The following is a 42229-nucleotide window of genomic DNA, read 5'->3' on the forward strand; positions in this document are numbered from 1 at the left end:
CAAGTATTTTCCGTAATCTGCAACTTCGGTCATCGGAATAAGTTGATAGTTCATTTGTTCGCATTGAAAGGGCTGGGTTAAGGGGGGAACGCAGCTCATGGGAGAGAATTGCCAAGAACTCATCCTTAATGCGGTTAGCTCTTTCAGCTTCATTGCGGGCTACTTGTTCTAATTCCAAAATGCGATCGCGTTCGATTTCTAATTGTTTTTGATCGTGAATGTCTGTACAACTGCCAAACCACTTCACTATTCGCCCTTGTTCATCTTTGAGTGGAAAACCTAAAATTAAATGCCAGCGGTAACTACCATCTGAGTTTCGCCGGAAGCGGTATTCATGTTTATAAAATGTACTATTTGCGACAGCCGATAACCAGATAGCTTGAGTTGATTCTATATCTTCTGGATGTACTGCCGATAGCCAACCAAATCCCAAGGCTTCCTCAAATGTTAATCCAGTATATTCACATAATTGTTTGTTAACAAAGTTACAATTACCATTGGCATCGCAAGTCCAGATGAGGTGAGGAATGGTTTCTGCCAAGAAGCGGTAACGGGCTTCGCTTTGACGAAGTTCTTCTTCTGCGTGTTTGCGAGCAGTGATATCCATTGAGAATCCAATCATACCTACAGGATTCTGATTGCGATCGCGCAGTAAAGAAAGTGAGAGCAAAAGCTCTATGGGTTTACCAAGTTTGCTTTGTGCTGTAACTTCTATTTCATGGGTACCTTGAGCTTTTAGCGGCTCGATCACTTGATTTTGTAAAAATTCATGCATTTGGGGTGCATAAAGCATCTTAACGTGTTGACCGATTGTCTCTTGGGCAGAGTAACCAAAGACTCTTTCCCCACCTTGATTCCAACTGGTAATGTAACCATTCAGATCAGTGGATACAACACAGTCATGTGTTTGAGCGAGGATTTGTGCTTTTAGTTGCACTTCTGCTTCGGCAAGTTTGCGATCGCTAATATCTTGATGAATACCTGCCATCCGCAAAGGCTGACCATTCTCATCTCGTACTACCACTTTACCGTAGTTGCCAATCCATTTTGGCTCCCCAGATTTTGCGATTACTCGATAATCAAATTTGTAAGGCACAGAGCTATCCAGCAAATGGGCGTTTAAACGCTCTATGACAAAAGGTTTATCTTCTTGATAAATGAGTTTTTTCCAAGTATCAACGTGACTTGGCAGTTCCCCAACTTGATAACCGAGCATTTCCAACCACCGGGGGCTGAGGTAAAGCTCATCAGTGACTATGTTCCAGTCCCATAAACCATTGCCCGATCCTTCTAGTGAAAGTTGCAGGCGTTCCTGGCTAGATTTGAGTAACTCTTCGGCAAGTTTGCGTTCGCTAATGTCCTGCACATTGCCTATTTTGCGTATGGGGTGGCCTGCCGCATCATAGAAAATCTGCGCTCTCGCCGCCAACCAGCGTTCGCCCTCAGGATGCAGGATGCGAAACTCTGTCTCATAATTTTGCCGTTGCTCGCTCATCATCTGAGTGAGATACTCACTAATGGGGATGCGATCATCAGGATGTAGCAAACTCAACCAATGTTCATAAGTAATTTCTTTAGTACTAGTGTCAAGACCAAACAGCGTACAGTATTCTTCTGATATTTTGGTTTTTCCCGTAGTGATATCCAAATCCCACAATCCTGATTTTGTGGCTTTTTGTGCTAACTTCAACCAAGCGGTAGTTTCTCGGATTTCTGTTTCTGAGCGTTTGCGCTCGGTAATATCTAAATCGACACCCGCCATACGTACAGCTTGCCCTGCCTGGTTGTAGAAAACTTGACCTTGACTAAGTGCCCAACGAATATTGTTATTGGGATAAACTACCCGAAATTCGATGTTATAGTCTGCGCCTGCGGTGATGGCAGCATTAATTGCTTGCTGTAGGCGATCGCGATCGTCTGGGTGTACCCTAGAGAAAAACATTGCCAAGGAGCCATCAAACTCTCCTACTTGCAACCCAAACAAAGCTTCTAAGTTATCAGACCATTTAATTTCACCTGTGAGTATATTCCAGTCCCAAGTCCCCATACGGGCAGCTTTCAGCGCTAACTGGAGTCTATGTTCACTCTCTTGTAGAATAGACTTAGTTAGTTTGTGTTGGGCCAGTTCATTTTCTGCCTGCTGTAAAGCTTCAGACTGGCGGATGGCAATACTTATATGGGTAGCTAATTCCTGAAGCAAATCAATATCTGACTGTTGCCAATTTCGCGGTGCTGCACAATGATGAGCAATTAAAATTCCCCAAAAGTAGTTGTCGTGCAGAATTGGCACTACCAAATTTGCCCGGACTTGAAACTGAGCCAGCAGTTCTACATGGCATTGGTCAATGCTACCATCAAAGATATCTCTTTTGACGGTAACTAATCCCTGACGATAACGTTCGATATAAGAATTTACAGCAGTGGTATCAAGGTTGAGTAATCCTTGACGATAGCGTTCAATATAATCCTCTGCCAAACAGGGATCTGTCATGGAATAATTGAGAATAGGTTGCCACTGTGCTCCTACAGATTCTGCAATTACCTGGCCGTTAGCATCTGCATATAATCGAAAAATGATTACCCGATCCGTCTGTAGGAATTGTCGCACTTCGTTGACAGTGGTTTGGAGAATTTCCTGGAAGCTGGAAGATTTATAAATTTGTTGGATAATTTGGTTTAAAAATCGCTCTTTTTCTACGCTCTTTTGTAGTTGATTACGTAACTCCAGCTTTTCAATTGCCCCATTCACCGTTTGCCGGAGTTCCTCAGGAGTAATTTTGCCTTTCACTAAATAATTTTGTGCACCCGCTTGCATCGCTTGTACGGCGCTCTCCTCATTTCCTAGCCCTGTTACTACAATTACAGGTAAGAATGATTGGCTCATCATCGTTTGCAATTGTGAGAGAAATTCTACGCCATCTAAGTCTGGTAGTCGGTAATCTAGCAACACAATATCAGGTTGGTAAGCCCGCCATAGTTCTAACCCTACTCGCCCCAATTCTGCTACCAAAATATTGTATTGGTATTGTCTATCTTGTAATAAATACTGCCGATACAGATCACAGTCTTCTGGGCTATCATTAACAATCAAAACGGTGCGCTGTTGCTGGCTCATAAATATTTTATTAATTAGCAGATAGATCAAAACTATATAAAAATCCAGACTAATTATCCTAATTAGTAACCGTTCACACTCCCCCCTACCTCTTAACGAGAAATCAAGGGTTTCGTCGATTTTGCCGGGGGGGGGGAGTGAATAATTACCCTAATTACTAATTAGCTAATTATACCAATAATTAAATATTTTGAGAATAATTATAAGTGGCAATTTCAGCAAATTCTAGCTGTGTTTGATATCATGTTCTGTGAAATACTTATCATAAATCTGACCAAAACAGTGCTGAGTGTCCAGTTAGAGTGCTGATTCAGAAGGCAGCTATGAGTCACGGGCAGAGGGCAGCTATGATACCCACGCTTAAAAGCGTGGGATTAGATAAGGACGCCGTTTTTCTTCTTGTGGCGCGTCTTGAAAAACATCTTTTTTTTTACTGGGCTTTAAACCCAGAACTAAAGTTTTTTTTTAGAGAGCAGGAGGCAGAAAGCCTTCAGCATAGCTGCCTCCTGCCCTCTGCCTTTCTTTGTAAAAAGTAAAATTATCAGAATGATTGGCGATCCATACTTAAATTCAGCAAGCCTAAATGTGCTAAATTGAGCCTAGTCAACATTTCCTTTTTAGAAAGTCCTTGATCAGCTACTGCAAAACCACCTTGATGATTATTGATGTCATGTCTAATCCGCACCAGTGCCTTGACATAACTGCTTTGCACCATCAGATTCAAAAAGGGATTATTGCTCATCAACCTTTGAAGGAGTTGAATACCCGTATCAATTTGGGCTGTCATCCCAGCCTTTTCTGGAATAGAAAGGTCTATTACAGCGAGTGAAGGTAAAGATATTTGTACTTGTGCAAAAGCATCTTCTGCAGTTTGAACAGTAATAATTCCAGTTTCAGGATACTGCTTGCTAAGCACATCAAGTGTTCCATACAACATTAATTCGTGATCATCAACAACTAAAATTTTCGGTGGATTTAAAAAATCTTGATTCATCGTTAATATCTCAAATGTCGCTTCCATTTTATTTTTCTAGATTGTTTATATTTTATTCATAGGTAGAGCTACTCACCTTTTATCGTCTCTGTCTTGTAATTGTATTTAACGAATAGATACTAGTCTAGGCAGGAAACTGCAAATCATGCCAAATTACTCATATTTGGGGGAGATTTTGGTGAGTGGGAGTTTGGATAAGACGATTAAGATTTGGCAGAAGAGTTAATGAACCGCAGATAAACGCAGATGCACGCTGATGTAATAAATTATCTGCGTACATCCGCGTACATCTGCGGTTAAAATTTCTATACCACCATAGATGGGATTAAGGGCAGATCTTCAGAGATTTTGCCTGTTTGTAACCATTTTTCCAGTTCAACTGGTGGTTTTACTTTGGAAAGGCGATCGCGCAGTTGCACACCTTCAAGAATTTCTTGTTGCAATAGTTCTTGTGCGGTTTCTTCCAACAAGTCGCGGTTTTGTTGCAGAATTTTTAAGGCAATGCTGTGGGCATTATCTATGATCTGCTTGACTTCACGATCAATTTCTTCGGCTACTTTGGGACTAACTTGACGACGTGGGTTACCGTAACCTTCGATGAATTGCTGTTGGACTTTCTCAAATGCTACTGGACCTAGTTCATCGCTCATACCGTAAATGGTAACAGATCGTTCTGCTAAGTCTGTGGCTTTTTGGATGTCGTCACTGGCTCCTGTGGATACTTTACCAAAGATGATTTCTTCTGCGGAACGTCCACCTAAGAGAATGGCGATCCTACCGCGAAGTTCATCTTCGATCATTAAGAAGCGGTCTTCTTCTGGCATCTGAATTGTGTATCCTAAGGCTCCTACTCCACGAGGAACAACGGAGATTTTCTCTACTCTACCAGCTCCTGGCATCAAAGCACCGATGATGGCGTGACCAACTTCGTGGTAAGCAACAGTCTTTTTCTCGGTTTCGTTGAGGACGCGAGAGCGTTTTTCTAAGCCTGCGACAACACGTTCAATGGCTTCGTTGAAGTCTGCCATCGTTACTGCTTGCCGATTTTGGCGGGCGGCGAGGAGTGCAGCTTCATTGACGAGGTTAGCTAAATCTGCCCCGGCAAATCCTGGTGTGCGGATACCAATGGTTCCTAAGTTCACATCATCAGCTAATTTAACGTTTCGCGCATGAACTTTGAGAATAGCTTCTCGTCCAATTTTATCAGGGCGATCTACTACTACTTGACGATCAAATCGACCGGGACGACGTAAGGCAGGATCGAGAACTTCTGGACGGTTGGTGGCGGCAATGATAATTACGCCTGTGTTCGCTTCAAAGCCGTCCATTTCGGTAAGTAATTGGTTGAGGGTTTGTTCGCGCTCATCGTTACCACCGAAGGGACTTGCACCACCGCGAGATTTACCGAGTGCGTCTAATTCATCGATAAATACTATACAGGGTGCTTGTTGTTTTGCTTGGTCGAACAAGTCGCGGACACGGGAAGCACCTACACCAACAAATAGTTCAATGAATTCTGAACCGGAGATGGTGAAGAAGGGTACCCCAGCTTCTCCGGCGATCGCTTTTGCTAATAGTGTTTTACCTGTTCCTGGCGGTCCTACCAGCAACACACCTTTAGGTATCTTTGCTCCTAAATTGGTATATTTTGTTGCACTTTTCAGAAAATCGACAATTTCTTCTAGTTCTGCCTTAGCTTCATCTACACCAGCAACATCAATAAATTTAACACCTGTACTGCCTTCTGAGTAGATGCGGGCTTTGCTTTTACCTACTGTAAGTGCAGCCGGTCCCCCTCCTTGACGATTGAGCAAGAATCCCCAAATGCCAAAGAAAATTAATGGTGGTGCAACCCAACTAAGTAGCGTACCAATCCAACCATTTTGATCTGGTGGTGGCGCGGCAAACTTAACGTTATGTTCGCGGAGAATTTTGGGTAAGTCTAGGTCAATTGCTATTGGTGTGGTAACAAGTACTTGTTGCGCCTCTTTGCCTTCTGGCGTTTGAGTTTTGACTACATACTCAATGCGATCGCCTCCCACAATTGCCCTGTCTACTTTACCTGTTTCTACAGCAGTGATAAAGTCACTATAGGGAACTTGTGGTTGTTTAGCACCAAAAAAACTAGGAACTATAAAGTTAAGAAGTAATAGAAGGGTCAACAAAATCAGTAGGCTACCACCAAACTGCCTAATTATCGGCTGTTTGTTTGGTCTTTTTTTATTATTTTCTACAGGCATTTTTTAATGTACCCTCCATATTTAAAAATGCTGGTAGAGACGTTCCGCCGGAACGTCTCTACGATTCCCTATAAATTTATTGTAAAAACCAGATGTAACAGATAATTATCGTAGCTACCCTACTAAAAAATGTGTATAGCCGTACTTCTATGATTAATTTTCTGCTCAAGGTATTTTTGCTCTCCGCTGCGATTTCAGTGTTAATTAAGTATTTTGGTCCAAATCTTTCCATTCCAGCTACAACTACAAACGCGATCGCCATTGTTCTATCGCCCACTATAATTATGGCAATTACATTACTTTGGAGATACCAAAAACTGCAAAAAATCAATAAAACTACATAGGCGATCGCCGCTAAAATCAGCTAATCTAGCTCCATTGAGAGGAATAGCAGCAAGCTTGGTTACGGGGGTTAGGGAGTGAAATTAGGTCAATGGATTGGTTTAATTGCCATAGTTCTGTCTTTTTATATCTTATGGCAGATTCGGGAAGCACTTTTATTGGTGTTTGCGGCTGTTGTCTTAGCTACTACCTTAAATCGTTTGGCAAGATGGTTCCAGCGTTCGGGTATGGGGCGAGGCTTAGCCGTAATTCTGTCAGTTGCAATCTTTTTTAGTTTGATTGTAGGTTTTTTCCTACTAATTGTACCACCTTTTGCCGACCAATTTCAAGAACTGACAAAAAAGGTTCCCGAAGGCTTGGAGCGGTTGAATAGTTGGTTTAAGGTACTGGAAACTCGCATTCCTAGCCAGTTGACTCCTTACATACCAAATATCAACAGCTTAATTAAGCAAGCAGAACCGATTATAAATCGAGCGTTGGGAAGCTCATTTGCTTTTGTCTCTGGTTCTTTAGAAGCTTTACTCAAGATTTTGTTGGTGCTAGTTTTGACAGGGATGTTCTTAGCTAACCCTCCAGCTTACCGCAAGTCATTTATTCGCTTGTTTCCCTCGTTTTACCGCCGACGAGCGGATGGTATTTTGGATGAATGTGAGGTTTCCTTAGGGGGATGGGTAACAGGAGCTTTAATTGCTATGGGTGTAGTGGGGCTGTTAAGCGTCATCGGCTTATATTTTTTACGTGTTCCCGCCGCACTGGCTTTGGCAGTTTTGGCAGGATTTTTGAATTTGATTCCTAATCTTGGTCCAACTTTAAGCGTAATTCCAGCCGCTGCGATCGCTCTTTTGGATGCGCCGTGGAAATCTCTTGCTGTCTTAATTCTCTACTTTTTCATTCAGCAAGCTGAAAGTAATTTTATCACACCTATAGTTATGGCACAGCAAGTTTCACTTCTACCTGCTGTGACATTAATCGCCCAGTTATTTTTCGTCACTTTCTTTGGCTTTCTCGGATTATTTTTGGCCTTACCTCTAACCGTTGTTGCCAAAATTTGGTTGCGAGAAGTTTTACTAGAGGATATTTTAGACCATTGGGGCGATCAACCCAATCAAGAAACTGAGTTTGTTGTCGTTTCTGAATCACCACAAGACGAAATAAGCGAACCTAAGAGCGATAACGCAACTTCTGTTAATGATACTAAAAATAGTGAGTAGTTACTATAGCAGTCCTAAATGATTTGTAAACACAAGTCTTTCTTTTCTTGGCGCTCTTGGCGTCTTGGCGGTTCAAAACTCAACTATAATTCTTATATAGTTAAATATTCATAAATAAATACATAGCCCTAATTGGGCTTCTTTTTTTGATAACTTTTTTTCAATCTAACCTATAGATAGATGACGATAAGTGCAAAATCTCAAAATATAAATCATCAGATCAATTAAGTAGTGTGTGGAAATAACAATATTTGCTCAGATTTACTCAAGGTTTATAAATTTTATCATCATTTTATGTTATGGCAACGAAAGTAACAGTGCCAAAGCCAACGCTTTCAACCCTAGATGCCTGCGCCCTGATTGTGGGTATGGTTATTGGCGCAGGCATCTTTCAAACACCAGCATTAGTAGCAACAAACACAGAAAGTGCTTCGGTTGCTCTTTTTGCATGGATACTGGGTGGAGTAATGTCTTTAATCGGCGCTATGAGTTATGCTGAATTGACCACAGCTTATCCAGATGCTGGTGGAACTTACTACTACCTAATACGCGCCTTTGGCAAAATTCCCGCCTTCTTATTTGCCTGGGCAAGACTGAGTGTAACTCAAACCGGTTCTATTGCTCTACTAGCATTTGTATTTGGGGACTATTTTACCCAACTGCTGCCATTAGGAGAATATTCATCAGCCATTTACGCAGGTTTGGCAGTAATATGCCTGACAAGTTTAAACATAATCGGTGTGCAGCAAGGCAAGTGGACGCAAAACGTACTTACAGCCGCAAAAGTCATCGGATTGTTGTTAGTAATTATTGTCGGTATTGTTTCTGCCACTACAGTGTCAACAAATAATCCTACTACATCTGCACCTGAGACACAATTAGGAAGAGCAATGATTTTTGTGTTGCTTACCTACGGGGGCTGGAATGAAGCTGCTTATATTTCAGCAGAAGTAAGAGATGGTAAACGTAACATGGTACGTGTATTATTAGGAAGTATTGCCATCATCACGGCAATTTATTTACTAATCAATTTCGCGTATCTTCGTGGCTTGGGGCTAGGGGGACTAGCAGCGTCAAAAGCACCAGCTGCTGATTTAATGCGCAGCAGTTTGGGAGAAAATGGGGCAAGATTCGTGAGCATTTTAGTAGGGGTTTCAGCTTTGGGTGCGGCTAACGCCACCATATTTACTGGTGCGCGTACTAACTACGCACTTGGACGAGACTTTCCGATATTTAGCTGGTTAGGACGTTGGCAAGAGCGGGGTAGCACGCCCATTAATGCTTTAGTAGTTCAAGGTGCGATCGCTTTAGCACTAGTATTCTATGGTGCATTCACCCGCAAAGGATTTGAAACTATGGTGGATTACACCGCCCCAGTATTCTGGTTCTTTTTCCTACTGTCTGGAGTAGCACTGTTTGTGCTGCGTCAACGAGAACCAGATGTACCGCGTCCCTTTCGCGTACCCCTTTACCCCCTGATTCCTTTACTATTTTGTGGAATTTGTGGCTATCTACTCTACTCCAGTCTGACTTATGCAGGCGCTGGAGCCAGACTAGGTGTAGTCGTTTTGTTAACAGGTATCCCCCTGTTACTGCTTAATCGTCAACGCTCTATTTAATGGAGAACTAACATGCAACTGCGATCATTGTTGAAGGTTTTAGTAGCAAGCGTAAGTATAGGTAGCCTGATACTAGCAGGTTGTACAGCACAGCAAGAGACTTCTGGGCAGACTGAGTCATCTCCAAACGTACAAGAAGTACAACAGACTACACCCACAACAAAACCCCAAGAAAGAGAACCTGATGTTGTCTATGTACCAACGCCACAAGAAGTAGTAGACAAAATGCTAGAGGTAGCCAAGGTAGGGAAAAACGACATTCTTTACGATTTAGGTAGTGGCGATGGACGGATTCCAATTACTGCCGCCAAGAAATTTGGTACTAGAGGTTACGGTATAGACATTAACCCAGAACGCATTAGAGAAGCTAATGAAAATGCCAAAAAAGCAGGAGTAACCGACAAAGTACAGTTTATGCAGCAAGACTTGTTTAAATCAGACTTTAGTAAGGCAACTGTTGTTACTCTCTACCTGCTACCTGAACTCAACGTGAAACTGCGCTCCCAGCTATTTAAGCAACTTAAACCAGGAACCCGAATCGTTTCCCACGCCTTTGACATGGGCGAGTGGAAGCCAGAAAAAACACTGCAAGTAGACGGCAGAACAGTTTACTACTGGACGATTCCCAAACAAATTCCCGCAAATCTGCGCTCAACATCAAGCAAGTAACCGTTTTCTAATTAAGGGTTGTAGGGGCGGGCTGTTCGCCCCCACTTTTGTTTATAATTAATTTATTGCGAATTTAGTAATACCCAATATCCTTGAGCATTTCTAGATGCTTTTTTAGCGGTGCAAGCTTATTCGCGGCAATCATACCACTTGCCGCAACAGCTGGTAAACCGATACCGGGAAATGTCGAGTCGCCACAACACATTAGCCCCGGTATTGGTGTGCCAGAACCGGGAAAAAAACCTTCTCCTGCACGAATAGCAGGACCATAAGAACCTCGGTGGCGTCTTAAATAGCGTTCGTGCGTTAGAGGTGTACCTACCAATGTTACTTCAAGGCGTTGACGCACATCTGGTATAATTCGCTCTAAGGCTTCCCACATGACTTCCGCACGTTCTTGTTTTTGTCTGGTATATTCTTCACTACGACGATCCATCCCTTGCCAAAGAGCATACGGTTCGTTACCTGGTGTGTAAGCGTGAATTACATGCTTTCCCGGTGGGGCAAGCGACGGATCTAAAACTGACGGAATCGACACCAGCACAACGTTTTGAGGTGCTGTAACTCCCTGACTCCAGTCCTTGACAAAAATGTAATGACATGCTAAGTCTGGACGTAACCCTTGCGCATCAATGCCCAGATGAAGATGCATAAAGCTATCACACTCTGGTGTTGCAAGTCGTGATTGAAGTCGTTTTGGTACTGCCTCTTGTGGAAGCAACTTCAAGGTATCCCACACTGATATATTAGATATAACTGCTTTACGCGCCCGTATCTCTTTACCACCACGCAAGCGCACACCAACAGCGCGTTCGTTTTCCACGAGAACTTGCTCGACATGAGTACTCAGCATCAGTTTACCACCTCTGCGTTCCAGTCCCCTAACTAACGCTTGAACCAGCGCACCACTACCACCAATCGGGTAATCAAGCACTACACCTGGGCGATACCAATCGGCAAACATAAATGCTGTCTCTGCTGCACTAGTTCCATTGGCAGGTAAACCAGACAAGAGAAAACAAAGTAAGTTCAGCCAGTTCGATATAAAAGGATCTTCAACCACCCCATCCATGATACGTGAGAAAGGTCCTGTCAGTTTGGGAATAGTAGAGATGTGTGGTAACATTGATGGGGCAAATCGACTCATTGTGATAGCCGCACCTAAATCAAAACGTAGAGCAGCAGGTGGGATAGCGATCGCTGCTTTTGCCAATGGTTCCATCACCCGTTGTAGCTTCCGCCATTGTGTAACAGCATCTTTACCACCGAACTTCATCAGCACTTCACAAAATTGCTCAGCCCCCACTGAAGTATCAAAATCGCCTTCTGGTAAACAACAACCCCAAGTATCGTAATTTACACAAGGTAAATCTTCACCAATGGCGTCCAACACTTGCCGTAAAGGATTGGGAGAAGGAGTATACGACAAACCAGAGTATAAAGAAGGACCAGAGTCAAACTTAAATCCGTTGCGCTCAAAAGCGTGTGCCGCACCGCCAGGAATCGAGTGACTTTCACAAACTATCACATCAAAGCCATACCGCGCCAGAAGGGCAGCACAACTTAATCCACCCACACCACTACCAATAACAACTACATCCGCCTGTTCAGAACTCATAGTTGATGCTGCCATTAACTACCTATAGCTGTAATGTTTCTTTTGAGGGATAACTCCCAAATTCAATCATGACTAGAATAATATTCGCATTTAAGACTTTAGTGTCCCTTGAAATAAGAAACATAGTTTAAATTGAAATAAGATATGGATACTCTATTAAGTATTGCGATTGGTATCAGTTTAAGTGTAGCTTGTGGCTTTCGCGTCTTTGTACCGCCCTTAGTTTTGAGCATTGCGGCAATTTATGGACATGTGCCACTTTCAGCAGATTTTCAATGGATTGGTACAAATCATGCGATGATTGCCTTTGCAGTGGCAACTTTAATTGAGATTGCTGCTTATTATATCCCGTGGGTCGATCATTTGCTCGATACCATCTCTATACCAGGCGCAGTTGCAGTAGGTACATATATCACTGCGGCATTATTACCAGAGGGCGATCCTTTGCTGAAATGGACAATAGCAGCGATCGCAGGTGGCGGTTCTGCGGGTATAATTCAAACATTAACAGGAATGGCACGCTTGTCTTCCACAGCACTAACAGGTGGAGTTGGTAATTTTATCGTTGCTACAATTGAGGTACTAGGTGCGATTATATTATCAGTAATGGCTATTTTTGTACCAATATTAGCCATAGCTTTAGTAATTACCGTAGTAACATTCTTAACTCAAAAGGTCATCCAAAAACGAGCAACCATACGCGAGTCTTCATCAGTTTAGTGTCAAGTATGAAAAACATGATCTCAAACATTTTTAAAATGCCACAAAAAAATCCACAAACAGTTTTGTTATTTGACTCAATTGCAGCGGCGCAAGAAGTTGCCTTTATGCTCCAGGGTGAATGGGATGGCTGCAATGGTGTGTTGATGACTAAATGTGATGGTGTAGCAGTTAACACTGCTGCTAGTTTAATGGAAGCTGAATGGTGTTATCAAGGTACTGCTCTTGCCGTTTTAAATAAATTAACAACTGATGCACTTTTAAGGCGTTATTCCAGAGGAGAAAGGAATTTTATTAATGCTAATTTACGATGTGCGCAACTATCTTCTCTTTGTTTAAATGAGATTAATTTAAGTTGGGCTAAATTAAATTTGACTAATTTGAGTGGAAGTAATTTAAGTAAATCCTTATTAATCGCAGCAGATATTCAGGAAGGTAATTTAAGCAATACTAACTTAAATGAATCACAGTTAGTAAGAGCTAATTTAACCAAAGCTAATTTGTCTGGTTCAAATTTAAGCGGAGCAGATTTAAGTCGTGCTTGCCTGGTTGATGCTAATTTACGAGAAGCAGATTTAAGAGGTGCAAATCTTTCTGGAGCAAATTTGAGAGGATCAGATTTATCTGGGACAATTCTTGATAATTTGTAGGGTGAGTTGGCAGGAAAGTATTTTATGGTACATCAGACAAGCAACATTATTGATGTTGAGTACAATCAGCCTCATGTTGTATATAGAGATTTTGAGCAAGTTGTGATTCCCGCCATTTCGTCCCAACTTCAACTTAGACAAAGTCTGGCTGATTAAAACACAAGTTCAATCTACTCCTAAATAAGTGAGTAGGGAAGTAGCTTTACCAAAAGCTGACTCTAGTCAAACTGGTAAACCAGAGCGGAAGTTAGTCTCTTGAAGCTTTTTCCCCATTACAAAATTTTTCTAACAGTTCAAAAAAGTTATTGAGAGCATCTTTTTCATCAGCCGAATAGAAAAGAATAATGCTATCCCATCCGTGAGATGATTTAATCTCAAATCTTTTCTCTATCCACTCTTGAAACTTCTCGAAATGTCGTTCTTGTTCTGTTAAGTGGAAACCTAAATCTTGTCTTGCTGCTATGTATCCATCTAAAAATGACTTTAAACGGGTAATTGAACATTTCCCTAAGTACATTCCGGGACGCTTTTTGATATTTTGCAGCATTTCATAGAAATATTCAGATTTTACCTCTAATTTATTCTGAGTAATTTCTCTCATAAAACCTGTCTCCATTCAAAAATATTCTTCGGTTATCTGAAATTCTCTACCATAATAGATTTTGCCATGAAATTGGAGATTTGCCATCCATTGAGTTTTAGGAATACCGTCGGGATGATGATTATCAAAAATGATTTCTACTTCATTATTGTATATGGAAATGGCTTGATGGCGACCATTTATAGAAATAGCATCGCTAGGGACGCTATCATCATAAATATAACTGTCTCTACCTATTCCAGAGCCAGTATAGAGCTTAATCTGCTTACCGTTAAGTTTTTGTGATATTAAGTAGTCCTTAATGGCGATTGTGCATTCAACACACTCAAAATTTTTATATTTACTGGCGATCGCTCGAACTTGCTGGATCTGCTCTAACCTAATTTCAATAATATTTGCTCCTCTGCTGATATAAAGCTATTTTGCTCAAGGTTAAAAAATATTTCCGCGTGTAACCTAGAGACTTTCACATCCCAAGGTAAGATAATATCGCATAGTTCGGGATCGCGAGCGAGTCGGACACTTCCTGGGTGAATGCTTGGTTGTTGATCTTTAATCGTTTGAGTTTTGATTTGACCTATTGGTTGTTCAAGCCATTCTAAAGTGAGTTCGCTCATTTTTAGACTATATAGCTACTGTCTACCTCACAATCCAAAATCTAAAATCTAAAATTTCATCACAACCATTGTCCGCCCCGGAAGCGCCAACGAAGAAATATAATCCGCATGAGGCTTTGGGAGATAATAAAAACTGCTAGCCACACGACGCTGTAATGTAAGAGAAACACAAAGGGTGAAAGTTCCTCCTTAGGTAAAGGTATTGGTAAGAAGCCAAGTATTTTTATTCCACAAAATATAAATATCATCTCCCAAATTCCTGCTAGGAGTTGATAGGCTGCAGGCCAATCTCTATCCCATCGGTATTTTTGCAGTTGGTCATATAGTATATCCCAGCCTATGCCAAAAATGGCGACATAGGCAAGTATCCAGAAATAAACTGTACTGGGGCTGGATGCAATCAAACCGATCGCAAACGGTATGGATACAATTACGCCCACAGTAGCTAGTAATAATAATCGAGTTTGCCAGCGACCAAATAAAGTAGGAGTCATAGTAATCGTAGAGACGCCCTGCCGGGGCGTCTGTACATTGGATTGCCCCGACGGCGTTTGTACTAAATTTAGGTAGTAGAAGATGTAATTATTTGAGCTAACGCCTCCCAATTTATTACATCTTCTAATATGGCTTGATACCCCAGTGTATTCGGGTGAAGACCATCGTGAGAAAAGCGTTTGAGCCGCCAAGTTTCACTATGATTCATCCATTTTTGGAAAATATCAAGATAGGGTATTCCCTTTTTTAGACAAGCAAGTCTAGTTGCTTCTTTGTAACGGTATTGGTCGGCATGGTTATAGTATAAACAATCCAGAAATGGCATTTTGGCTTCATTAACTGGCGTCATGCCCACAAATAGTACGGGACAAAGTTGCTTTGCCCCTTCAAGTAGAGAAGTAATTTGTGATTCAAATAGGTTGAAGTCTGTATAATTTTTCCCATTGGGACGACCTACCCGTGCTGAATCGTTCACTCCTACGGAAAGAATAATCAAATCAGGAACACGATTTCGTAGTTCGCCGCGATGGCGAAATTCTACTTCAAGTCTTTGCGCCACTTGTTGGACGCGATCGCCCCGCACCCCCAAATTATAAAGGACATGACCCCCTTGGTCTGGTAACATCCATTGTCTTCGGAGTCGTTCAACCCAACCGCCTGCTTCTGGATCGCCGAATCCATATACTAAGCTATCTCCCAGTACGACAATCTTTAAAGGCTGAGAATGGTTAGTTACAATAAATGGCTGCTTGGAGGAAGGTGCTAGGGTCTGCATCTTTAGAGACTAGAGACTATATTTATATCTTTAAAGAATTCTATACATTTGTACACCATTCAGTATTTTTATTTAAAAAATTTACTTTGGTCACTTTCGGCAAGAATTCTTCCTTAAGGTGCTTGATTTAACACCCATTTTAACCATTGTCCGAAGGAAGTCAAGAAATTGAGGTGATGAACCCCTGGTGCGCGGGTAGCAGCAAGACTATCCACAGCACATAAAGCTGCGTATTGCAACCCCAAAAAGCTATCAACCGCTGCGTGGGGACCACCCAAAGTAACTGCTCCAGCAGCATAAATTTGACCTTTGCCATTACGCATTTCTACTAACTCAAAATTGTTTGCCACCACTAATCGTCCCAAGTGATTCAACGGTAGGTTATAGTGCTTGACCAAATCATTGAGTAAAGGACTTGCTTCCACCTTGGCATCCAGTCCAGTAGCATCAACAATAAAGTCAGCATCTAAAGTCATTTGCCCAAAACCTTTTTCTTGGATGTGAGTAATCGGGCGATTTTGGGCATCACGTTCTACTTGCAGTACTTCACCGAATTCAATTTTATACCAGCCTTCTTTTAAACCTTGCTCCGTGATCCGCTGCCAGTCACGGCGATCGGCTGTAGTTGTACCACCCCAGTCTGACAGTAACCGCTTGCGTTCCTCAGGATTTGCTTTTTCTAAAATGGCTCGCAGTTCCCCACCCCAACAAGCTTTAGGCCAGTTGAAAGGTTGAAATTCATAATGATTCTTGACTAAACGTTGTGATTTACCAAATTTATTCCCGACGGGTTTGGGCGATCGCATTAAATGTAAAACAGTAATATTTTTATTCCGGTGTCTTGCTTCATAAATTCTTTGCAAAATACGAGAAGCAACAATCCCGCGTCCCCGAATCAAAACCGTACCACCTTGTTGCTCCAGCTGCTCATAAACATAATCATGAGCTTCATAAGCATTGACAACCGACTTAAAATCTTGATATCTTTCCCGATAAGCTTGCAAATCAGGAAGAAACTGAATTGCTGGGTAGCCAGTTGCCAAGTGCAAATAACGAGTAATCACAAAAGCATAATTACCCGGTCCGCGTGAATATGCTAGACAATACCTACCATCATCAGTTTTGCGAATACATCGTACTCGCCCATAACGATAAATTTGCTCCCAACCAATCCGTTTAGCCTCCCGATCTATAGATTTAAACACATTTCCCGAACGGGGAGTGTAAGTTTCTGCAAACGTAGGTTCAGCGAAAACTTGCCACAAATACCTCAACGCCGTATTCAACTTCCCGTGAGTAAAGTCATGCCAAGCCTCGCGCAAAGCATAACTAGGCCATCCCCAAATATTATCTGGACAAGAGTCAGAATTAGAGCGCAATCTCTCATGTAAGGGAATCTGTGAATTCATGCACAGGCGTTTGTACCGGGCATAAGGTTCCTTTTCCAACCCAAGTGCAATAATTTTGTCTTTATTTACACCACTTATTCTCAATAAATCTACCCATACAAAGCTACCCAATCCCGCCCCCACCGCAGCATAATCACATTCATCCACTGGCTCACGGGTAGCATGAATTGCTTGTACCGAAACTCTTTCCTCCTGAAAAACTGGCGGTGGGAAATTAGCTCCCAATGGTGTTACAGGAGGAGTTGGAGGTAAAGTGGGGTCTGGTAAATTAGTATTGGGGTTGAATGGGATAATCGTGATACTGGGGGTAGGAGCAGGTGTGTTAGCAGCAAAGGTCAGTATAATGATGTAAGGACCAATTTGCAAAGTATCACCGCTAGCTAGAACAAAACGGGTTTCTTTTTTCCCGTTCACAAGGATGCCATTAGCGCTATTTTGATCTACCACAACTAACTGGTTTTGCTCCCAGTACATTAAAGCATGGTAGCGAGAAACTTGGTCACTACTAAGTATCATCCTCGCAACACGCTGTCCCTCATGTTCGGGAGGCATTCGGGCAAATTCTCTCCCAAAGGCAATAGGCGGACTTAATCGTGGTTCTCGCCGTTCTCCTGTTGCTAAATCGTCCCAACTTAATTGAATTTGTATATTGTTTGTCATATGTGAATTGTTGGTTGTTAATTGTTAATTGTTAATTGTCAAAAAGTACCACTAACATTAACCACTAACTGCTAATTACTCCCCAAATTATTGGGTGCTACCAAAACACTTACTGCTGCAGCCAAAGAAGTACCGCACCAACGACAACCGATTTGCAAATACTCAACTGAGGAAATTCTGTGGCATTTGGGACACTCCAACCCATAATCTCCTTGGGGCTGTGCCACTGGTGTTTGTGGATTGTGGTAATGTCCTGCTTGGGGTTGTTGGTGTTGTGGCGGTGAGGCAGGGCTAAAAGGGGGTTGCCCAACAGGAACTGCTGGCGGTACTTGGGGCGTCACAATAATAGTAGGTGGAATATTACTAGTTAAAGTAACTTTGAGTTCTTGTTGTCCCAAAAAGATTTTCGTGCCATCGCTTAAAGGCATTTCACCATGAACCAGTTGTCTTCCATCGACGAGGGGGGGATTTTGCTCTCGTAAATTTCTAATGAAGAAGCTCTGTTGCTGGGGATAAAAGAAAATTTCTACATGCAGACCTGATACAGTAGGGTGACTGAGAACTATGTCGCACCGTAGTGGATCGCGACCAATGCGAACAGTGCCATGATTTTTACTATTAATTTGTTCATCAATTTGTTGAGTTTTGTCTTTGCCTGCGTCGTGCCAATGTAAAATAAGCGCGTTCATCTTTTCGACTCCGACTTTTATTAGCCTACTACAACTCCTACCTGTGCGATTCCTAACACGACTAGGTAGGAGCAGGCAAGTATTTGGAAGAATCTGAAAAAAAACTTATATTGTGCAGATGCGATTGTAGAGACGTCCCGGCGGGACGTCTCTACATTAACGGGATGATGCCAGTCTATCCGCTATGCGTGTAGTTTCTGGCAATCGATATTTGGGCGTGCAACGCATAACATAATCAATTGCCGTAGGTAGGCTAATTCGATGTCCACTGGAAATATATACTGGCTTTACGCCTGTGCGTGTTCTTAAAACTGCCCCCACAGTTTCACCTTTATGTATTAAAGGTTGCCAACTACCTCGTGTTTCTGCTAAGTCATCATGTTTACCTACTAGTAAAGATTTTGCTACACCTATTGTTGGTATATCTACTAATACACCTAAATGGCAAGCTATACCAAATCGACGAGGATGAGCTATTCCTTGACCATCACATAGTATGATGTCTGGTGTTAATTGAATCTTTTCTAAAGCGTCCAGTACAGCAGGGATTTCTCGAAATGAGAGAAATCCAGGGATGTAGGGAAATGTTGTCGGACGACGTGCTAAAGTTGTTTCTTGTATTTGTAAGTCAGGAAAACTCAGTACTGCCACTGCTGCACGGCTGATTGTACCATCTTCTTCAAAACCCATATCCACGCCAGCTACGTACTTTACTTGTTCGGTGAGTTGATCTTCGGTAATCACTTCAGATTGTAGCTGTTCTTGAATGGCGATCGCCTCATCCATTGTCAGAGTCCAACCATGTCGTTGACAAATCTTCATATTTCCTCAGTAATTTAAACGTTTTTATTCCGAAATCGTTACAGGCTGTAGTGTTTTACTAAATATCAGTTATTGTTCAAGGTTTAAGTGTTTGCCAGGAAGACTAAAAATTGATTATCCAAATATACTAAAAAAATCTGCATAAACATACAAATTCTAAACGATAAATAAATAACCAGAGAAACCCGGTTTCTTTAAGAAACCGGGTTTCTGAAGGAAGAAGGGTGGCACATACTCGTTATAAACCAACAGATATGTTTATTAAAACATTGATGCTTGATCCTGTATTGTTCTTCAGGATTGTCATACTTATGATCTTTTCTATCAGCTTGCACGAATTAGCTCACGGCTTAGCTGCAATCAGTCAAGGAGATGACACACCCCAAAAAAGAGGACATATTACCCTAAATCCCGTTGTTCATATGGGGTGGCAATCGATAATTTTTCTTTGTGTAGCCGGGATTTCTTGGGGTAAAATGCCCGTAGATCCGAATAAGTTTCGTTCTCCAAAACTAGGTAACATCATCGTATCCTCTGCTGGACCTTTGTCAAATCTGGCTTTGGGTATTTTGTGTGTTATTTTAATAAAATTAATTGCTACTGGAGGAATTTTTAGTCGGGAATTTTTCTACATAGCAGCTCATATAAATGTAAGTTTGTTTTTGTTCAATTTATTACCCATTCCACCTCTAGATGGCTTTCACGTATTTAGTGAAATCTTTCCTGCTTTGAAACCCTTGGAAAATACTCAATTTGGATTATTTGCTTTGGTACTACTGTTTGTGATTCCTGAATTTGCTGAGGGATTGGGTGCCATTTCTGATTTAATAATTAAGACAATCATGAACATCTAGAGAAAAATGGTGCGTTCCACTTGCATTGAGCGCACCCTACAAAGAAGCAAACATTGCAATACTGCTATCAGATAAATCTGGTAGAGATAGCACCCGTTCTACTTTAGTAAAGTCCCTTTTCATTGACTTGCGGTAAGTTGGATCGTAGTGGAACTGTAAAACATCTTGAACAAATGATTCCCACTTTCCGGCATCAATCAACTCATACCATTCTCTTAATTTTTCTCCGCCATAACGGTATTTAAGTTTTGCTAGCTTTGCTTTTAAAATATCGGGATAAGTTACTAGATGGGAATATTCTTGTAGGAGAAACTGGACTCTAGCAGCTACAGGTAGTTGAATTTCGACACAACTAGCTTGTTTCATTTTCTCCCATAAAGACTGGGGTAAGTAAATTTGCCCGATTTTTTGACTTTCCGATTCTACCCACACTGTTTGACTAGGATTTAAGCTTTGTAGTTGTTGCAGTAATAGTGATTCAAAGTATTTTTGTGCAGGTTGGGGCGAAAGTTTACCTTCCCATTCTTCACCTAAAAGGGAACCGCGATGGTTAGCTAAACCTTCCAAGTCTAAAACTTGAGCGCCATGATGAGGCATCTGATGTAAGATGTGAGTTTTCCCACTGCCAGTTAAACCACACAGTACTTTGTAGGTAAATTTTTGGGGCAAATCCTCTAATTGTTGACGTACATAAGCGCGATAAGTCTTGTAACCGCCCTCTAATACCGTTACCTTCCAACCAATCTGCGTTAGCACTAGTGCCAAACTATTGGAACGTTGTCCACCCCGCCAGCAGTATACTAAGGGGTTGTAGTCTTTTTCTTTTGTGACAAAGTGTTGAGTGATATGCTGGGAGATGTTTTTGGCAACTATTGCCGCGCCGATTTTGCGGGCGGTGAAGGCACATTGTTTGTATGTTGTTCCCACATGCGATCGCTCAGCATCATCCAAAACTGGTAAATTAATTGCACCAGGAATATGATCTTCTGCAAACTCTCCTGGAGAACGAACATCAATGATTTCACTGTAAGTTTCTTTCCAAGGTTCTTGGGTGTATCTAGGTAAAGGAGGCATTAAGGTCGATTTTTGCTGTATCTGACTCTGATTTTGACACTTGACTATTTTTATAACTTTATACCTTAGATAGATGTATTTTACTGATAAATTTATTAAAACCCCACTGTATTGCACCAAAAGGTATAAAAAATGAAAAATGGCTCCACTTGGTTTCCTAACCCCAGTTCCTGGTTCAGTGCGTTAATACTATGTGTACTAATGGGTGGAATTGTATCCATTCTCCGACGAAATGAAAACTTGTTGCTCAATTTGCCTTCAGATAGACCAGAACAATTAACCATCACGCTAATATTTTTACTATTATTACCCATACCAGCAATAGCTTTTTTCCATCACTTTTTTCTCAGTCGCTTAATTCCGGCAATTCCCGGAGAAAAAGTCAACCAACCCCAAGGATTCATTCCGGGATTAATCAGTTGGTGGGAAAGCTTATATGGTTGGCTGGTAATTGTTTTATCTTCCCTGAGCGCAACTTTGCTTTTTAGTCCTTTGCTACCAGCTTTGAAACTTAACTACCAAACAATTATTTACGGCAACAGCCAACCTCAGAGAAATATACAAATAACCTTTGCTCTTATTTGGCTAACCATCGCTGCTATCTTTTATCAAATCGAACATTTAGTTAAGTTACGTTTGGTTTTTGGTGATTCTAGTAGTAATGAAGAAGTAGACACCACTGTCAGCCAACAACCAAATGATACTGATGTGACACAGATTCAATCAACTGAACAACCAGAAACGAAAAAGCTTCAAGTTCATGACTTTATTACTAAGCACCGCAAGTTACCGAAAAAAATATTTACACTAGTTTTGATTTCTTTGGTATCTTTATGGTTGTATATGTTTGTCAAATTACCACAGGTTAGGCAAACTATATCTACGAATCTAGCTATTGAAAATCCAACACTAGTTACTTCACGGGAATCATCTAAAGTTAACTCTCCCTCTCCCTCACCAACACTTAGTGCGACACCTGAAGATGATACTTACGATCGCGCCATGAAAAAAGCTAAGCGAGCAGTTAAGCTAACAAAAACAGCACAATCTCCTTCAGAGTGGCAGATAGTTATGAATAGGTGGGAAGAAGCTATTAAACTGATGGAAGCCGTACCAGGTTCTAGCCCTAATTATGCAACTGCTCAGGAGAAAATTTTAAAGTATCAAATTCATCGGGAATTTGCTAAACACAACGCTGGCTTTGGCGAGATTGAAAGATGATGAGCGTGCGATCGCAAGTTAAATTTTTAGTGATGAATTATGAACACAACTTTCGCTCTTGCGCTTTCTGGTTACCGGGTAAAAAACCTAGAGCCAGAAGATGCAGAAGTTCTTCAGCAACTCTATGAGCAATGCACGGAGTTTGCTTACCTGACAGAGGGGCAACCTCCTTCACCTACGGCTGCCCGTGATGAGTTTGTTGCTGTTCCTGAAGGCAAAACTACACAAGACAAGTATATGTTTGGTTTGTTTGACGCAAACAACGTCTTGCTAGGAATGATTGAATCAATCCGACACTACCCTGATAACGAAACTTGGTGGATAGGGTTGATGATGCTTGCTCCAGAATGGCGAGGTAAAGGCTTAGGCTCGGAGTTTTACAGAGCTTTTGAGCGTTGGGTAGCGGCTCATGGAGCGCGGCACATATCACTATGCGTACTTGAAGCAAATGAACAAGGATTAAGTTTTTGGCGGAAAATAGGATTTGAGGTAGTACGTAAAACATTACCCAAACAATTTGGAATTAAAACACACGCTCTCTACGTCATGAAACGGGCTGTGGAAACAGTTGGTTAAAAAGAAGTTTCCTAAGATAGGCGAACACTATTCTCCAGCTAACAGTAAAACTTCTGTATACAACTCTTTTCGCACCCAAAAGTCATTAGCAATCAAATCATCTAATATCGGTTGTACTAGTGGAACCAATCCTTGTTGTTTGGCTGTGAGCAAGATGCCAAGTAGTCCGGTTACTTGCACCCCTAACTTAATTGCCTCCTTTCTGCCTCGTCGTTCATCGATAATTAGTCTAACTGCATTTAACTCCACAGCTAGGGCAATTGCTTCAGCCTCACCTAGATCTAGGTTTATTTGTAAAGATTGAAGTAAAGCAAGATTAGTAACTCTTCGAGTTTCAATCCAATTTAAAGTTTGAACTGCTCTGTCTTGGATCACAACACTCATAGTTTTCGCGCCTCTTATCAATGCCTTTACGTTTTTCTCCATCTTAAGCTATTGGTAAAGAGTTAGGGCAAACTCCCATTCTTTCCAGCACTGCCGATATGTAAAATATAAGGGTGAGTGTTAAGAGGCAATAGCACAGACAGCCAAGGTTTTCCAATGGAGCATATGCAGTCAAGCAGCAGCTTCCCACAAGAACGAGATCGCGAGTTTTTGCTCTTTGTATGGTTTGATTGCGGCTTTTCCAGACAAAGAAATTGAGATAGTTGTGTATGAAGTTGATTAAACTGCTTACTTGATGGCTTCTGAAACTAATCGAAAGAAATTAATACACGCGATAGAAAATGTTAAGAGGGGGTCTAAGTTGATTGAGGTTGACATAGAAAATATCGAATGAAAAGAAGAGTAGTATTTGAACCGAGTGCATTTGAAGATTTTAACGAATGGTCTAAGTAGTTGATAAGCTTTACAAAAAGATTGTTGAACTAATTAAAGATGTTGACCGATACCCTTTTACTAGTCTAGGCAAGCCTGAACCTCTCAAATATGAATTCAGTGGCTTTTGGTCTAGACAAATTAATGAATAACATCGCTTAGTTTACACCGTAACTGATACAGAAATTATTATTACTGCATGTAAGTATCACTACGAAGAGTGACGAATACGCGAATCGAGTTTAAACGTAATATCAACAACCTCAAACCTGTTATTCTTCCAATTGTGATATACTACCTTCACGCTATTTTTTTGATGCTGTTGATTCCGTGGCTCATCCACTGTGCTAACAACCACTGACTAGCAGGTTTGTCAAGTGCTAGCAAGATCCGAAAGTTAAAAACCTCCTGCCAAATTTCTTCAGAGTGTTGAGAGACGAACGCTTGTTCTAACTGTTGAAAACGGGAATAGTTACGGTTCCCAATAGCAGCAAGCATATCTATTAAATCATTTACAGGGATTTTGGTTGCAGTTAACTGTGCTTCTGTCATTGTTGTTTGTCCCTAAAAATACAAACGTATCTAAGTAAGCCACGCTTGGTGTCAATGATTTCAATCAAATCCTTGTCTTTCATTCTAGCGAGGAAAAAGCAGGCAAGTTCTGCTACAGTCAATATAAATAATTTGTGTATACGTAATATCAACAGGAGCAAACCTGATATTCTTCCCATGTGTAAAATAGAAGGGTGAGTGTTAAGAGACAATAGCAGAGACAGCCGAGGTTTTACAATGGAAGACACAATTAAGACGATTGAGAACGAGACTCTTGAGAATACTGAAGCGATCGCCGCATCAAGAGCGGTTCAATTTCAAGAACAAATCAACGAGTACCTCAAACAGTTATCCCTGGAGCGTTTACAAGTTGTTGCTGACTTTGTCGCTTACTTGGTTGATAAGGAAAGTGTTGAAGCAACCCAGGAACTTGAGAAAATTCCTGGGTTTGCTGAATCCTTTGCTAGGGGTAAGAAAGACATTTCTGAAGGAAGTATCACACCTGTTGAGCAACTCAAAAGGAAGTATTGACTTTGTATAGCATTGCCCTAAGTGAAGAAGCAACGCAGTTTTTTGAAGCGGCATCTGCTAAATTACAAGAACGCCTAGATCGTGCCTTTGAGCAGATTAAAACTAATCCTCGCTTTCATCTCAATATAAAAACCCTTAAGGGAAACTACGCTGGTTATTACCGTTATCGAGTTGGCGATTACCGAATTGTTTACTCGATTGATGATCAAACCATGCGGGTACTGGTAAATATAATTGCTCACCGCAGTGAAGTCTACGATTCATAACATTACTAATAGATGACCGTATTTTTTGTGTAAATATCAGTCGTCATCCTTGAGCTACCAGCATGTCATTTATATGGGTGAAAATTCAGTCTAATTCTCCAATTGCCTTCCGTTCGATCACCTCTTGTGAGGTAAGCAAATCAGCTTTTTTGCGCTCCAGAAGTTCTTCCATCCGTACTTGAAGTTGATCGTTAAATTTGAACAGATGGAATTTGTCTACTTTTTCTACTCTAATGTTGCCCAGCAAGAAAGAAGGTTTGGTAATGACGGTTGTCATAATTTAGCTGTATAACTTTTAAGATTAAAATATATTGTAATGGTTAGTAGATAGTAGAGAAGCACTTACTAGGAGATAGCGACTTGTGTTTATTTCAAAGAAGTGATAGAGGTTGTTAAGGTGAGTATAGTTCAAATGTCTTTGCGGCTGGGAGGTAATCTCCCTTCTTTAGAAGAATTAACACAAACTCTAGGGGTTACACCTACAAAATTTCTTCGACGTGGCGATCGCATTTCAAAAAAGCGAGTCCAACCCGTTGATGTCTAAATACTCGAACTTGCCAATTTTGACTCTGACAGCAAAAGAGAAGAAAGAGACAATCAGATGCTACAGGCTGCTACTACACTAGAGAAAATGTCATCAAGTCTGGCGGTGCTGGATCGGACTAATTGTAATGCTGATTTGTACATTAGCACGATTAGAGAAGAAGACCAAGGTGGGTTATCATTACCGCCAAAACTAGTTGCAGCAGCTGCATCTGGCGAGTTGTCAATCCAAATATCAATTCTGGTAATGCTAGATGACTATTCTGAACCAGAACCAGAATCTTCATTATTAAACACTGTGGTAATTGACACGTAAAAACTTGAGAAAGTGGCGAAGCTATGTTAAAGCAAGGCTAACTCAAAGTGATCTATTACCACTCATCTTCACGAGTGTAGATACTTTCACGGCTCATCGCCTGTTCGGAAAGCGGAGGGACGACGGGAATACTTGTTGCCAGTTCTTCGAGCGCTTCATCGATCTCCTTAGCACTCATCAGGCGCGTCTCGACTACTGGGGCATGTTCAATGAGGTAGTCGCGGATGAAAGTGTCTAAGGAAACCCATGAGCGCTTGTGCTTGAGCGGCGAAGCTTGCTTCTACTTCAGGTGGCAGTTCGATGTAAAGCGTCACACCTTCCTCCTCATTGAAAGTAATAAACCGATCTTACGCACTTTTGATGCCTTCCTACACTAAAAATGTGGCTAGATGAGAAAAGTCATTGGAGTTTGTTTTCGACTGGTAGCCAGAGGATATTAAAGGAAGAAAATCATGAGCCTAGTAATTCCAGATGAAATCCTTCAAGCTACAGGGATGTCGGAAGCTGAGTTACTGCAAGAAATCGTGCTGATACTCTTTAAGCAAAAGAAAATCAGTATTGGCAATGTATAATGTAGGGATGAAATAGCTTAAAACGATATGGTAAAGTTTGATATTTTTAATCTTCGGTTTCTTCGGTTTCAAACTGCACTTGTCGGTACAAATCGGCGATCGCTATTTCCACATTGATTGATTCAAGTGGTAATATCTCATCCAAATTATACTCAGATAGTACCCATCTCCCCTGTTCGTCGCGCCGAAACACTTCCACACCCGGTTGCGCTACCTGTACTAAGACATATTCAAGTAAGGTAGAAGATTGGCGGTACTTGGCAAACTTCTTTCCCCTATCAGCTGCTTCCGTTGAAGGTGATAGCACTTCGATAATTAAGCAGGGAAATTGCACTAGTTGCGGATTGCGATCGCGCTCATCGCAAGTCACCACCACATCTGGATAAAAATACTTTTTCCCCGATTCTACCTGCACCTTCACATCTACAATGTATACTTCACAAACGCGATCGACTAGGGCATCATCTAGCAGCCTGAAGAAATTTCCACAAACGCGATTGTGGTTGCGAGTACCACCGCTCATCGCCACCAGTTCGCCATCCCAATACTCGTAGCGTTCCTCTTGGGCTGGTTCCCAACTCAGATATTCCTCTGCACTCATCAAAATGCTATCTCTTAAAGCAACCATTATTCGCTCCGGGGATAACTCACTTTTTTTAGAATAACGAAAAAAGGGCGATCTCTTTCACCACAATCCCAGGCAAGGCAGGCGAATTTATGACAGACATCTAACCCATCAATCGCAGGCGGAGATGCATAAATATGTACAGCGTTTCATTTCGCTACCTTAACATCATCGCACAGATGGCGATCGCTTTCACTCACATTGGGGTTAGTTTTCAAATTCACTAATTTGTATCTGGTCAATAACCTAACGTGCAGCACTAGTTTTTGGACTTCTTAGATCGTCCATCGGTACTGTTAGTAGGCGGTATGTTCTGTTCAATGTACATAGTGATTAATCGCGCTATCACATCCGTCATCTGTTCACCCCTCAAAGTACAGGTTATTTCAAGCTTGTCAATTAGCGATTTGCTGATCTTGAGTCGCTGCTGTTTTTGTAACGTGATGTGGGATGCCACTACACTACCGCTCGTAACTACCAAAGCAAGTGCTGGCGGAATTAGCGGTATCCAACCGCTATGAGTGAAAATGGTAAAGCTAAGTCCGTATAAAATCCCAAGTGCAGATCCTTCAACCAGTACCAAAACCCTGAGATTCCGAATACCCCATGCGAGGAAGCTTGCCACTAAAGACCAGCCCCAGCACCACAAGAACTCGCCCGACACAGGCCAGAACCAAAACAGAGGTCGTTTGTCGGAAACTGCATCAAGAATCTGACTCACCATTTGCGCATGGATCATCACTCCTGGCATTGTGCCAGAATTTTTCTGCCAGCCACTGCTATAGGGTGTGTTGCGAATGTCTTGGGAACTAGGTGCGGTTGAACCAATCAAGACAATGCGGTTTTTCACCCAACTTGGTTTGAAGCGATCGCCTAACACATCTGCGAAGCTAACTTGTTGCGCAACATTGTTCGCAGAACGGTAGTTCAGTAGTATTTGAAAGCCATTAGCATCTATATTCTGATAACCACCTGAGTCAGTTTCTAGGCGTTTAAACGTTGTTTTACCTAGTTGGAGAATATCATCAGCTGGAAATTGCGGCTGTATTTTTAAATACTGAATAGCTAATTGAAAACCGAAAGAAGCTGGAGTGGCACAACTTGATTTAGGGTCAGGAGAAACCACTAGTAGATTGCGCCGAATCACCCCATCTGGATCTTCTGGGATATCAACGAATCCAGCATAGTCTGCTTTTATACCCTCAGGTGGTGGTACAGCAGGAATGTTGTCCCCACCCACTCTACAGATAGGAACAATGTTGGAACTCTGCTTAATGCGGTTGAGTAGCTTTTGATGACCTGGGTCCTCTGGTGTATCACGAAAGAAATCTACGCCGATGACTTTTGGTTGATACCGCTCTAGTTTGCCCAAGACTCTGTCTAAAACATCGCCACTTGGCGATGACTGCTTGAATTTTTGAATGTCGCTTTCAGTAAATGCCACAATTAAAAGGCGAGGGTCTGGCTCAGGCTCAGGTCTGCTTTGCATCATAGAGTCGAAAGCCTTTAGTTCTATAGGCTCTAGTACTCCCAAACGTTGAATACCCATAGTCAACGATGTTACAACCAGACTAGTAAGAAGCACTATCTGAGCCGTCAATCTTTTGAAGGGAACTGGCAGAATATCTTTGAGCCACTTGTCATCAAATACTTTTTCGTAGATCGGATTACGTACACACAACCTAGCGTTCTCTAAACGCACAACACCCGACAACTTTAGGTGGGATTTAACTATCGACTGCTCTTCATCAGAAACGGAACGTTTACCTCGACAAATCTCTCGATAGGTGGTCAAAACTCCTTCTATGTCTGGTGCGCGTTTGGTGAGCATATCACGCACGAACTGCAAGTTATTATCTTGCTTGCTCATTGCTCCTAAAAATGTACTCCTAACCACACTGTCAACATCAGCTTTTGACCAACGACTCTTACCCTGCTCTCTTATAATGCTACAAAGGCGCTGGGTTAGATAGGGGTGTCCCCCCGTCCACTTCAACACCCACCTCAGTACCTGTTTCGCTTCATCCTTTGGCAGCCCTAGTCCGTCAGCAAGCGGTTTTGCCTCCTCAAAGGTAAAATCAGTGAGATCTACACGCTGTCCAATATTGAATGGTGTCCGCTTGGCATCGCGGATCAAATCGCTTGGAGTTGCTACACCAATCAAAACGAAGGAAAGACGTCTAAACTCTGGTTCCAAGGAACGAGCAACATAGAAATAGCGAATCGCCGCAAAAAAGTCATCTGTAAAATTCAAGCTGAGGGTGGTATCAATCTCGTCTACAAAAATCACCACAGGTGAAGCAACCTCAACCAGCAAAACTTTCTGAAAAAATAAAGTCAGCCTTTGTGTGAATCCCAGATGGGTGTGTGCTTGCCACCACTGCACCACATCTGTATCCAGCATTAGTACTCCTTCTATAATCGTGAGTAACCCCAGATACCATTGTTCCGCAGTTACTTGTACGCCTAACTGAGTCAAATCAATAATAATCGACTGAATGTCTTCTTCTGCCAGTTTTTCGGCAGTGCGCACCATCAAACTAGATTTACCCATCTGACGTGGCGTGAGAACGTAAGCAAAAACTCTCTCCCGACACAGTTTTAGCAGTTCCTCATCGGCTTGGCGGGAAATGTAAATGCCTCCACCAGCTTGCACAGTGCCACCTACAGTGTAAATGTTTGCTTCATCCACGGAGGTTCTCCCAGAAATAGTCGGCGTAAAGTTGACAGCGCGGCAAAACCACTCGTCCTTCCTCGCGCACCAAACCCGCACCCCGTAAACGCCAGAAAATTTGCTTATCAGAGCAGGTATTCTGGCTAATGACTTGCAGCAGACTTTCAATCAATTCCGTTTTGTTATGCAGTAGCGAGAGGTGATGACGCAAATGATCGCCAAAGCAACCATTATCTGTAGTAGCATTGGCGAACAACTCAGCAGTTGTGATTCGCTGGCTGGCGATTAAGTAAAGCGATCGCCGGATTAAATAAGGATGTCCTCCCAACAACGCAATCAATTGCCGTTCCTCGTTTGAGTTCAGCGGTGAACCGTGACGGTAGTTGAGATCCGCTACCTGTTCTGGTGTAAAATCTCCTAGCTCAATCACCTGCCCAACATTAAAGGGTGATTGGTTGAGGTCGTCAATTAGCTGATAAGGTTCAGTAGAAGTGACTAGAGTCAAATCAAGCTGCTTCCAAATAGGAGTGGTAGCACGGCTGTTATGCCAACTACGCAACATCCCGAAGAAATCACTGCGAAAGTCTGCGTCAAAAACTTTATCCACTTCATCCATTGCCAAAACCAGGGGATTGCCCAACTCTTTCAAGATGTAGCGACTGACGTAGCGAGTGCAACGCTGAGTGTTACCCAGTGGCGTATTCCAATACTCATCAACTCTGTCTGCTATTTCTAGCACATCGGTCAGCCAGATGCAGAACTGGCGAAAGAAAAGTTCGGCATTCCTCAGGGCTGCTTTGTCAAACAACTGGAAATCAAGAAAGGCAACCCGCTTACCCGCATTTACCGCAGCTTCAATTGTACGAATTAATAGCGAACTCTTACCTACTTGCCTCGGTCCCTTAATCGCAATGGTCACTCCTCGTTGTACAATTGTCTTCAATGCGATCGCATCAGATGGACGTTCTACGTAAAAAGCAGATTCACTATCCATCGTCCCTTCTGGCAATTCCAGTGAAACTGGTTGTGCGGAAGGAAAAGGTTGAGGTAATCGTACTGCTTCCCTCTTGTGAAGTAAGTCAGCCTTTGCCTGCACCTCACCAATGCTCAATTCACCGCCAGAGACAGCCTGCATCAACTCATCTATCAACCGTGGCGTATCCTGCGTATCTTGCCAGAAAGCCCAGTTGATATTGTTCAAGTAGGCACTCAGGGGATACTGAAACGGCTCTCTATATGCCAACCGCACCGGGAGAATAGCGGGACGCCCGGATTGCAATTGCGCTGTTGTGTGCGCCATCTGGATTTCCTGCTCCACCATCTCGCTATTAACTGAACGAGCAGAAAGGAAGACGATGAGAAAATCTGCTTGACAAATTTCTTCTTCTATGCGTTTAACCCAATGAGTGCCAACCAGCATTCTTTGGTCGATAAAAACTTCGTGCTGCTGTGCAAGCGCCTGGTATACTTCCATGGCGACAGGTTCATCAGGTTCGCCGAAGCGTTTGTAGCTGATAAAAATGCGCTTACGTGCCTTGAGTGCAGGCTCAACTTGATTGAATGTTAAATTAATTACCTGTTTTTTCTTAAATACTGGAGTCTGGTGTTCCTTTAAACCAATAATTTGAGAGCAACCAAGCTTAAAAGCAAACTCAAACTCTCGTCCAGATCCTAATGCATCGTAAAACGCTACGGCAAAATTAATGGCTGCTTGATCGCCAATTGCCCGATTCATACCAATTACATAATTGATGTGTTGGCTAATTGCATTTGCCTGCACCTCTGAGTAGCAAGCGTTCAGCAGCACACACTCCACTCCTTCTGTAGCGAATAGTTCAAACATACCGGAGAGCGCATCTGCTTGCAGAAAAGCTGTCTGCCCTGTATCATCTTCCAAAACAATACCATCTTCTCCAGCACCATGTCCGCAAAAGTGAACAATATGGGGCTGAGTATCTAAGATTGCGCGGTAAAAATCCCTTTGACGCACTGCCCACTTTTGTTCTAACTCGAACTGTTCCCGCTTGTTTGCTCGTCGCAAACCCTCACTAATCTCCCGTACCTCTTGATCTAGTTGTAGCTGAGAGGTATTTCTTGGATTCGCTGCTAGGAGCAAAATTGTTTTGACATGCGTGTTAATACTCATCAGAGAGCTTGGGGGAAGTGTGAGAACTTAATGCCCTGACATGAACAAAATGTGATTACAACAAAATAACGCTTAAAAAAACTCTTCTACTTAATCTTATAGGTAAAACGAAGAATTACTTATGCAACAATCAAGCTAGTGTTAGCTAAACCTTTTTTGTCCCTTTTTCAACCCGTCGAACTCACGTTATCCTTATGCAGTGGAATCCGCACGACTACGCGAAAAACTCAGATGCTCAACTGCAATGGGCAAAAGAAATTCGCTCACGCTTATCGCTCAACGGTTCAGAATCCGTTTTAGATGTTGGTTGCGGCGATGGCAAAATTACGGCGGACTTCGCTCAAGCACTTCCTCATGGTAGAGTGATTGGCATCGATAGCGCTCCAGAAATGATCGATTACGCCAACGCAACTTACTTGATCGAGAATTTATCTTTTGCTTGTATCGATGCTCGATCACTAACCTTTTCAAATCAATTCGACCTCATCTTTTCAAACGCCGTTCTGCACTGGGTAGATGATCATCCAGCGTTCCTCAAAGGTGCTAGTCTTGCTCTCAAACCGAACGGGCGATTGATTACCTCATGCGGTGGAGCCGGAGACGCGATCGACATTCTCACCGCTTTTTCTGAAATCGTGACTCAAGCGCCTTGGAACGCTTACTTTCCAACGTTTCGTAATCCCTACTATTTCTACGGCACAGCAGAATATGAAACTTGGTTGAAAGCGGCGGGATTGAAGATTGATCGATTGGAATTAGTGCCGAAAGATATAACGCATTCGGGAGCATCCGGCTTATCAGGCTGGCTCCGAACCGCTTGGTTGCCATTTACTCAGGCGGTTCCTGAGTTGGAGCGCGATCGCTTTATCGCCGCCGTCACCCAAACTTATCTCGCCAAATTTCCGCTTGATGCGAACGGACTGTCTCACGTCCGTATGGTTCAGCTAGAAGTGGAGGCACACCGCTGAAGTTCGATAGTTTTTCGCGTCATGAGTCTGCAATTATTTTGGCGTTAAGCAAAGTAAAAATTCTATCAAGTTCCAATATTCCTGCTAGTTCAGCTTCTTCTGATGAGGCGAGGATACCAGCTTTTTTCTTCTCGGAAAGTTCTTCGAGCCGAGACTGTAATTCATCAGCAAATTTGAACAGATTTAGATTTCTAACTTTGCTGATTTTAATTCCTGACTCTACCCAGGATGAGGGTTGAACCATCTCTTGAGTAATCATGGCTGTGTTTTGGTGGGTAGGAGAATAACCGTATTGTAGCAATTGTTGATATTCTTTGGGTGGGATAGGAGTGGGTTTGATTGATGGGAGGCAGAGCCTCCTTGACTGCATTACCAGGCAGAGCCTGGTAACGAGGGGGGGCGAGGGGGCTACAGCCGAAATCAATACTTGCGTTCTTGTGGTTCAAACATAGTAATAGCTACTGGGCGGTACTGAATGTCTATCCCGGCTGGGGAATAGTATGCCATTGTGTGTTTGAGGAAGTTGGGATCATCGCGTTTGGGATAATCTTCGCGAAAGTGTGCGCCGCGACTTTCTTGGCGATTCAATGCTGATGCCATAATCATGCGTCCCACTACCATTAAACTTCTTAGTTCAAAGGCTTCGATAATTTCTGTATTCCAGCAACTGTCTTTGTCATCTAAGTAAACTTGTGAATATTGCTGTTGGATTTCTTGCAATTTTTCCAAACCTTCATGCATTAATTCTTGGGTGCGGAAAACGCCGCAGTACTGAGTCATGCAGTCTTGGAAGGCTTCACGGATTTGGTTAATACGGTACTTTCCTGTTTGATCCAACAAAGCTTGAATTTGTTGTTTTGCTTCAGTGATGTAGCGTTGCTCATCTACAGTGGGTAACTTGCGTTTTTGCACAAATTGTGCTATTGTAGCTCCAGTTTTCCGTCCATAGACTACACATTCTAATAAAGAATTGCTGCCGAGACGGTTCGCACCATGTACGGAAACACAAGCAGTTTCCCCGGCGGCAAAGAAGCCATCCACTAAACCATCGCCACTACTGCGGACTTGACCATCTGTGTTTACAGGAATACCACCCATACAATAGTGAATGGTGGGGCGTACTGGCATGGGTTGAGTTACTGCGTCAACACCAACTAGGCGATGTGCTTCTTCCCAACAGAAGGGGACGCGACTCATGATTTTTTCTTCACCCATATGGCGCAAGTCGAGATAGACAAAGGGTCCACCCGCGCTACCATCAGGATGAATGCCACGCCCAGCACGAATTTCGTAGGCGATCGCTCGTGAAGTAATATCACGTGGAGCAAGTTCCATGCGACTGGGAGCGTACCTTTCCATAAAACGCTCTCCCTCACTATTAATTAAATAAGCCCCTTCACCGCGCACTGCTTCCGAAATCAGCACCCCTACCGGATACAACCCAGTGGGGTGAAATTGCACAAATTCCATATCTTCCAAGGGCAAACCAGCTAGAGCAGTCATTGCCAGACCATCACCTGTAGAAGCATAATCATTAGAAGTGGTATTGTAAACTCGACCATAACCACCTGTAGCAAACATTACAGCTTTAGCCCGTACCACCTCTATATGCCCATCTTCAAGACGGTACATTACCACACCTTTTGCTTGTCCCTCTTCCAAAATCAGGCGCATCACGTACCATTCTTCATAAACCTTTACACCATACCGCCGCAGATTATTCACCAATTCGTGTAGAATTGCATGACCAGTCTTATCTGCCGCATAGCAAGTGCGATTGTGAGAATGTCCGCCAAAAGCGCGTTGAGCAATGCGACCATCAGATAAACGGGAAAATAAAACGCCCATGTGTTCCAAATCAATTACCACATCTGGCGCTTCACGGGTGAGAATTTCCACCGCATCTTGATCCGCCAAATAGTCGGAACCTTTCACCGTATCAAAAGCATGAGCTTTCCAACTGTCAGAAGAATCGACATTTTTTAAACTTGCCGCAATACCACCTTGAGCAGCAACCGAATGGGAACGAATGGGGTGGGTTTTGGCAACCATAGCTATATTCAAGCTGGGGTTAGTTCGAGCAATTTCCACTGCGGCGCGACATCCAGCCAATCCACCACCAACAATAATGACATCATGTTCTAGCATAACGATTCCCCAACTGTAAGATGCTGTATCTATTTAGGCACAAAAAAATTCCCCGCCCACAGACAGGGATAAAATAATATGGGATAATAGTTGAGAGTTAACGGTCAACAGTTAGCAATTACTCATCTAAAATCTAATTAGCTTGTTGCTTGCACAGGCTGTTGCTGGGAAACATTACCGGGAATTGGTTCCATCTTTGTCCCTGGTTCTACAGCAGACAATTCGATATGATTTAACAAGGTCGTCACGAAGGCAAACAGTAGGAAAGGCAGCGATAACACAACGACGAGTCCTACTGTAGCTAAAGCATAAACTGGTCGTTTAGCACCCATTAGCGCCAATGCTGACGCTAAACTTATGGTAACAGTAATTAACCAAACAATAATTTGACCGTAGATATCTCCAAAGGTAAGAGTACAGACAAACCTATACTTTTGAATGTTATTGATCATAATTTGCCTCTAGATCTTCTTAGTTTCTACATTAAAACTATGTTTGGGTTTTAGACGATTTCTAAATATTTTTGAAACAATTGTAATATCGCTTCACATTTCGCATCATTTCCACCCATGAATAGATCCCCGACTTCTTTTACGAAGTCGGGGATCTATACTTGACAGCACACAAAGTTTTAACAAAAGATAAAGATTATCTAATTTTTTGCTTTATGGTTGGTTGAATCCATCTGTTTAAATTTCATCTGCAAGTCAAAGTCATTACTGCTGATAATTGTTTCTAAGTTGGCAATTCTTTGCTCTAACAGTTCTACTTGTTGCTGTGGCAAATAGTTACTTTTTGATTTTCTGTCATCGGAGCGCCACACTGCAACTGTACCGACTGCCGCACCTGTGAGAGTAGCTAAAGGTAGAATTGCTCCACTTCTGGTAACAGCTGAAAGCGGAATACAAATGGCAAGCATACCTACAGCAATACCCCAGATTCTGGATGTAGCAGCAACTCGCACATCTTTGTATTGTTCTAAGTCTTTTTCCCATTTAGCCATATATTTATTCCAGAGCAGTTATCTGTTAGTTTGACATGAAACTCTACAAAAGTGCTTCCTGCGATCGGGCTAAGTATAATTGCCCTAGCAATATCTAATGGAGAAAATATTCATGACAAATTCATCCTCTATTTTTCTAGCTGGAGCTAGTCGCGGTGTGGGGCGAGAAATTGCCAAGTGTTTAACTGTACAACAGTATAATGTAAAAGCACTTATAAGAAAAGAAGGCGATCGCGATGAACTAAAAGCGATGGGCATTCAGGTTTTTTTAGGAGATGCTTTAAATGTGAGCGATGTCGAAAGTGCAATGTTAGGATCTCAACCCATCCACGCAGTTATCAGTACAATTGGTGGTTTGCCTAGAGACGGTGAAAGAGCAGATTATCTAGGTAATAAAAATCTCATTGATGCAGCTTTGAAAGCTAAAGCACAAAAGTTTATACTGGTTTCTTCGATTGGTAGTGGGAATAGTGCCGTGGCTTTACCACCTCAAGCTATGCAAACATTAAAACCAGTATTAGTAGAAAAGGAAAAAGCTGAACAGTACTTGATTGAAAGTGGTCTTACCTACACTATTATCCGTCCGGGTGGGTTAAAGTCCGAACCCGCAACCGGAAATGGAATTTTAACTGAAGATCCCCGCATTGCCGGCACTATCCATCGCCCAGATGTTGCTCAGTTAGTTTGTCGCTGTTTAAATTCCGATCTCGCTAACAATAAAGTCTTGTCAGCAGTAGATCGAAATATGCTGTATGGGCAACTAGAGTTTGAGGAATTAACTTTAAGTTAGGAGTTAAGAGTGATGAGTTAAGAGTTATAGCGCTTTTCATTACTTGTGAGGTACACTACCCCACCCAGCCCTCCCCGAGGATCGGGGAGGGTTTGGGAGGGGTGTACGCCATTAACTTGCAATTTGCTGTAAATTCAATTCTTAACTCATTACTCGCCAGAGATTTGGCAAAACAAAGTTCTTTTACGTGCTCCATCTAACTCGAAAAATAAGATAGATTGATAAGTTCCTAGTGCTAAAAACCCATCGACAATAGGAATCACTTCACTAATACTTAGAGTCATTGCCATTAAGTGAGAATGAGCATTCATTGGTTCATCGGCTGGGATATTTTTTCTTAAATGCAAGTCATTATGTAAATAGCGCTCTGATTCTGGTGCTAATTTCCGTAAATATACTTGAACATCTTCTAACAATCTTTCTTCAAATTCGTTAATAGCTAAAGCGGTTGTTGTGTGTCGCGAAAAAACTAAAGCTTGTCCGTTTTTTATTGATGTTGATGCAACTAAATCTTGGATTTGTGATGTGATATTATGAATGTTAATTCCTGGTTTAGTTTCAATTTCGATAATTTTATTAATAATTGCCATATAGTAGTGCTAAATGAATTACAAACAGTACTTTGCTCTCCGTGAGGCTCTGCCTCACACACATCATGTCATCGTACCAATGGATTTTTATTCTGCGCTGCTGAGCTGATAGTTTGCTCAATTCTCCTCAACCTTGTCTCCGGACGTTTAGCACTTTCAATCCAAAAGAGTATATTCTTTTTAGATGAGTTACTAAATGCCTCAAAATATTTGTTGGCAGTTTCGTTAGCTTCTAATACTTGCTTTAAATCAGCCGGAATTATTAACTCTTCTATAGCATCTAACTTATTCCATGAGCCATTTTGTTTTGCCGCTGCAATTTTTTCCATACCAGCCGGAGTCATCAAACCTTGTTCTATCAATTCTTCAATATATTGCTTATTTAATTTTGACCATACACTTAGAGGTTTTCGCGGTGTAAATATTTGCATATAACGTTCTTCATCTAATGATTTTACTTTACTGTCAATCCAACCAAAGCATAACGCTTCTTTTACCGCTTCGCTATATTTAACGCTGGGCTTTCCACTTTTAACTTTATAATAAATTAGCCATATACCAATAGCATTACGATGGTTTTTACTCAACCATTCTCGCCATTCTTGACGAGTTGTAGCTTGAAATGTTTCTAGTTTGTTATCGAACGCCATAACAGAAACTCCAGATTAACTAACTATTGTTTGTAAACCTTTTACTAATCGCTCAATTCCTGCTTGTGCTGTTTCTTTTTGCAGTGCGCCGTAAGCGATGCGCAGGTAACATCCATGATTAATGCCAAAGGTTGTGCCGGGAATTACTGCTACTTGATGTTCGCGGATGAGTCGTTCAACTAATTCAAAAGCATCTATATTTGTGTGAACTTTGATGAAGAAATAGAAAGCGCCATCAGCAGGAGTAATCGTACATAAGCCTTGCAGGCGATTGAGGGAATCAAGTACGGTAGTTCGCACTCTTGCAATAGCTTCTATATTTGTTTTTAAATAATCTTCTTTCGCTTGTAATGCCCCTAAAGCTGCATATTGGGAAACTACTGGCGGGCAAATTAGAATTGTATCTTGGACTTTTTTAACAGAAGTCAGCAGGTGGTTGGGAATCACCATGTAGCCGATGCGCCAACTAGCAAAACCATAAGCTTTGGAAAGGCTATATAGAGAAATGGTGTACTCGCTACTTCCTGTAAATGCACCAGGAGAAATGTGTTTTACTCCGTTGTAGGTAAAGTATTCATAGGCTTCATCGCTGATGTGATAGATGCCACGATCGCGACACATTTGATTTACTTTATATAACGTCTCTTCTGAATACACAACTCCGGTAGGATTGTTGGGAGAAATTGTCACTATCGCCCGTGTTTTTGGCGTAATAGCTGAAGCGATCGCTTGAATATCTAGCTGGTAATTTTCATCGGTTTCCACCAAAACTGGACGACAACCCGCCATTGTAATTGCCATTTCATGGTTGAAATAATAGGGAGTATTGAGAATAATTTCATCTCCCACCTCTGTGATGGCAAGGACAGCGTTCATAAACGCCATGTTACTACCTGCGGTGACGACAATGCAATTTTCTGCGTTAATTTTAATGCCATTGAAGGTTTGCAGTTTTGCGGCGATCGCACTTCGTAAAGGTGGAATTCCCTCAACTTGCTTGTATAAATTATTAGTTTCTTCCGCCAAAAACTTGGGCAAAAGCTCTATTGCTTCTGGTGGTGGAGAGTATGAAACAACACCTTGTCCTAGAGAAATGGTTCCCGGACAACTTTTAATCAATTCTCCAACGACGGGTATAATGGGCGACTGTACCGCCTGCATACGAGAGATGAGGGATTTCATGCGCGAGTTACACTATGACGCTAAATTCCAAACAAACCAATTGCATACTACAATATAATACTGATGGTTTGTCATTTGTTTACCCCCCAAGATCTATGAGTTACCCACCCTGGTAAGCCACTAGAAAATTATCGCCCCGTACATTACAACTTGTACAGTTTTGTGCGTGGATTCCCCCACCAACAACCAGCATTTGGGTTTTGCGTTGGTTACCAAATGTTGAAGATGGGAGAATACACAATTGTCTAAGCATAGTAAACACAAAACTGCGAGTCATGTAATTTTATTAACCATAATTTTCCTCATCATTGAATTATTAGACGAAATCATTGATGGGGTGTGTGGTGCTGCTTTACCTTTAATTCGCAACGACTTACATCTTGACTACACTCAAGTTGGGATGTTGTTGACAATACCTAATACTGTCAGTAGCATAATAGAACCGATACTGGGAATCTGGGGAGATATCGGTAAACGACGACAGTTGATTTTGGCAGGAGGGGTTGGTTTTGCAATTGCCTTATTACTAATTTCCCAGAGCGACAATTTTCCATTATTATTGGCAGCATTTATCCTATTTTATCCAGCTTCCGGTTGCTTTGTCAGTCTTTCCCAAGCTACTCTCATGGACATTGAACCGAATCGCCATGAGCAAAATATGGCACGTTGGGCTTTAGCTGGTTCGGTGGGAAATGTAATTGGTCCAATGCTGTTAGCGGTTGCTATAGGATTACATCAAAGTTGGCGGAGTGCATTTTTTATTTTGGCTGTGCTAACAGTATTGCTGTTGGGAATGCTGTGGAAGTATCGAAAAGCAATTCCAACTGCACCTGCCAAAATTGATGAACCAATACAGGGTTTTAAAGAGGGTATAGGTAATGCGCTAGCGGTTTTAAAACGACGTAAAGTGCTGCTTTGGTTAACTTTGTTGCAATTTTCAGATTTAATGCTGGATATTTTGCGTGGCTTTTTGACACTGTATTTTGTTGATGTTGTTGGTACAAGCAATACGCAGGCTAGTTTTGCTATTACTATCTGGTTGGGATTTGGCTTACTAGGCGATTTTTTGCTCATTCCCTTGCTAGAAAAAGTACAGGGAATTGCTTACTTAAAATTCAGCGCCATCATTGTTTTGTTTCTGTACCCGGCTTTTTTGCTCGTACCAAACATCAATATCAAGTTATTAATTCTCGGTTTGCTGGGTTTGTTTAATGCAGGTTGGTACTCAATTCTCCAAGGACAATTGTATACAGCAATGCCAGGACAGAGTGGTACAGTTATGACATTGAGTAACTTATTTGGTTTTGTGGGTGGTTTGATGCCGCTGGCGTTGGGTTTGCTTGCTCAACACTATGGTTTACAAAATACCATGTGGTTGTTACTTGCAGCACCTGTCGCTTTGTTAATAGGACTTTTGCGGTTTTAATTCCTTTATCCAGAATTTTTGTAGAGACGTTCCATGGAACGTCTCTACATTGTTTTTCACTGCTATGTCTACTCTGTGCTGGTTTGGTTTCGCCTAAAATTTTTGCATAAGTGCCATTTTATGAGAAATATGTATAGTTAAGCACTGTTTTACCTTCTAGTTGGGAAGTATTCATAACGTGAAAAAACAAATCACCAAGCCGAAATATCAACTCAATAATAGTATACAATGGTTCTTCAAGTCAGTTTCAGTAGCAGTGGCGATCGCTCTACTAGTAAACATTCCTAGTTTAGTAATTGGGCAATCCCTGCCGCCACAGTCAGCAGAACAAAAAGCAGTTTTGGAAGAAGCTGAGCAGTTAAATCAACAAGCTCTTCAATTGTACAAAGAAGGTAAGTATAGCACTGCGATTCCTTTAGCAGAACGCGCACTCGCTATCCGTGAGAAAGTACTGAGTAAAGAACATCCTGATGTTGCACTAAGCCTGAACAATTTGGCTCACTTGTACTATACACAGGGAAATTATCAACTTGCGGAGCCTTTGTATCACCGCTCACTCGCTATCCGGGAGAAAGTACTGGGTAAAGAACATCCCTCAGTTGCCAATAGCCTCAACAATTTGGGTTCTTTGTACAATGCAAGGGGAAATTATCAACTTGCGGAGCCTTTGTTACAACGCTCACTTGCTATACGTGAGAAAGTACTGAGCAAAGAACATCCGGATGTTGCCACTAGCCTCAACAATTTGGCTTACTTGTACAAAGCACAGGGAGATTATCAAAAAGCGGAACCTTTGTTTGTGCGCTCACTGGCTATCTGGGAGAAAGTACTGGGTAAAGAACATCCTGATGTTGCCACTAGCCTCGGCAATTTGGCTTCCTTGTACAAAGCACAGGGGAACTATCAAAAAGCGGAACCTTTGTATCAGCGCTCACTGGCTATCTATGAGAAAGTACTGGGTAAAGAACATCCTGATGTTGCATTCAGCCTCAACAATTTGGCTTTATTGTACAAAGCACAGGGAAATTATCAACTTGCAGAGCCTTTGTATCAGCGCTCACTGGCTATCTATGAGAAAGTACTGGGTAAAGAACATCCCTCAGTTGCCAATAGCCTGAACAATTTGGCTTCCTTGTACTATACACAGGGAAATTATCAACTTGCAGAGCCTTTGTTTGTGCGCTCACTGGCTATCTGGGAGAAAGTACTGGGTAAAGAACATCCTTTAGTTGCACGTAGCCTGAACAATTTGGCACAATTTTACTCTGCACAGGGAAATTATCAAAAAGCGGAACCTTTGTTACAACGCTCACTGGCTATCTATGAGAAAGTACTGGGTAGAGAACATCCTGATGTTGCCACTAGCCTGAACAATTTGGCTTACCTGACTTTTCCCGTTAAGTCTCTATAGCAAGCTGCCAACCCTCGCAGAGGTCGTGTAATTTTAACCAACCTCGCCA

Annotated in this window: 47 protein-coding genes; 20 read left to right on the plus strand and 27 right to left on the minus strand. The window is 42.0% G+C overall.

The window, feature by feature from the left end:
• The 3 genes from ICL16_RS00205 to ftsH all read right to left on the minus strand — a co-directional run.
• The coding region (locus ICL16_RS00205; protein WP_190824886.1) for a PAS domain-containing protein at positions 1–3115 on the minus strand (3115 nt) is incomplete at its 3' end.
• A 541-nt stretch (positions 3116–3656) separates the two neighbouring features.
• Positions 3657–4136 (minus strand): response regulator, encoded by a 480-nt coding sequence (locus ICL16_RS00210; RefSeq protein ID WP_190824887.1) that lies wholly within the window; start codon positions 4134–4136, stop codon positions 3657–3659.
• A gap of 278 nt (positions 4137–4414) precedes the next feature.
• A complete protein-coding gene (gene ftsH, locus ICL16_RS00215; protein WP_190824888.1) occupies positions 4415–6349 on the minus strand; it encodes an ATP-dependent zinc metalloprotease FtsH in 1935 nt (644 codons plus the stop codon).
• A 149-nt stretch (positions 6350–6498) separates the two neighbouring features.
• Here ftsH and ICL16_RS00220 point away from each other — a divergent pair, with 149 nt between their 5' ends.
• From ICL16_RS00220 to ICL16_RS00235, 4 genes are all read left to right on the plus strand, one after another.
• Positions 6499–6693 carry a hypothetical protein gene (locus ICL16_RS00220; protein WP_190824889.1) on the plus strand — a complete coding sequence of 65 codons (195 nt, stop codon included), beginning with the start codon at positions 6499–6501 and terminating at the stop codon, positions 6691–6693.
• A 75-nt stretch (positions 6694–6768) separates the two neighbouring features.
• Positions 6769–7902 carry an AI-2E family transporter gene (locus ICL16_RS00225; protein ID WP_190824890.1) on the plus strand — a complete coding sequence of 378 codons (1134 nt, stop codon included), beginning with the start codon at positions 6769–6771 and terminating at the stop codon, positions 7900–7902.
• A gap of 299 nt (positions 7903–8201) precedes the next feature.
• Entirely contained in the window at positions 8202–9521 is a 1320-nt protein-coding gene (locus ICL16_RS00230; RefSeq protein ID WP_190824891.1) for an APC family permease, read from the plus strand.
• 12 nt (positions 9522–9533) lie between these two features.
• Entirely contained in the window at positions 9534–10190 is a 657-nt protein-coding gene (locus ICL16_RS00235; RefSeq protein WP_190824892.1) for a class I SAM-dependent methyltransferase, read from the plus strand.
• A 73-nt stretch (positions 10191–10263) separates the two neighbouring features.
• On the opposite strand, the gene ICL16_RS00240 is transcribed toward ICL16_RS00235, so the two are convergent.
• A complete protein-coding gene (locus ICL16_RS00240) occupies positions 10264–11823 on the minus strand; it encodes a phytoene desaturase family protein (RefSeq protein WP_238360518.1) in 1560 nt (519 codons plus the stop codon).
• A gap of 129 nt (positions 11824–11952) precedes the next feature.
• On the opposite strand from ICL16_RS00240, the gene ICL16_RS00245 reads away from it, so the two are divergent.
• The 3 genes from ICL16_RS00245 to ICL16_RS46605 are packed head-to-tail and all read left to right on the plus strand — an operon-like array spanning position 11953 to position 13334.
• Positions 11953–12528: a DUF4126 domain-containing protein gene (locus tag ICL16_RS00245; protein ID WP_190824893.1), complete on the plus strand. Its 576-nt coding sequence runs from the start codon at positions 11953–11955 to the stop codon at positions 12526–12528.
• A 38-nt stretch (positions 12529–12566) separates the two neighbouring features.
• A complete protein-coding gene (locus tag ICL16_RS00250) occupies positions 12567–13178 on the plus strand; it encodes a pentapeptide repeat-containing protein (RefSeq protein WP_238360519.1) in 612 nt (203 codons plus the stop codon).
• Positions 13179–13202: 24 nt separating this feature from the next.
• Positions 13203–13334, plus strand: a complete 132-nt coding sequence (locus ICL16_RS46605) for a hypothetical protein (RefSeq protein WP_273037944.1) — start codon at positions 13203–13205, stop codon at positions 13332–13334.
• Positions 13335–13425: 91 nt separating this feature from the next.
• Here ICL16_RS46605 and ICL16_RS00255 read toward each other — a convergent pair whose 3' ends face one another.
• The 8 genes from ICL16_RS00255 to nfi form a co-directional block, all read right to left on the minus strand.
• Positions 13426–13779: a hypothetical protein gene (locus ICL16_RS00255; protein ID WP_190824895.1), complete on the minus strand. Its 354-nt coding sequence runs from the start codon at positions 13777–13779 to the stop codon at positions 13426–13428.
• 15 nt (positions 13780–13794) lie between these two features.
• Positions 13795–14190, minus strand: coding sequence for a papain fold toxin domain-containing protein (locus ICL16_RS00260; protein WP_337906875.1), 396 nt, complete (start codon positions 14188–14190; stop codon positions 13795–13797).
• A complete protein-coding gene (locus ICL16_RS00265; protein WP_190824896.1) occupies positions 14154–14396 on the minus strand; it encodes an FHA domain-containing protein in 243 nt (80 codons plus the stop codon). The genes ICL16_RS00260 and ICL16_RS00265 overlap by 37 nt, the downstream gene beginning before the upstream one ends.
• Before the next feature lie 59 nt (positions 14397–14455).
• On the minus strand, positions 14456–14890 hold the full coding sequence (locus tag ICL16_RS00270; protein ID WP_190824897.1) for a hypothetical protein: 435 nt from the start codon (positions 14888–14890) through the stop codon (positions 14456–14458).
• Positions 14891–14958: 68 nt separating this feature from the next.
• Positions 14959–15666: a GDSL-type esterase/lipase family protein gene (locus tag ICL16_RS00275; protein ID WP_190824898.1), complete on the minus strand. Its 708-nt coding sequence runs from the start codon at positions 15664–15666 to the stop codon at positions 14959–14961.
• 113 nt (positions 15667–15779) lie between these two features.
• Positions 15780–17735, minus strand: coding sequence for an FHA domain-containing protein (locus tag ICL16_RS00280; RefSeq protein ID WP_190824899.1), 1956 nt, complete (start codon positions 17733–17735; stop codon positions 15780–15782).
• 71 nt (positions 17736–17806) lie between these two features.
• The gene (locus ICL16_RS00285) at positions 17807–18424 is read right to left on the minus strand and encodes an FHA domain-containing protein (protein WP_190824900.1); all 618 of its coding nucleotides are present in this window, start codon (positions 18422–18424) and stop codon (positions 17807–17809) included.
• A 156-nt stretch (positions 18425–18580) separates the two neighbouring features.
• A complete protein-coding gene (gene nfi, locus ICL16_RS00290; RefSeq protein WP_190824901.1) occupies positions 18581–19246 on the minus strand; it encodes a deoxyribonuclease V in 666 nt (221 codons plus the stop codon).
• Between the two features lie 254 nt (positions 19247–19500).
• Here nfi and ICL16_RS00295 point away from each other — a divergent pair, with 254 nt between their 5' ends.
• On the plus strand, positions 19501–20100 hold the full coding sequence (locus tag ICL16_RS00295) for a site-2 protease family protein (protein ID WP_190824902.1): 600 nt from the start codon (positions 19501–19503) through the stop codon (positions 20098–20100).
• A 36-nt stretch (positions 20101–20136) separates the two neighbouring features.
• Here ICL16_RS00295 and mnmH read toward each other — a convergent pair whose 3' ends face one another.
• Entirely contained in the window at positions 20137–21174 is a 1038-nt protein-coding gene (gene mnmH, locus ICL16_RS00300) for a tRNA 2-selenouridine(34) synthase MnmH (protein WP_190824903.1), read from the minus strand.
• Between the two features lie 132 nt (positions 21175–21306).
• Between mnmH and ICL16_RS00305 the strand changes: the two genes are divergently transcribed.
• The gene (locus ICL16_RS00305; protein ID WP_190824904.1) at positions 21307–22395 is read left to right on the plus strand and encodes a hypothetical protein; all 1089 of its coding nucleotides are present in this window, start codon (positions 21307–21309) and stop codon (positions 22393–22395) included.
• A 39-nt stretch (positions 22396–22434) separates the two neighbouring features.
• Positions 22435–22971, plus strand: coding sequence for a GNAT family N-acetyltransferase (locus tag ICL16_RS00310; RefSeq protein ID WP_190824905.1), 537 nt, complete (start codon positions 22435–22437; stop codon positions 22969–22971).
• A gap of 27 nt (positions 22972–22998) precedes the next feature.
• On the opposite strand, the gene ICL16_RS00315 is transcribed toward ICL16_RS00310, so the two are convergent.
• Positions 22999–23355: a PIN domain-containing protein gene (locus ICL16_RS00315; protein ID WP_238360520.1), complete on the minus strand. Its 357-nt coding sequence runs from the start codon at positions 23353–23355 to the stop codon at positions 22999–23001.
• A gap of 485 nt (positions 23356–23840) precedes the next feature.
• Here ICL16_RS00315 and ICL16_RS46610 point away from each other — a divergent pair, with 485 nt between their 5' ends.
• Entirely contained in the window at positions 23841–23939 is a 99-nt protein-coding gene (locus tag ICL16_RS46610) for a type II toxin-antitoxin system YoeB family toxin (protein WP_337906876.1), read from the plus strand.
• Positions 23940–24087: 148 nt separating this feature from the next.
• Here ICL16_RS46610 and ICL16_RS00325 read toward each other — a convergent pair whose 3' ends face one another.
• A complete protein-coding gene (locus tag ICL16_RS00325) occupies positions 24088–24339 on the minus strand; it encodes a hypothetical protein (RefSeq protein ID WP_190824907.1) in 252 nt (83 codons plus the stop codon).
• A 237-nt stretch (positions 24340–24576) separates the two neighbouring features.
• Here ICL16_RS00325 and ICL16_RS00330 point away from each other — a divergent pair, with 237 nt between their 5' ends.
• The gene (locus tag ICL16_RS00330; RefSeq protein ID WP_202895345.1) at positions 24577–24870 is read left to right on the plus strand and encodes a hypothetical protein; all 294 of its coding nucleotides are present in this window, start codon (positions 24577–24579) and stop codon (positions 24868–24870) included.
• Positions 24867–25136 (plus strand): type II toxin-antitoxin system RelE family toxin, encoded by a 270-nt coding sequence (locus tag ICL16_RS00335; RefSeq protein WP_238360521.1) that lies wholly within the window; start codon positions 24867–24869, stop codon positions 25134–25136. Before ICL16_RS00330 ends, ICL16_RS00335 begins: the two co-directional genes overlap by 4 nt.
• 85 nt (positions 25137–25221) lie before the next feature.
• Here ICL16_RS00335 and ICL16_RS00340 read toward each other — a convergent pair whose 3' ends face one another.
• Complete coding sequence (locus ICL16_RS00340) at positions 25222–25413, minus strand: hypothetical protein (RefSeq protein WP_190824908.1); 192 nt, start codon at positions 25411–25413, stop codon at positions 25222–25224.
• A 120-nt stretch (positions 25414–25533) separates the two neighbouring features.
• Between ICL16_RS00340 and ICL16_RS00345 the strand changes: the two genes are divergently transcribed.
• Both ICL16_RS00345 and ICL16_RS00350 read left to right on the plus strand, forming a co-directional pair.
• Positions 25534–25680 carry a hypothetical protein gene (locus ICL16_RS00345; RefSeq protein WP_190824909.1) on the plus strand — a complete coding sequence of 49 codons (147 nt, stop codon included), beginning with the start codon at positions 25534–25536 and terminating at the stop codon, positions 25678–25680.
• A gap of 57 nt (positions 25681–25737) precedes the next feature.
• The gene (locus ICL16_RS00350; protein ID WP_190824910.1) at positions 25738–25995 is read left to right on the plus strand and encodes a hypothetical protein; all 258 of its coding nucleotides are present in this window, start codon (positions 25738–25740) and stop codon (positions 25993–25995) included.
• Between the two features lie 55 nt (positions 25996–26050).
• Here the strand turns inward: ICL16_RS00350 and ICL16_RS46615 are convergent, their stop codons facing one another.
• A complete protein-coding gene (locus ICL16_RS46615) occupies positions 26051–26173 on the minus strand; it encodes a hypothetical protein (RefSeq protein WP_273037953.1) in 123 nt (40 codons plus the stop codon).
• A gap of 274 nt (positions 26174–26447) precedes the next feature.
• On the opposite strand from ICL16_RS46615, the gene ICL16_RS00355 reads away from it, so the two are divergent.
• The gene (locus ICL16_RS00355; RefSeq protein WP_190824911.1) at positions 26448–26567 is read left to right on the plus strand and encodes a UPF0175 family protein; all 120 of its coding nucleotides are present in this window, start codon (positions 26448–26450) and stop codon (positions 26565–26567) included.
• A gap of 46 nt (positions 26568–26613) precedes the next feature.
• On the opposite strand, the gene ICL16_RS00360 is transcribed toward ICL16_RS00355, so the two are convergent.
• The 3 genes from ICL16_RS00360 to ICL16_RS00370 all read right to left on the minus strand — a co-directional run bounded on the left by ICL16_RS00360 (position 26614) and on the right by ICL16_RS00370 (position 32012).
• Positions 26614–27195: a Uma2 family endonuclease gene (locus ICL16_RS00360; protein WP_190824912.1), complete on the minus strand. Its 582-nt coding sequence runs from the start codon at positions 27193–27195 to the stop codon at positions 26614–26616.
• Between the two features lie 256 nt (positions 27196–27451).
• Positions 27452–29884, minus strand: a complete 2433-nt coding sequence (locus ICL16_RS45135; protein WP_190824913.1) for a CHASE2 domain-containing protein — start codon at positions 29882–29884, stop codon at positions 27452–27454.
• Positions 29877–32012, minus strand: coding sequence for an AAA-like domain-containing protein (locus tag ICL16_RS00370; protein WP_190824914.1), 2136 nt, complete (start codon positions 32010–32012; stop codon positions 29877–29879). The genes ICL16_RS45135 and ICL16_RS00370 overlap by 8 nt, the downstream gene beginning before the upstream one ends.
• A 194-nt stretch (positions 32013–32206) precedes the next feature.
• On the opposite strand from ICL16_RS00370, the gene ICL16_RS00375 reads away from it, so the two are divergent.
• On the plus strand, positions 32207–32980 hold the full coding sequence (locus tag ICL16_RS00375) for a methyltransferase domain-containing protein (protein ID WP_190824915.1): 774 nt from the start codon (positions 32207–32209) through the stop codon (positions 32978–32980).
• 19 nt (positions 32981–32999) lie between these two features.
• Here ICL16_RS00375 and ICL16_RS00380 read toward each other — a convergent pair whose 3' ends face one another.
• From ICL16_RS00380 to ICL16_RS00395, 4 genes are all read right to left on the minus strand, one after another.
• Positions 33000–33239: a hypothetical protein gene (locus tag ICL16_RS00380; RefSeq protein ID WP_190824928.1), complete on the minus strand. Its 240-nt coding sequence runs from the start codon at positions 33237–33239 to the stop codon at positions 33000–33002.
• Between the two features lie 161 nt (positions 33240–33400).
• Positions 33401–35128, minus strand: a complete 1728-nt coding sequence (locus ICL16_RS00385) for a succinate dehydrogenase/fumarate reductase flavoprotein subunit (protein ID WP_190824916.1) — start codon at positions 35126–35128, stop codon at positions 33401–33403.
• A gap of 137 nt (positions 35129–35265) precedes the next feature.
• Entirely contained in the window at positions 35266–35580 is a 315-nt protein-coding gene (locus ICL16_RS00390; RefSeq protein WP_190824917.1) for a hypothetical protein, read from the minus strand.
• Positions 35581–35780: 200 nt separating this feature from the next.
• Complete coding sequence (locus tag ICL16_RS00395) at positions 35781–36131, minus strand: hypothetical protein (RefSeq protein WP_190824918.1); 351 nt, start codon at positions 36129–36131, stop codon at positions 35781–35783.
• Positions 36132–36243: 112 nt separating this feature from the next.
• Here ICL16_RS00395 and ICL16_RS00400 point away from each other — a divergent pair, with 112 nt between their 5' ends.
• Positions 36244–36921, plus strand: a complete 678-nt coding sequence (locus ICL16_RS00400; protein WP_190824919.1) for an SDR family oxidoreductase — start codon at positions 36244–36246, stop codon at positions 36919–36921.
• Positions 36922–37070: 149 nt separating this feature from the next.
• Here the strand turns inward: ICL16_RS00400 and ICL16_RS00405 are convergent, their stop codons facing one another.
• The 3 genes from ICL16_RS00405 to ICL16_RS00415 all read right to left on the minus strand — a co-directional run bounded on the left by ICL16_RS00405 (position 37071) and on the right by ICL16_RS00415 (position 39343).
• Entirely contained in the window at positions 37071–37511 is a 441-nt protein-coding gene (locus tag ICL16_RS00405; protein WP_190824920.1) for a secondary thiamine-phosphate synthase enzyme YjbQ, read from the minus strand.
• A gap of 68 nt (positions 37512–37579) precedes the next feature.
• Positions 37580–38161: a YdeI/OmpD-associated family protein gene (locus ICL16_RS00410; protein WP_190824921.1), complete on the minus strand. Its 582-nt coding sequence runs from the start codon at positions 38159–38161 to the stop codon at positions 37580–37582.
• A 15-nt stretch (positions 38162–38176) separates the two neighbouring features.
• Complete coding sequence (locus tag ICL16_RS00415; RefSeq protein ID WP_190824922.1) at positions 38177–39343, minus strand: pyridoxal phosphate-dependent aminotransferase; 1167 nt, start codon at positions 39341–39343, stop codon at positions 38177–38179.
• 241 nt (positions 39344–39584) lie between these two features.
• Here ICL16_RS00415 and ICL16_RS00420 point away from each other — a divergent pair, with 241 nt between their 5' ends.
• On the plus strand, positions 39585–40769 hold the full coding sequence (locus ICL16_RS00420; protein WP_190824923.1) for an MFS transporter: 1185 nt from the start codon (positions 39585–39587) through the stop codon (positions 40767–40769).
• Between the two features lie 178 nt (positions 40770–40947).
• Positions 40948–42180 (plus strand): tetratricopeptide repeat protein, encoded by a 1233-nt coding sequence (locus tag ICL16_RS00425; protein WP_337906874.1) that lies wholly within the window; start codon positions 40948–40950, stop codon positions 42178–42180.
• The last annotated feature ends 49 nt before the right edge of the window (positions 42181–42229 follow it).

This window comes from Iningainema tapete BLCC-T55 (assembly GCF_014698965.1).
Classification (GTDB): domain Bacteria; phylum Cyanobacteriota; class Cyanobacteriia; order Cyanobacteriales; family Nostocaceae; genus Iningainema; species Iningainema tapete.

What these genes read in the sequence shown, in the direction of transcription:
- ICL16_RS00285 (WP_190824900.1), bottom strand. Translation starts at nt 18,424, where the DNA reads ATGAACGCGCTTATTTTACATTGGCACGACGCAGGCAAAGACAAAACT.
- ICL16_RS46605 (WP_273037944.1), top strand. Translation starts at nt 13,203, where the DNA reads ATGGTACATCAGACAAGCAACATTATTGATGTTGAGTACAATCAGCCT.
- ICL16_RS00325 (WP_190824907.1), bottom strand. Translation starts at nt 24,339, where the DNA reads ATGACAGAAGCACAGTTAACTGCAACCAAAATCCCTGTAAATGATTTA.
- ICL16_RS00270 (WP_190824897.1), bottom strand. Translation starts at nt 14,890, where the DNA reads ATGACTCCTACTTTATTTGGTCGCTGGCAAACTCGATTATTATTACTA.
- ICL16_RS00250 (WP_238360519.1), top strand. Translation starts at nt 12,567, where the DNA reads ATGCCACAAAAAAATCCACAAACAGTTTTGTTATTTGACTCAATTGCA.
- ICL16_RS00220 (WP_190824889.1), top strand. Translation starts at nt 6,499, where the DNA reads ATGATTAATTTTCTGCTCAAGGTATTTTTGCTCTCCGCTGCGATTTCA.
- ICL16_RS00230 (WP_190824891.1), top strand. Translation starts at nt 8,202, where the DNA reads ATGGCAACGAAAGTAACAGTGCCAAAGCCAACGCTTTCAACCCTAGAT.
- ICL16_RS00255 (WP_190824895.1), bottom strand. Translation starts at nt 13,779, where the DNA reads ATGAGAGAAATTACTCAGAATAAATTAGAGGTAAAATCTGAATATTTC.
- ICL16_RS46615 (WP_273037953.1), bottom strand. Translation starts at nt 26,173, where the DNA reads ATGAGTGCTAAGGAGATCGATGAAGCGCTCGAAGAACTGGCAACAAGT.
- ICL16_RS00315 (WP_238360520.1), bottom strand. Translation starts at nt 23,355, where the DNA reads ATGAGTGTTGTGATCCAAGACAGAGCAGTTCAAACTTTAAATTGGATT.
- ICL16_RS00390 (WP_190824917.1), bottom strand. Translation starts at nt 35,580, where the DNA reads ATGATCAATAACATTCAAAAGTATAGGTTTGTCTGTACTCTTACCTTT.
- ICL16_RS00310 (WP_190824905.1), top strand. Translation starts at nt 22,435, where the DNA reads ATGAACACAACTTTCGCTCTTGCGCTTTCTGGTTACCGGGTAAAAAAC.
- ICL16_RS00210 (WP_190824887.1), bottom strand. Translation starts at nt 4,136, where the DNA reads ATGGAAGCGACATTTGAGATATTAACGATGAATCAAGATTTTTTAAAT.
- ICL16_RS00355 (WP_190824911.1), top strand. Translation starts at nt 26,448, where the DNA reads ATGAGCCTAGTAATTCCAGATGAAATCCTTCAAGCTACAGGGATGTCG.
- ICL16_RS00275 (WP_190824898.1), bottom strand. Translation starts at nt 15,666, where the DNA reads ATGCAGACCCTAGCACCTTCCTCCAAGCAGCCATTTATTGTAACTAAC.
- ICL16_RS00360 (WP_190824912.1), bottom strand. Translation starts at nt 27,195, where the DNA reads ATGGTTGCTTTAAGAGATAGCATTTTGATGAGTGCAGAGGAATATCTG.
- ICL16_RS00240 (WP_238360518.1), bottom strand. Translation starts at nt 11,823, where the DNA reads ATGGCAGCATCAACTATGAGTTCTGAACAGGCGGATGTAGTTGTTATT.
- mnmH (WP_190824903.1), bottom strand. Translation starts at nt 21,174, where the DNA reads ATGCCTCCTTTACCTAGATACACCCAAGAACCTTGGAAAGAAACTTAC.
- ICL16_RS00265 (WP_190824896.1), bottom strand. Translation starts at nt 14,396, where the DNA reads ATGAGCGAACTCACTTTAGAATGGCTTGAACAACCAATAGGTCAAATC.
- nfi (WP_190824901.1), bottom strand. Translation starts at nt 19,246, where the DNA reads ATGAAGATTTGTCAACGACATGGTTGGACTCTGACAATGGATGAGGCG.
- ICL16_RS00340 (WP_190824908.1), bottom strand. Translation starts at nt 25,413, where the DNA reads ATGACAACCGTCATTACCAAACCTTCTTTCTTGCTGGGCAACATTAGA.
- ICL16_RS00385 (WP_190824916.1), bottom strand. Translation starts at nt 35,128, where the DNA reads ATGCTAGAACATGATGTCATTATTGTTGGTGGTGGATTGGCTGGATGT.
- ICL16_RS00415 (WP_190824922.1), bottom strand. Translation starts at nt 39,343, where the DNA reads ATGAAATCCCTCATCTCTCGTATGCAGGCGGTACAGTCGCCCATTATA.
- ICL16_RS00370 (WP_190824914.1), bottom strand. Translation starts at nt 32,012, where the DNA reads ATGAGTATTAACACGCATGTCAAAACAATTTTGCTCCTAGCAGCGAAT.
- ICL16_RS00350 (WP_190824910.1), top strand. Translation starts at nt 25,738, where the DNA reads ATGCTACAGGCTGCTACTACACTAGAGAAAATGTCATCAAGTCTGGCG.
- ftsH (WP_190824888.1), bottom strand. Translation starts at nt 6,349, where the DNA reads ATGCCTGTAGAAAATAATAAAAAAAGACCAAACAAACAGCCGATAATT.
- ICL16_RS00375 (WP_190824915.1), top strand. Translation starts at nt 32,207, where the DNA reads ATGCAGTGGAATCCGCACGACTACGCGAAAAACTCAGATGCTCAACTG.
- ICL16_RS00280 (WP_190824899.1), bottom strand. Translation starts at nt 17,735, where the DNA reads ATGACAAACAATATACAAATTCAATTAAGTTGGGACGATTTAGCAACA.
- ICL16_RS00400 (WP_190824919.1), top strand. Translation starts at nt 36,244, where the DNA reads ATGACAAATTCATCCTCTATTTTTCTAGCTGGAGCTAGTCGCGGTGTG.
- ICL16_RS00380 (WP_190824928.1), bottom strand. Translation starts at nt 33,239, where the DNA reads ATGATTACTCAAGAGATGGTTCAACCCTCATCCTGGGTAGAGTCAGGA.
- ICL16_RS00295 (WP_190824902.1), top strand. Translation starts at nt 19,501, where the DNA reads ATGTTTATTAAAACATTGATGCTTGATCCTGTATTGTTCTTCAGGATT.
- ICL16_RS00405 (WP_190824920.1), bottom strand. Translation starts at nt 37,511, where the DNA reads ATGGCAATTATTAATAAAATTATCGAAATTGAAACTAAACCAGGAATT.
- ICL16_RS00395 (WP_190824918.1), bottom strand. Translation starts at nt 36,131, where the DNA reads ATGGCTAAATGGGAAAAAGACTTAGAACAATACAAAGATGTGCGAGTT.
- ICL16_RS00235 (WP_190824892.1), top strand. Translation starts at nt 9,534, where the DNA reads ATGCAACTGCGATCATTGTTGAAGGTTTTAGTAGCAAGCGTAAGTATA.
- ICL16_RS00410 (WP_190824921.1), bottom strand. Translation starts at nt 38,161, where the DNA reads ATGGCGTTCGATAACAAACTAGAAACATTTCAAGCTACAACTCGTCAA.
- ICL16_RS00245 (WP_190824893.1), top strand. Translation starts at nt 11,953, where the DNA reads ATGGATACTCTATTAAGTATTGCGATTGGTATCAGTTTAAGTGTAGCT.
- ICL16_RS00305 (WP_190824904.1), top strand. Translation starts at nt 21,307, where the DNA reads ATGAAAAATGGCTCCACTTGGTTTCCTAACCCCAGTTCCTGGTTCAGT.
- ICL16_RS00330 (WP_202895345.1), top strand. Translation starts at nt 24,577, where the DNA reads ATGGAAGACACAATTAAGACGATTGAGAACGAGACTCTTGAGAATACT.